This window comes from Microbacterium sp. bgisy189 (assembly GCF_965345345.1).
In the GTDB taxonomy this organism is placed as follows: domain Bacteria; phylum Actinomycetota; class Actinomycetes; order Actinomycetales; family Microbacteriaceae; genus Microbacterium.
Window position 1 is genome coordinate 1 of the sequence record NZ_CBDRMZ010000011.1, and the last position, 56,246, is coordinate 56,246.

54 protein-coding genes and 3 pseudogenes (1 of these 57 running past the window's edge) are annotated in these 56,246 nt (G+C 70.1%); 45 read left to right on the forward strand and 12 right to left on the reverse strand.

The features are described 5' to 3' along the window. Window positions 1-180: 180 nt before the first annotated feature. The 5 genes and pseudogenes from ACSF8R_RS12610 to ACSF8R_RS12630 form a co-directional block, all read left to right on the forward strand. A pseudogene (locus tag ACSF8R_RS12610) lies at window positions 181-345 on the forward strand (integrase core domain-containing protein); the annotation flags it as partial. A 166-nt stretch (window positions 346-511) separates the two neighbouring features. Beyond that, window positions 512-1,807, forward strand: coding sequence for an ABC transporter substrate-binding protein (locus ACSF8R_RS12615; RefSeq protein ID WP_301409183.1), 1,296 nt, complete (start codon window positions 512-514; stop codon window positions 1,805-1,807). 75 nt (window positions 1,808-1,882) lie between these two features. Continuing rightward, window positions 1,883-2,851: a carbohydrate ABC transporter permease gene (locus ACSF8R_RS12620; protein ID WP_434812225.1), complete on the forward strand. Its 969-nt coding sequence runs from the start codon at window positions 1,883-1,885 to the stop codon at window positions 2,849-2,851. After that, entirely contained in the window at window positions 2,844-3,662 is an 819-nt protein-coding gene (locus tag ACSF8R_RS12625; protein WP_288969874.1) for a carbohydrate ABC transporter permease, read from the forward strand. Before ACSF8R_RS12620 ends, ACSF8R_RS12625 begins: the two co-directional genes overlap by 8 nt. Further along, window positions 3,659-6,715, forward strand: a complete 3,057-nt coding sequence (locus ACSF8R_RS12630) for a glycoside hydrolase family 2 TIM barrel-domain containing protein (RefSeq protein ID WP_434812226.1) — start codon at window positions 3,659-3,661, stop codon at window positions 6,713-6,715. The genes ACSF8R_RS12625 and ACSF8R_RS12630 overlap by 4 nt, the downstream gene beginning before the upstream one ends. 7 nt (window positions 6,716-6,722) lie before the next feature. Here ACSF8R_RS12630 and ACSF8R_RS12635 read toward each other — a convergent pair whose 3' ends face one another. After that, window positions 6,723-7,769: a LacI family DNA-binding transcriptional regulator gene (locus ACSF8R_RS12635; protein WP_434812227.1), complete on the reverse strand. Its 1,047-nt coding sequence runs from the start codon at window positions 7,767-7,769 to the stop codon at window positions 6,723-6,725. Between the two features lie 538 nt (window positions 7,770-8,307). Between ACSF8R_RS12635 and ACSF8R_RS12640 the strand changes: the two genes are divergently transcribed. From ACSF8R_RS12640 to ACSF8R_RS12675, 8 genes and pseudogenes are all read left to right on the forward strand, one after another. Beyond that, a complete protein-coding gene (locus ACSF8R_RS12640) occupies window positions 8,308-8,622 on the forward strand; it encodes a hypothetical protein (protein WP_434812228.1) in 315 nt (104 codons plus the stop codon). A 39-nt stretch (window positions 8,623-8,661) separates the two neighbouring features. Continuing rightward, window positions 8,662-9,432, forward strand: coding sequence for an alpha/beta fold hydrolase (locus tag ACSF8R_RS12645; protein WP_434812229.1), 771 nt, complete (start codon window positions 8,662-8,664; stop codon window positions 9,430-9,432). A 147-nt stretch (window positions 9,433-9,579) separates the two neighbouring features. Next, window positions 9,580-10,452 carry a serine hydrolase domain-containing protein gene (locus ACSF8R_RS12650; protein WP_434812230.1) on the forward strand — a complete coding sequence of 291 codons (873 nt, stop codon included), beginning with the start codon at window positions 9,580-9,582 and terminating at the stop codon, window positions 10,450-10,452. Window positions 10,453-10,540: 88 nt separating this feature from the next. Then, window positions 10,541-11,185 carry an FBP domain-containing protein gene (locus ACSF8R_RS12655; protein WP_434812231.1) on the forward strand — a complete coding sequence of 215 codons (645 nt, stop codon included), beginning with the start codon at window positions 10,541-10,543 and terminating at the stop codon, window positions 11,183-11,185. Window positions 11,186-11,274: 89 nt separating this feature from the next. Further along, a complete protein-coding gene (locus ACSF8R_RS12660) occupies window positions 11,275-12,144 on the forward strand; it encodes a metal-dependent hydrolase (protein ID WP_434812232.1) in 870 nt (289 codons plus the stop codon). 143 nt (window positions 12,145-12,287) lie between these two features. Further along, on the forward strand, window positions 12,288-13,541 hold the full coding sequence (locus tag ACSF8R_RS12665; RefSeq protein ID WP_434812233.1) for a D-arabinono-1,4-lactone oxidase: 1,254 nt from the start codon (window positions 12,288-12,290) through the stop codon (window positions 13,539-13,541). 165 nt (window positions 13,542-13,706) lie between these two features. Continuing rightward, the gene (locus ACSF8R_RS12670; RefSeq protein WP_434812234.1) at window positions 13,707-14,171 is read left to right on the forward strand and encodes a hypothetical protein; all 465 of its coding nucleotides are present in this window, start codon (window positions 13,707-13,709) and stop codon (window positions 14,169-14,171) included. Between the two features lie 239 nt (window positions 14,172-14,410). After that, window positions 14,411-14,560 (forward strand): annotated as a pseudogene (locus ACSF8R_RS12675) (IMP dehydrogenase); the annotation flags it as partial. A gap of 20 nt (window positions 14,561-14,580) precedes the next feature. Here the strand turns inward: ACSF8R_RS12675 and ACSF8R_RS12680 are convergent. Continuing rightward, window positions 14,581-15,705, reverse strand: coding sequence for an ROK family protein (locus ACSF8R_RS12680; RefSeq protein ID WP_434812235.1), 1,125 nt, complete (start codon window positions 15,703-15,705; stop codon window positions 14,581-14,583). A 113-nt stretch (window positions 15,706-15,818) separates the two neighbouring features. On the opposite strand from ACSF8R_RS12680, the gene ACSF8R_RS12685 reads away from it, so the two are divergent. From ACSF8R_RS12685 to ACSF8R_RS12705, 5 genes are all read left to right on the forward strand, one after another. After that, window positions 15,819-17,999 (forward strand): alpha-galactosidase, encoded by a 2,181-nt coding sequence (locus ACSF8R_RS12685; protein WP_434812236.1) that lies wholly within the window; start codon window positions 15,819-15,821, stop codon window positions 17,997-17,999. A gap of 31 nt (window positions 18,000-18,030) precedes the next feature. Then, window positions 18,031-19,317 (forward strand): ABC transporter substrate-binding protein, encoded by a 1,287-nt coding sequence (locus tag ACSF8R_RS12690; RefSeq protein WP_434812237.1) that lies wholly within the window; start codon window positions 18,031-18,033, stop codon window positions 19,315-19,317. Further along, window positions 19,314-20,243 (forward strand): carbohydrate ABC transporter permease, encoded by a 930-nt coding sequence (locus ACSF8R_RS12695; RefSeq protein ID WP_434812238.1) that lies wholly within the window; start codon window positions 19,314-19,316, stop codon window positions 20,241-20,243. The genes ACSF8R_RS12690 and ACSF8R_RS12695 overlap by 4 nt, the downstream gene beginning before the upstream one ends. Continuing rightward, window positions 20,243-21,154: a carbohydrate ABC transporter permease gene (locus ACSF8R_RS12700; protein WP_434812239.1), complete on the forward strand. Its 912-nt coding sequence runs from the start codon at window positions 20,243-20,245 to the stop codon at window positions 21,152-21,154. The genes ACSF8R_RS12695 and ACSF8R_RS12700 overlap by 1 nt, the downstream gene beginning before the upstream one ends. A gap of 134 nt (window positions 21,155-21,288) precedes the next feature. Continuing rightward, window positions 21,289-23,991, forward strand: coding sequence for a cation-translocating P-type ATPase (locus ACSF8R_RS12705; protein ID WP_434812240.1), 2,703 nt, complete (start codon window positions 21,289-21,291; stop codon window positions 23,989-23,991). Here the strand turns inward: ACSF8R_RS12705 and ACSF8R_RS12710 are convergent, their stop codons facing one another. Both ACSF8R_RS12710 and ACSF8R_RS12715 read right to left on the reverse strand, forming a co-directional pair. Next, complete coding sequence (locus ACSF8R_RS12710) at window positions 23,992-24,339, reverse strand: DUF202 domain-containing protein (RefSeq protein WP_434812241.1); 348 nt, start codon at window positions 24,337-24,339, stop codon at window positions 23,992-23,994. It lies immediately after the preceding gene. A gap of 7 nt (window positions 24,340-24,346) precedes the next feature. After that, entirely contained in the window at window positions 24,347-24,703 is a 357-nt protein-coding gene (locus ACSF8R_RS12715; RefSeq protein ID WP_434812242.1) for a YidH family protein, read from the reverse strand. A 22-nt stretch (window positions 24,704-24,725) separates the two neighbouring features. On the opposite strand from ACSF8R_RS12715, the gene ACSF8R_RS12720 reads away from it, so the two are divergent. The 3 genes from ACSF8R_RS12720 (at window position 24,726) to ACSF8R_RS12730 (ending at window position 26,980) form a co-directional block, all read left to right on the forward strand. Beyond that, window positions 24,726-25,682 carry an aldo/keto reductase gene (locus tag ACSF8R_RS12720; RefSeq protein WP_434812243.1) on the forward strand — a complete coding sequence of 319 codons (957 nt, stop codon included), beginning with the start codon at window positions 24,726-24,728 and terminating at the stop codon, window positions 25,680-25,682. A gap of 7 nt (window positions 25,683-25,689) precedes the next feature. Beyond that, window positions 25,690-26,472, forward strand: a complete 783-nt coding sequence (locus ACSF8R_RS12725) for a hypothetical protein (RefSeq protein WP_434812244.1) — start codon at window positions 25,690-25,692, stop codon at window positions 26,470-26,472. A gap of 148 nt (window positions 26,473-26,620) precedes the next feature. Then, a complete protein-coding gene (locus ACSF8R_RS12730; protein ID WP_434812245.1) occupies window positions 26,621-26,980 on the forward strand; it encodes a DUF4440 domain-containing protein in 360 nt (119 codons plus the stop codon). An 82-nt stretch (window positions 26,981-27,062) separates the two neighbouring features. Here ACSF8R_RS12730 and ACSF8R_RS12735 read toward each other — a convergent pair whose 3' ends face one another. Then, window positions 27,063-27,809, reverse strand: coding sequence for an IclR family transcriptional regulator (locus ACSF8R_RS12735; protein ID WP_434812246.1), 747 nt, complete (start codon window positions 27,807-27,809; stop codon window positions 27,063-27,065). A 109-nt stretch (window positions 27,810-27,918) separates the two neighbouring features. Between ACSF8R_RS12735 and ACSF8R_RS12740 the strand changes: the two genes are divergently transcribed. The 3 genes from ACSF8R_RS12740 (at window position 27,919) to ACSF8R_RS12750 (ending at window position 31,338) form a co-directional block, all read left to right on the forward strand. Next, window positions 27,919-30,111: a malate synthase G gene (locus tag ACSF8R_RS12740; protein WP_434812247.1), complete on the forward strand. Its 2,193-nt coding sequence runs from the start codon at window positions 27,919-27,921 to the stop codon at window positions 30,109-30,111. A 112-nt stretch (window positions 30,112-30,223) separates the two neighbouring features. After that, window positions 30,224-30,541 (forward strand): SelT/SelW/SelH family protein, encoded by a 318-nt coding sequence (locus tag ACSF8R_RS12745; RefSeq protein ID WP_434812248.1) that lies wholly within the window; start codon window positions 30,224-30,226, stop codon window positions 30,539-30,541. Next, window positions 30,538-31,338, forward strand: coding sequence for an alpha/beta fold hydrolase (locus ACSF8R_RS12750; RefSeq protein ID WP_434812249.1), 801 nt, complete (start codon window positions 30,538-30,540; stop codon window positions 31,336-31,338). Before ACSF8R_RS12745 ends, ACSF8R_RS12750 begins: the two co-directional genes overlap by 4 nt. A gap of 184 nt (window positions 31,339-31,522) precedes the next feature. On the opposite strand, the gene ACSF8R_RS12755 is transcribed toward ACSF8R_RS12750, so the two are convergent. Then, the gene (locus ACSF8R_RS12755; protein ID WP_434812250.1) at window positions 31,523-32,446 is read right to left on the reverse strand and encodes an NADP-dependent oxidoreductase; all 924 of its coding nucleotides are present in this window, start codon (window positions 32,444-32,446) and stop codon (window positions 31,523-31,525) included. Window positions 32,447-32,576: 130 nt separating this feature from the next. Here ACSF8R_RS12755 and ACSF8R_RS12760 point away from each other — a divergent pair, with 130 nt between their 5' ends. From ACSF8R_RS12760 to ACSF8R_RS12805, 10 genes and pseudogenes are all read left to right on the forward strand, one after another. Next, complete coding sequence (locus ACSF8R_RS12760; RefSeq protein ID WP_434812251.1) at window positions 32,577-33,548, forward strand: glycosyltransferase family 2 protein; 972 nt, start codon at window positions 32,577-32,579, stop codon at window positions 33,546-33,548. A 2-nt stretch (window positions 33,549-33,550) separates the two neighbouring features. Further along, window positions 33,551-34,888: a polysialyltransferase family glycosyltransferase gene (locus ACSF8R_RS12765; protein WP_434812252.1), complete on the forward strand. Its 1,338-nt coding sequence runs from the start codon at window positions 33,551-33,553 to the stop codon at window positions 34,886-34,888. After that, entirely contained in the window at window positions 34,885-36,036 is a 1,152-nt protein-coding gene (locus ACSF8R_RS12770; protein ID WP_434812253.1) for a cytidylyltransferase domain-containing protein, read from the forward strand. Before ACSF8R_RS12765 ends, ACSF8R_RS12770 begins: the two co-directional genes overlap by 4 nt. Before the next feature lie 112 nt (window positions 36,037-36,148). Then, a complete protein-coding gene (locus tag ACSF8R_RS12775) occupies window positions 36,149-37,021 on the forward strand; it encodes an N-acetylneuraminate synthase family protein (protein ID WP_434812254.1) in 873 nt (290 codons plus the stop codon). After that, window positions 37,018-38,331: a DUF6716 putative glycosyltransferase gene (locus ACSF8R_RS12780; RefSeq protein ID WP_434812255.1), complete on the forward strand. Its 1,314-nt coding sequence runs from the start codon at window positions 37,018-37,020 to the stop codon at window positions 38,329-38,331. Before ACSF8R_RS12775 ends, ACSF8R_RS12780 begins: the two co-directional genes overlap by 4 nt. 211 nt (window positions 38,332-38,542) lie before the next feature. Further along, window positions 38,543-38,632 (forward strand): annotated as a pseudogene (locus ACSF8R_RS12785) (VOC family protein); the annotation flags it as partial. A 5-nt stretch (window positions 38,633-38,637) separates the two neighbouring features. After that, a complete protein-coding gene (locus ACSF8R_RS12790; protein ID WP_434812256.1) occupies window positions 38,638-39,078 on the forward strand; it encodes a hypothetical protein in 441 nt (146 codons plus the stop codon). Between the two features lies 1 nt (window position 39,079). Continuing rightward, window positions 39,080-39,952, forward strand: a complete 873-nt coding sequence (locus ACSF8R_RS12795) for a carbohydrate kinase family protein (RefSeq protein WP_434812257.1) — start codon at window positions 39,080-39,082, stop codon at window positions 39,950-39,952. 40 nt (window positions 39,953-39,992) lie between these two features. Next, window positions 39,993-40,643, forward strand: coding sequence for an acyl-CoA synthetase (locus ACSF8R_RS12800; protein ID WP_434812258.1), 651 nt, complete (start codon window positions 39,993-39,995; stop codon window positions 40,641-40,643). Then, window positions 40,640-40,966, forward strand: coding sequence for an amino acid transporter (locus ACSF8R_RS12805; protein WP_434812259.1), 327 nt, complete (start codon window positions 40,640-40,642; stop codon window positions 40,964-40,966). Before ACSF8R_RS12800 ends, ACSF8R_RS12805 begins: the two co-directional genes overlap by 4 nt. A 134-nt stretch (window positions 40,967-41,100) precedes the next feature. Here the strand turns inward: ACSF8R_RS12805 and purB are convergent, their stop codons facing one another. Next, the gene (gene purB / locus ACSF8R_RS12810; RefSeq protein ID WP_434812260.1) at window positions 41,101-42,480 is read right to left on the reverse strand and encodes an adenylosuccinate lyase; all 1,380 of its coding nucleotides are present in this window, start codon (window positions 42,478-42,480) and stop codon (window positions 41,101-41,103) included. 28 nt (window positions 42,481-42,508) lie between these two features. Further along, complete coding sequence (locus ACSF8R_RS12815; RefSeq protein WP_434812261.1) at window positions 42,509-43,021, reverse strand: low molecular weight protein-tyrosine-phosphatase; 513 nt, start codon at window positions 43,019-43,021, stop codon at window positions 42,509-42,511. Window positions 43,022-43,127: 106 nt separating this feature from the next. Between ACSF8R_RS12815 and ACSF8R_RS12820 the strand changes: the two genes are divergently transcribed. Further along, on the forward strand, window positions 43,128-43,391 hold the full coding sequence (locus tag ACSF8R_RS12820) for a hypothetical protein (RefSeq protein WP_434812262.1): 264 nt from the start codon (window positions 43,128-43,130) through the stop codon (window positions 43,389-43,391). Window positions 43,392-44,697: 1,306 nt separating this feature from the next. On the opposite strand, the gene ACSF8R_RS12825 is transcribed toward ACSF8R_RS12820, so the two are convergent. Further along, window positions 44,698-45,096, reverse strand: a complete 399-nt coding sequence (locus ACSF8R_RS12825; RefSeq protein ID WP_434812263.1) for a phage holin family protein — start codon at window positions 45,094-45,096, stop codon at window positions 44,698-44,700. A gap of 64 nt (window positions 45,097-45,160) precedes the next feature. Here ACSF8R_RS12825 and ACSF8R_RS12830 point away from each other — a divergent pair, with 64 nt between their 5' ends. After that, a complete protein-coding gene (locus tag ACSF8R_RS12830; RefSeq protein WP_434812264.1) occupies window positions 45,161-46,225 on the forward strand; it encodes a histidinol-phosphate transaminase in 1,065 nt (354 codons plus the stop codon). Window positions 46,226-46,241: 16 nt separating this feature from the next. On the opposite strand, the gene ACSF8R_RS12835 is transcribed toward ACSF8R_RS12830, so the two are convergent. Further along, window positions 46,242-46,685: a GIY-YIG nuclease family protein gene (locus ACSF8R_RS12835; protein ID WP_434812265.1), complete on the reverse strand. Its 444-nt coding sequence runs from the start codon at window positions 46,683-46,685 to the stop codon at window positions 46,242-46,244. A gap of 128 nt (window positions 46,686-46,813) precedes the next feature. On the opposite strand from ACSF8R_RS12835, the gene ACSF8R_RS12840 reads away from it, so the two are divergent. The 3 genes from ACSF8R_RS12840 to ACSF8R_RS12850 are packed head-to-tail and all read left to right on the forward strand — an operon-like array spanning window position 46,814 to window position 50,285. Further along, entirely contained in the window at window positions 46,814-47,944 is a 1,131-nt protein-coding gene (locus tag ACSF8R_RS12840; RefSeq protein WP_434812266.1) for a thiamine pyrophosphate-dependent enzyme, read from the forward strand. Beyond that, window positions 47,941-48,918: an alpha-ketoacid dehydrogenase subunit beta gene (locus ACSF8R_RS12845; RefSeq protein ID WP_434812267.1), complete on the forward strand. Its 978-nt coding sequence runs from the start codon at window positions 47,941-47,943 to the stop codon at window positions 48,916-48,918. The genes ACSF8R_RS12840 and ACSF8R_RS12845 overlap by 4 nt, the downstream gene beginning before the upstream one ends. Window positions 48,919-48,929: 11 nt before the next feature. Then, window positions 48,930-50,285: a dihydrolipoamide acetyltransferase family protein gene (locus ACSF8R_RS12850; RefSeq protein ID WP_434812268.1), complete on the forward strand. Its 1,356-nt coding sequence runs from the start codon at window positions 48,930-48,932 to the stop codon at window positions 50,283-50,285. Between the two features lie 53 nt (window positions 50,286-50,338). Here the strand turns inward: ACSF8R_RS12850 and ACSF8R_RS12855 are convergent, their stop codons facing one another. Beyond that, a complete protein-coding gene (locus tag ACSF8R_RS12855; protein WP_434812269.1) occupies window positions 50,339-51,082 on the reverse strand; it encodes a hypothetical protein in 744 nt (247 codons plus the stop codon). A 57-nt stretch (window positions 51,083-51,139) separates the two neighbouring features. Between ACSF8R_RS12855 and ACSF8R_RS12860 the strand changes: the two genes are divergently transcribed. Next, entirely contained in the window at window positions 51,140-51,391 is a 252-nt protein-coding gene (locus tag ACSF8R_RS12860; RefSeq protein ID WP_434812270.1) for a DUF4287 domain-containing protein, read from the forward strand. 137 nt (window positions 51,392-51,528) lie between these two features. On the opposite strand, the gene ACSF8R_RS12865 is transcribed toward ACSF8R_RS12860, so the two are convergent. Continuing rightward, window positions 51,529-52,038, reverse strand: coding sequence for an AAA family ATPase (locus tag ACSF8R_RS12865; RefSeq protein WP_434812271.1), 510 nt, complete (start codon window positions 52,036-52,038; stop codon window positions 51,529-51,531). 172 nt (window positions 52,039-52,210) lie between these two features. On the opposite strand from ACSF8R_RS12865, the gene ACSF8R_RS12870 reads away from it, so the two are divergent. The 5 genes in view from ACSF8R_RS12870 to ACSF8R_RS12890 are tightly spaced (at most 37 nt apart) and all read left to right on the forward strand, a layout consistent with a single transcriptional unit that may run on beyond the window. Further along, window positions 52,211-53,197 (forward strand): metal ABC transporter solute-binding protein, Zn/Mn family, encoded by a 987-nt coding sequence (locus ACSF8R_RS12870; protein ID WP_434812272.1) that lies wholly within the window; start codon window positions 52,211-52,213, stop codon window positions 53,195-53,197. Continuing rightward, on the forward strand, window positions 53,194-54,030 hold the full coding sequence (locus tag ACSF8R_RS12875) for a metal ABC transporter ATP-binding protein (protein ID WP_434812273.1): 837 nt from the start codon (window positions 53,194-53,196) through the stop codon (window positions 54,028-54,030). Before ACSF8R_RS12870 ends, ACSF8R_RS12875 begins: the two co-directional genes overlap by 4 nt. Next, window positions 54,027-54,890, forward strand: a complete 864-nt coding sequence (locus tag ACSF8R_RS12880; protein ID WP_434812274.1) for a metal ABC transporter permease — start codon at window positions 54,027-54,029, stop codon at window positions 54,888-54,890. The genes ACSF8R_RS12875 and ACSF8R_RS12880 overlap by 4 nt, the downstream gene beginning before the upstream one ends. A gap of 37 nt (window positions 54,891-54,927) precedes the next feature. After that, window positions 54,928-55,335 carry a Fur family transcriptional regulator gene (locus tag ACSF8R_RS12885; protein ID WP_434812275.1) on the forward strand — a complete coding sequence of 136 codons (408 nt, stop codon included), beginning with the start codon at window positions 54,928-54,930 and terminating at the stop codon, window positions 55,333-55,335. Continuing rightward, window positions 55,322-56,246, forward strand: the 5' portion of a protein-coding gene (locus ACSF8R_RS12890) for a permease (protein ID WP_434812276.1). 95 nt of this gene lie beyond the right edge of the window; only the first 925 of its 1,020 coding nucleotides appear in the window; its start codon is at window positions 55,322-55,324; its stop codon lies off the right edge, out of view. The genes ACSF8R_RS12885 and ACSF8R_RS12890 overlap by 14 nt, the downstream gene beginning before the upstream one ends.

Genomic DNA, 56,246 nt, shown 5'->3' on the forward strand with positions numbered 1-56,246 from the left:
ACCGTGAGGATCGTCTCTCGGCAGGGCCCCGTCGGTGATGTGAGGTCTCAGGCCATGACGGGACGCACGCGTCGCCCAGCGAGGGGCTCGTCCATGGTGACCTCGCGAAGCGGAGGATGTCGCCGGTGGCGCAGCGAGGGCGAGAGGCCTGGCCACGGGTGACCTCGCCGAAGTGAAGGCGAGGATGCCGAGAGCAGGCTCCGCGACGAGTGCCTGAACATCAACAGCTTCTACTCGCTGCTCCACGCCCAGGTCGTGATCGGCGACTGGAAGACCGAATACAACCACGACCGCCGGCCTCCCATCGCGGAGCCGCGGCGCAGCCGGCGGCGGGAGCGGTTCTGATCGACCCGCTGACCCGCGCCGGTAAGGTCACGATTGCGTAACAGGACTTGCCTGACGCAGAATGTTTACGTGATCATTTTGGCAATTGCCAGTGACGTGGACGTCGTGGCAGGGCCGAGGAGTCGTTCCGTGGCCACCTGAATCCCCCCCGAGAGGACATGCTTCGATGAAGCGCATGACAAAGGCTGCGGCGATGGCCGCCGCGGCGATCCTTCCCCTGTTCGCGCTGACCGCATGCGGCAGCGGTGGCGACGCCGAGGGCTCCGGCGACGGCAACACCCTGACCGTCTGGGCCTGGGACCCCTCCTTCAACATCTATGCGATGAAGGAGGCCGAGAAGGTCTACCAGAAGGACCACCCCGACTTCGAGCTGAAGATCGTGGAGACGCCCTGGGACGACCTGCAGGCCAAGCTCACCACCATCGCCCAGTCGCAGCAGTTCGACGAGCTGCCCGACATCTTCCTCATGCAGAACAGCGCGTTCCAGAAGAACGTCATCAACTATCCCGACGTGTTCGGCGACTACGCCGACGCCGACATCGACTTCTCGGAGTTCCCCCAGAGCGTCACCGCCTACTCCACGATCGACGACGTCAACTACGGTGTGCCCTTCGACTCGGGCACCGCGGTCTCGGCCCTGCGCACCGACGTGCTGGAGCAGGCCGGATACACCATCGACGACTTCACCAGCACCACCTGGGACGACTTCATCACGAAGGGCAAGGACGTGCTGGCCAAGACCGGCAAGCCGCTGCTCTCCGGCATCGCCGGCTCGTCCGACCTGCTGTCGATCATCCTGCAGTCCGCCGGGGGGAGCCTGTTCGACAAGGACGGTCAGCCCACGATCGCCGGCAACGATGTGCTGATCGACGCCATCGAGGTGTACACCGAGCTGGTCGAGTCCGGCGTGTTCGTCGAGGTCAACTCGTGGGACGAGTACATCAGCAGCTTCGTCAACGGCTCTGTCGCCGGCACCATCAACGGCATCTGGATCGCCGGGTCGATCCAGACCGCTGAGGACCAGGCGGGGAAGTGGGCCGTCACCGACCTGCCGAAGCTCGACGGCGTGCCCGACGCCACGAACTACTCGGCCAACGGCGGTTCGTCCTGGGCGATCAGCTCCACCGGCGACGCGACGCTCGCCGCCGACTTCCTGGCATCCACCTTCGCGGGATCGACCGACTTCTACGACACGATCCTGCCGAAGGCCGGTGCGGTCGCGAACTGGATCCCCGCCGGCGAGAGCAGCGTGTACGCCGAGCCGAGCGCGTTCTTCAGCGGGCAGCCGATCTTCCAGAAGGTCGTCGAGTTCGGCGCCGAGGTGCCCAGCAGCAACACCGGCGTCTACTTCTTCGAAGGTCGTGATGCGGTCAGCGCGGCGATGACCAAGGTCATCGGCGGCACCAGCATCGAGGATGCGCTCGACGAGGCCCAGGCCAACGTCGAGTTCGCGATGAACTGACCCTCTCCGCTCGGGCGGGGCACGACGCCCCGCCCGAGCGTCCTGTTCCGAAGCAATGGAAAGCGAGTACGCATCGTGGCGACCCAGGCGATCGTGACCTCCGACGGCTCCCGCCGGCGGGGGCGGAGCACCCCTCCACCGGACTTCACCCCGCGCGGACCGTGGCTGAACACCGCACGGCGACGCAACCTCACCGGGTGGGGGTTCCTTCTGCCGGCAGCCCTCCTGATCACGCTGCTGAGCTTCGTGCCGATGATCCAGGCATTCGTCCTCTCGTTGCAGACCGGCCGGGGATCACGGCTGAACTGGGCGGAGCCGCTGTGGTCGAACTTCGCCCGGCTGCTCGACGACGAGATCTTCAAGCTCACCATGTTCAACACGGTGTTCTACCTGGTGGTCCAGGTGCCGATCATGCTGATCCTGGCGATGGTGCTGGCCAACCTGCTGAACGACCCGAAGCTGAGGGGCAAGGCCCTCTGGCGCACGATGATCTTCCTGCCGTGCGCCGTCTCGCTGGTCTCGTACTCGCTGGTTTTCCGCACCATGTTCGCCACGGACGGACTGGTCAACGACGTCCTCATGGCGGTCGGCCTCATGCACGACCCGCTCAACTGGCTCGGCGAGCCGGGGACCGCGCGGTTCGTGATCATCATCGGCCTGCTGTGGCGGTGGACCGGCTACAACATGATCTTCTTCCTGGCGGCGCTGCAGAACGTCGACCACTCCACCCTCGAGGCCGCGCGAATCGACGGCGCCGGTGCGTTCAAGACGTTCTGGTTCGTGACCGTGCCGCAGCTGCGGCCGATGATCGTGCTCACCGCGATCATGTCGATCAACGGCACGCTGCAGCTGTTCGACGAGTCCTGGGCGCTCACCAAGGGCGGGCCGTCATACAACTCGATGTCGATGTCGCACTACCTCTACGAGCTCGCATTCCTGAAGAACCCCAACGTCGGCTACGCCTCCGCGATCTCGTACGTGATCCTGATCATGGTCGCGGTGCTGGCTCTCATCCAGATGAAGGTGGGTGACAAGCGTGACTAGTCGACGCTTTCCCTGGCGACGCGTGCCCGGCTACGCGTTCCTGACCGTGTTCGCCCTGTTCTCGGTCTTCCCGCTGTATTTCATGCTGGTCTCATCGACCAACTCGACCCGAGAGGTCCTCGGATCCCGGCTGACCCCGGGCGGCCACTTCATCGACAATCTGGTGGCGCTGACCACGCAGCAGGATCTCGGCGCCGCCATGATCAGCTCGTCCCTCATCGCCATCGGCACGACGGTGCTGTCGCTGATCGTCTGCGCGATCGCGGGCTACGGCTTCGAGATCTACCACTCCCGCGGCAAGGACGTCGTGATGGCGATCCTCATGCTGGCGATGATGATCCCGTTCGCGGCCATCATGATCCCGCTGTTCCGCATCTTCGCGCAGTTCGACATGGTCAACTCGCTGTTCGCGGTGATCATCCCCTCGATCGCCACGCCACTGCTGATCCTGCTGTTCCGGCAGGCGTCGCGCTCGTTCCCGTATGAGGTCATCGAGGCCGCCCGGATCGACGGGCTGAAGGAGCTCTCCATCTTCGCGCGCATCTACGTGCCGACGATGAAGTCCACTTTCGCCGCCGCGGCCGTCATCACCTTCATGGCCTCGTGGAACAACTTCCTCTGGCCGCGTGTGATCCTGCTCGACAACGCGGTGCAGACGATGCCCATGCTCATCGCCAACCTCACGGCCGGATACGTCACCGACTACGGCGTGCTCATGCTCGCCGTGCTGCTGACATCCCTCCCGACCATCCTCATCTTCCTCATCCTGCAGCGCGCCTTCGCACAGGGCATCACCGGAGCCATCAAGTGACATTCGATCCCGTCTTCGCCATCGAGCGCATCGCCGACCCGACCTTCGTCTCGGAGAACCGCCGCCCGGCGCACTCGGACCACCGCTGGTTCGCCGACCTCGACGAGGCGCGATCGGGGGTCAGCGCGTTCGAGCAGTCGCTGAACGGCTTGTGGAAGTTCTTCTGCGCCCGCAACCAGGGGCAGGTGCTGCCCGACTTCGCCGATCCGTCGCGGGATGTGTCGGGGTGGGACGACATCCGCGTGCCTTCGCACCTGCAGCTGGAGGGCTACGACCGACCGCAGTACGTCAACGTCGGCTACGCATGGGACGGCCAGGAGGACATCGAGCCGGGGCAGGTCCCCGAGCGCGACAACCCGATCGGATGCTATGTGCGCACCTTCGCGCTCGATTGTCCGCTCGCCGAGGGCGAGCGGCTCAGCGTCACCTTCCACGGCGCGGAGAGCGCGATCGCGCTGTGGGTGAACGGCCGCTACATCGGCTACAGCACCGACAGCTTCACCCCCGCCGAGTTCGATCTCACCGACGCGCTGGTCGAGGGCGAGAACCGCATCGCCGCGCAGGTGTTCAGCTACAGCGCCGGCTCGTGGCTCGAGGACCAGGACTTCTTCCGGTTCTCGGGCATCTTCCGCGACGTCACCCTGTACCGGCGCCCCGGGGTGCACGCCGAGGACATCCGCGTGACCACCGCGGTCGCCGATGACCTGGCATCCGCCCAGGTGCGGGTCCGCGTGGAGCTCGACGGGGCGGGCGGCGCCGTCTCGGCCCGCATCGAGGGCGTCGGCGAGCTCGCGCGGGATGCCGACGGAGCCTTCGTCGTGCAGGTGGAGGAGCCCCGGCTGTGGAGCCCCGAGCATCCGCACCTGTACGACCTCGTGATCGAGGTGCGCGACGCCGCCGGAGCGCTGACCGAGGTCGTCCCGCAGCGAGTCGGCATCCGCCGGTTCGGCATCGAGAACGGCGTGCTGTCGCTCAACGGCGACCGGGTCGTCTTCAACGGCATCAACCGTCACGAGTTCGGCCTGAACGGGCGGGTGCCGTCGCGAGAGCTCACCGAGTCCGACATCCGGATGCTGAAGGCGCACAACGTCAACGCCGTGCGCACCAGCCACTACCCGAACGACTCGGCGTTCTACGCCCTCGCCGACGAGTACGGCCTGATGGTCATCGACGAGATGAACCTCGAGACGCACGCCCGGTGGAGCCGCATCCGCCTGCACGGCGAATCGCTCGACACCGCCCTGCCCGGCGACCACGACGAATGGCGCCCGGCGGCGCTGGATCGTGCCCGCAGCATGCTCGAGCGCGACAAGAACCACGCCAGCGTGGTGATCTGGTCCTGCGGCAACGAGTCCTTCGGCGGCACGGTGCTGCGCGATGTGGCCGACTGGTTCCGGTCGGTCGACGATCGCCCGGTGCACTACGAGGGCGTGCACTGGGACCCGAGGTACCCCGAGACGACCGACATCGCGAGCCAGATGTACACCCCCGCCGCGGCGGTAGAGGACTATCTGCGCACCAACCGCGACAAGCCGTTCATCGTGTGCGAGTACGCGCACGCGATGGGCAACTCCTTCGGCGGGGTCGGCGAGTACATCGAGCTCGCGTATCGTGACGAGCTGTTCCAGGGCGGCTTCATCTGGGACTTCGCCGATCAGGCGATCCTCATGCGCGATCGCTACGGCCGCGAGTACTTCGGCTACGGCGGCGACAACGGCGAGGCGCCGCACGATCAGGACTTCAGCGGCAACGGCATCTTCTTCGCCGACCACACCCCCTCGCCGATGGCGCAGGAGATGAAGCGGCTGTACCAGGGCTTCGTCGTCGACGTGTCGGAGTCGTCGTTCGCGCTGACGAACCGGCTGATGTCGACCTCGTCGGCCGAATACGAGACGCGCGTCTCGATCTCCCGGGAAGGGCGGGTCGTGGCCACCGGCGTCGTCGACACGGACGTCGCGCCGGGCGGGTCGGCGGTGTACCCGCTGCCGGTCGCGATTCCCGCGGCGGTGGGCGAGTACGCGATCGTCGTCTCGCTGCACCTGCGGACCGAGACGGCGTGGGCACCCGCCGGGCACGAGGTCGCCTTCGGCGAGCACGTGCTCAGGGTCGGCGAGCCGGCCGCAGGCGCGACGGCACCGGCCGCGCAGGTCGCGGCGCCCGCGCCGCGCCTGGTCGAGGGCACGCTGAGCATCGGCGTGCACGGGCCCGGCTTCCACGTGACGTTCTCGCGGATCTTCAACGGGCTGACCTCGTACCGCTTCGGCGAGACGCGCACGGGCGGCCGCGAGCTGCTCTCGGGCGCGGTCACCCCGAACTTCTGGCATGCGCCGACCGCGAACGAGCGGGGCTGGGGCGGCCCGTTCGAAGAGGGCCAGTGGCTGCTCGCCAGCCGTTACGGCCGCGCCAGCGGGTTTCACGAGCCGGCGGACATCTCGGTCGAGCAGGTCGACGGCGGGGTGCGCATCGGCTACCGCTACGAGCTGCCGACGACGCCCGTGACGCACTGCGATCTCAGTTATCTCGTCGACGGCGCGGGCCGGGTGGAGGTCACCCAGCGGATGCACGTGCCCGAGGGTCTGCCGCAGATGCCCGAGTTCGCCACGATGCTGGCGATGCCCGCGGATTACGACCAGGTGCGCTGGTACGGCGAGGGGCCGGAGGAGTGCTACGTCGACCGCCGCGCGGGCGCGCGGCTGGGGGTCTACGACCGGAGCATCCCCGAGATGCTCACGCCGTACATCCGTCCGCAGGAGGCGGGTAATCGCACCGGGGTGCGCTGGGCGGAGGTGACGGATGCCCGTGGCGCGGGCCTCCGCTTCGAAGGCGATCCGACGATGGAGTTCTCGGCGCTGAGCTGGACGCCCGCCGAGATCGAGAGCGCGCTGCATCCCAACGAGCTGCCTCCCATCCACCGCACGATCGTGCGGCCGGCGCTGATGCGCCGCGGTGTCGCCGGCGACGACTCCTGGGGTTCGCGTCCGCTGGAGCGCTACCTCCTGCCGACGGGAGACCTCGAGTTCCGGTTCGCGTTCCGCGGCATCCAGAACCGCTGAGCCCGGCTCAGCCGACCCGCGCCGTCCCCGATCCCGGGGGCGGCGCGGTGCTCGCCCGCACGATCAGCTCGGTGGGCACCGGGTCGGCGGTGGTGCGCTTCTGGTGCTCGATCCGGTCGATGAGCATGCCGACCGCCGCGGTGGCGACACGGTCGAAGTACTGGTGCACCGTGGTCAGCGGCGGCCGGAAGTCGGCGGAGAGCTCCATGTCGTCGAAGCCGACGACGCTGACCGAGCCGGGCACGTCGCGTCCGGCCTCGTGCAGTGCGCGCATGGCTCCCAGCGCCATCGCGTCGTTGGACGCGAAGATCGCCGTCACCGCGGGGTCGGCTGCCAGTCGCTTCCCCGCCGCGTAACCGGATGCCGGGCTCCAGTCACCCGGCATGACCGGGGGCACCACGCGGCCGTGCTCGCGGAGCGTGTCGGCCCAAGCCTGCGCGCGGTCCCTGGCGCCGTGCGAGCGCTCGGGTCCGCGGACGTGCCAGACCGTCTCGTGCCCGAGTGAAAGGAGGTGCTCGGTGGCCAGCCGGGCGCCCTGCGCCTGATCGGTGTCGATCGCGACGTAGGGATGCGAGCGGCCGGCGGTGACGACGACCGTGGGGATCTTGGCGATGCGCTTCAGGTCGGACTTGAGCAGCTCATGCTCTTCGAGCACCACGATGAGCCCGTCGACCGCCTGGTCGGCGATCCGGGTGAGCGCGCCGGTCAGGCCCGCCTGCGCGATGGTCCACAGCGGGGTGAGCGCGAGCGAGTAGCCGGCCTGGGACGCCTCGCTGGCGAACGCCTCCAGCGTTCGGGTGTTGCCGTAGCTGGAGAGCTCGGACATGATCACGCCGAGGGTGCGGAACCTGCCGGTCTTCAGAGCGCGCGCGGCGGAGTTCGGCCGGTAGCCGAGCCGGTCCATGGCCGCGAGCACCTTGTCGCGGGTGACCGGACGCACGATGTCCATGCCGTTGGCGACGCGAGAGACGGTCTGCGCCGAGACCCGGGCCTCACGTGCGACGTCGATGATCGACGGCGCGCGCCACACGCGCGCGTCCTCCGGCTGCTCCACCACTGACCCTCCCGGCGTCCCCCTGAACGATACCAATCCGCGGTCGCGCCCCCGTCCCCGGCCTTCCCTCCGGCCCTCACCCACCCACCGGTGGGGTGGTGGACAGCGGTGGGGTGGGGTGAGGGCGGGCGGCGAGGTGCACATCTGAGCACAGCCACCCCGCAAAGCGAGCGCTTCACTAGCGTGAGAAGGACGGCGACTCGGCCGTGCCTGGACCCGGCAATTGTCAGACATGCCCTAGGTGAGCAGCGCGACCACGACGAAGGCCGCGGCGACCGCGAGCTGCGCGGCGGCTGCGCTGACATCGGTCGGGGGAGTACCGTTCGACATGACCAAAGCCCCCGACCGCGACACTGGCGGAGTTCGAGACGCTGCGATCCGCCGCCTCAGCGGCGGGCCGCCTCGTACAGATCGGCTTTCAGAGCCTCGGCTCGACGGCGATCGGCGAGATCCGTGAACGGATCGCGCGCGGTGCGATCGGCGACGTGCAGCGCTACGGCGCCTCGGCGGCATCCGGTTCTACTACACGCTCGACGTCGTGCAGCAGTGGCACGGCGACGACGCCCCGTTCACGACGCACCACGAGCGCACCCATCTGCTCACCGACCTGCTGCGGGTGCGTCGGGACGGCGGCGAACTGCTCGCGCCGCTCGAGCACACCGGCGCGTTCACCCGCATGCTCGTCGCGGTCGTCGATGCCGACGAGCCGCGCGTGATCGGGGATGCGTGGATCACCCGCCTCGCGGACGGCGCCGAGACGCACCGCGTCGTCAGCGGCGTCGAGTCGGCGCTGCGGGCCGCGGTGCGCTCGGAACGCACCTTCCGTGAACTCGGTGTCGACTGGGCGCAGTGACCCGCACGAGCACGCGTCGACCTCTGAGAAAATAGGCGCATGACCGATCTGCGCAGGCACACGTTCGAACCCGATGGCCGGGCCATCCCCTACGCCACCGAGGGCGAAGGCCCCGCGATCGTGCTGCTGCCCGGCGAGGGCCTCAACACCGTCTACCTCGCGACGCTCGCGCACGTGCTGACGGAGGAGGACTTCCAGGTCGTGCGCATCGGCTCGCGCCGCGCGGCCGAGGGCGTCACGATGCACGACCTCGCGAAGGACGTGCTCGATGTGCTCGATGAACTCGGCGTCGACCACGCCTGGATCGGTGGTCACGCGTTCGGCGGCGCCGTCGCCCGCACATTCGCGCACGACCACCACGACCGCGTCAACGGTGTGCTGATGCTTGGGGCCACGGCATCCGTGCCCGCGTCGGCCGAGGCGCAGGCCGCGCTCGACGTCGTCTTCGGCGACCCGACCGATGCCGAAGCCCTCGCCGTCATCGAGCAGCTCATCGGCACGACGGCAGACGCCGCCCACGCCTGGACGATCATCAAGGCCTCGCGCGACGCCGAGGTCGCCCCCATGCAGCGCGCAGCGCTCGCCGCGACCCCCACCGCCGAGTGGGCGACGATCGCCGAGGGCGTGCCAGTGCTCGTCATCCAGGGTTCCGACGACCGCGTCACCCCGCCCGCCGGCGGCGAAGAGGTGCGCGCCTCGGCACCCGCGCTCGTGAGCGTCACCTCCGTCGACGGCGGCGGCCACTTCTTCGCCGCCACCCACCCCGGCGAAACCTCCGCCATCATCGAGGACTACCTCGACTGGGACTGACCCCGTGCTGATCGCGCCCGCCCTCCCCGCCGTGCCTGCCGTGCACAACTGCGGGGATCGTGGCCGACGCGCCGGTTCGGGGTGGGCGGATGCGGCGGGTCGCGCAGCATCCCCGCAGTTGTGCACGCCCAGAGGGGCGGTGCGAGCATGACGGCGGCGGTGCGGGTGCGGGATCGCATCGTCGCGGGAGTGGATGCCGAGGGCCTCGGCGCGTACGGGGTGCACGTGCTCGTCGGCGACGACGAGGCCGCACACCGATGGCGCAGCGATGACCGGGTCAACCTGTACTCGGTGTCGAAGGGCGTCTGCGCGCTCGCCGCCGGGATGGCGATCGACGAAGGCGTACTCGCGCTCGACACCGCCGCGCTCGAGGTGCTCGACGTACCGCAGCCGGGCGCCGGCACGGAGGGCGTGACGCTCGAGCATCTGCTGACGATGCGCAGCGGCATCGACTTCCAGTGGTTCGCTGACCAACGCGTGCCGTGGAACGATCTCGCGCACGAGATGCTGCGGCATCCCGCCGCCCCCGGCGCCGCGTTCCAGTACACCGACGCGAGCCCCTACGTCGCGATGCGCATGCTGGCCGCCCGCGTCGGCGATGTGCGCGATTGGCTCATGCCGCGGCTGTTCGATCCACTCGGCATCCACAACCCGCAGTGGCACCGGTGCCCGCTCGGGCACATCGCCGCCGGCAGCGGTCTCGAGTTGCGCACAGACGAGCTCGCCCGCATCGGCAGGCTGCTGCGCGATCGCGGCCAGTGGCAAGGTGAACAGCTCGTGAGCACCGAGTGGGTCGAGCGGATGGCGCGCGACAGTTTCGCGACCGGCGCCGACGGTCGCTGGTCCCGCTACGGGTTCGGCGTCTGGCAGGGACCCGGCCGCGCCTGGCGGCTCGACGGCCGCTACGGCCAGTACGTCATCGTCGATGACCCTGCGGATGCCGTCGTCACCATCACGGCGCACGAAGAGCACCGGGACCACCGCCTCGCTGAGCTCGCGGCATCCGCTCTCGCCTCTTGAGCGCGCCTCATTCTCGGTGAGTCCGGGATTCGAGCCCGAGTCGGCCGTTGTGAGCGGTTGACTCACGGGTAAACCTTGGACTCACGGTATGGCACGGCACGGTGGGGCATGGTGGGAGCGCCTCGGCGTCGAGGACGCCGTCGACGAGTTCGATCTCGAGCATGCAGCCATCACACGGCGCGGCCCGGCGCCGGGTGGCCGGAGCGTACGCTGGAGGCATGTTCGGATGGATCGGGGAGGCATCGTGCGCCCCCTGACCGAACAGACCATCCGCGCCTCGTTCCGCAACGCGTCCCGCAAAGAGGCGGCCAGTCTCACCCTGCCGCCCGACTTCGAGACGCTCGACTGGGACCGGCTCGACTACCTCGGCTGGCGCGACCCGAAGCTCGCCCGCCGCTCCTATCTGATGGTGCCTGGGCTCGACGACGACGGCGGCATCACCGGCATTCTGCTGCAGCGCGCCGACGCGAAGCCGAACGCTCGTGCGCAGTGCTCGTGGTGCCGCGACGTGACGCTGCCCAACGACGTCGTCCTCTACGTCGCCAAGCGATCCGGACCGGCCGGACGCAAAGGCGACGCGGTCGGAACCCTGATCTGCGAAGACTTCGAGTGTTCGACGAACGTGCGCCGACTGCCGCCGCTGGCGTACGAGGGGTTCGACCGCGAGGCGGCACGCGACCGCCGCATCGATGACCTGCGCATGCTGACGGCCGCGTTCGCCGCCGAGCTCTGATCGAGCACCCGCACACCCGCACACCCGCACACCCGCACACCCGCACCACGCGCCCACCGCACCCACCGCCGCGAACCAACGGAGGAACCATGGCGATCCCAGACGACGACACCCGTGTCACCTACCCCGACGGCGACACGGCCTCGACCGGCACGGTGCTGCACGTCGAGCCGCTCGACGGCGGACGCGTCGGCGTCATCCTCGACCGCACCGCGTTCCACCCGGTCGACACGGCGTGGCCCGACCAGCCTGCCGACCGGGGGCGGCTGCGGTTCGCTGACACGGTCGCCGAGGTCGTCGATGCGGTCACCGGCGGCATCCACGAGGGCGTGCTGCGTGTCGGCGCCGACCTGCCCGTCCGCATGGCGACCGAGGGGTGGACGTTCGTCGTCGTGCACATCCTCGAAGGTGACGCGCCTGCGGTCGGCGACCGTGTCGATGTCGAAGTGGATGCCGCGCACCGCACCGCGCTGTCGATCGGCCACACGGCGTGCCACCTGGCATCCCTCGCGCTCGACGCGGCCCTCGCCGACGCCTGGACGAAGCCGGTCGGCACCGACGCGTTCGGCAACCCGGGCTTCGATGCCGCCGCCATCCAGACCTCCCGCATCCACCCGCACGGGTCGGTCGACGTCTACCGCATCGGCAAGTCGCTGCGCCGCAAGGGCTTCACGGCGACCGCGCTCGATGACATGGCGGCGGTCGAGGCGCGCGCGAATGCGCTGCTGACGGCGTGGGCGGAGGCCGGCGGGCCGGTGCACATCCGTCGTGACGACGACCGCATCTCGGCCCGACGCACGTGGGTGTGCGAGAGCGCCGCCGGCACCGCCGAAATCCCGTGCGGCGGTACGCACACGACCGACCTGCACCAGCTGCGCGGCATCGCCGTGACGCTCGAAACCGTCGATGTGGTCGGCGGCCGCGAGGTCACGATGACGACGACGGTGCCTGCGGTCTGAATCAGAGGCCGACCGCCGCCATTCCTTCTGCAGGAAGTCCTGCGACGGATGCGGCGGCATCCCGGTCACTGACCTCATGCGTCACAGGTCTTCCTGCACACGGCACGTGGACAGGGGCGCGCGTGGCGGGTGAGGATGGCGGCATGGTGAGCGAGGCCGCGGGGCGCAACTGGGCGGGCAATGTCGGCTACGGCGCGGCGGGGCTCGTGCGGCCGAGGTCGCTCGACGAACTGCGCGAGGTGGTCGCCTCGGCGCGGCGGGTGCGGGCGCTCGGCAGCCGGCACACCTTCACCGACCTCGCCGACACCGACGGGTTGCTCGTGACGCTCGACGCGCTCGCCGATCCTGCCCAGGTGACGGTGCAGGACGGCGTCGCGACCGTGCCCGCCGGCATCCGCCACGGCGAACTCGCCACCGAGCTGCAGCGCCACGGCGTCGCCCTCGCGAACCTCGCGTCGCTGCCGCACATCTCGGTGGCCGGCGCCGTCGCGACCGGCACGCATGGGTCGGGCGACCGCATCGGCACGCTCGCGACCCAGGTGCGGGCCGTCGAGCTGATCACGGCGGGCGGGGGCACGCTGCGCCTGACCCGATCGGATGCCGATTTCGCCGGCGCCGTCGTCGCGCTCGGCGCGCTCGGCATCGTCACGCATCTCGAACTCGACGTCGAACCCGACTACCGGGTCGCGCAGCGCGTCTTCGACCGCGTCCGATGGAGCCGTGCGCTCGCCGACTTCGACACGCTCACGTCAGCCGGCGACAGCGTGAGCCTGTTCACGACCTGGCAGGATGCCGAGACCATCGACCAGGTCTGGGTCAAGACGCGCGAGGGCGGCGAGACGCCCGACCTCGCGGCGTTCGGGGGTGTCGCAGCCGACGGGCCCCGGCATCCGATCCGCGGCGTCGACCCGACACCCGCCACCGACCAGGGCGGCGTGCTCGGGCCGTGGTTCGAGCGGCTGCCGCACTTTCGGCTCGCGTTCACGCCGTCAGCCGGCGCGGAACTGCAGTCCGAGTACCTGCTGCCGCGCGGCGAGGTGCCCGCCGCAGTCGAAGCCCTGCGGGCGCTCGCGCCGCGCATCGCGCCGCTGCTGCTGGTCACCGAGGTGCGCACGATGGCCGGTGACGACCTGTGGCTGTCGGGTGCCCATGGGGCGGCGACGGTCGGCATCCACTTCACCTGGAAGCCCGACGAACCGGCAGTCCGCGCCCTGCTGCCGGCGATCGAGGCAGCGCTGCCCGAGGCCGCCCGGCCGCACTGGGGCAAGGTCTTCGAACTGCCCGGCGACGCGCTCGCCGAACGGTACCCGCGCTGGCACGACTTCGCCGCGCTGCGTCGCCGCCTCGACCCCGACGACGTGTTCGGCAACGCCTTCCTTGACCGCATCGGGCTGTAGCGCCCCGGCCGTAGCGCCCCGGTCCGGCCGACGCTTCGTCACTCGACTGCGCCAGTATTCGGCGACTGCGCCACCGATCGATGGCGCGGATGCCGCGAACTGGCGCAGTCGTGGTGCGCGGCGGCCGGTAGAGCGCCCCGGCCGCGCACCCCGCACAATGGCGGGATGGGATTCTGGAACGCACCCGACGGCAGGCCACTGAGCGGCGAGAACGGGTTTCGGCTCATGCCGACCGACGACCTCGCGACCCTGCCGGCCAGCGGGCGGGTGGATGCCGTCGCCGGCGGACACGGCATCGTGCTGACCTACGCCTGGCAGCACCCCGTCGACGGGTCGCAGACCGGCGCGCTGCTGGTCGGATCACCGGACGAGGACGGCGTGATCACCGCATCGTGGCTGGATTCCTGGCATCAGCAGCCCAGCCCGATGACGCTCGTCGGCACGCCGCTGGCCGATGGCGGGTGTGCGCTCGCGGCGACCTACGCGGGCGACTGGGGCTGGCAGATCGACGTCACGGTCGACGGCGGTGTTCGCCTCGTCATGCGCAACGTGGTGCCGGCATCCGCAATCGGTCCCGACACCCCCGGCGAGGCTGGCGCGTACGACGTCATGGTCATGCGCCTGGTCTGACTTCGACGCGGCACCGGGATGGCGTGCCAGTCGTCGGAACGGTGGGGCAGCAGTGGAGCCGTGTGGCCGCCGAGTCGACACGAGCACCGCGGCTCCGACGACCCGCACCGGATGCGTCACCGGCGCCGTGCACCCGCACGTCATGTTGCGCCCACAGCGTGCGAAACACGTCGCTGCGCGTCGACAGTTCGCGAGGCGGGGTCGAGGAACTGGAAGCGCGCGAAGCTCGGCGTGCGCCCGCCGTCGCGGGCGACGGTGCGGTGGGACTGCTCGGCATCCTCGTCGCCAGACAGCTCGGCGCCGAGCGCGTCATCGCGATGAGCCGCCACGCCGACCGCCAGGCGCTCGGGCGCCGGTTCGGGGCGACCGACGCAATCTCAGCAGCCGGGGGCAGCGTCGGCAGTGGGGCTCAGCCGGCGAGGCGGTCGACGGCGGCTTGGATCGCGACGGCGGCGGCGCCCCGGGCCCAGGCGCGGAAGCCGGTGCGGTCGACGTGCACGTTGACGGGCGCGGCTTCGGCCGCGCGGTCGGCGCGGATCGCGTCGGCGACGACGTCGGCCGCGCGGTCGTACAGGCCCACGCCTTCGCCGGCGAGCACCACGGTGTGCTGCAGCGTGAGGTTCGTCGCGAGCGCGATGAGCCGGCCGAGCGCCGCGGCAGACGCGTCGACGACGGCGCGCGCGGCCGGTTCGCCGAGAGATGCCGCGTCGAGCACCTCGTCGAAGGTCACCGGTCGTTGCAGTGCGGCCGAGACCTGCGCCGCGACCGAGCCGGAGGTGAGCATCGCCTGCGTGCAGCCGCGGTGCCCCTCCGAACACAGCGGGCCGTTCGGCGCGACGGGGATGTGCCCGCCGGTGCCGACGCCCGAGTCGGGGGTGTGCACGACCTGCCCGTCGACGACGAGCGCGTACCCGACGCCGATGCCGACGGTGATGACGGCGAAGCCGGGGATGCCGCGACCCACGCCGAACCACCGCTCCGCCTCGGCGAGGGCGACGAGGTCGTTCTCGAGGGTGACCGGCACGCCGAGCCGCTGCGCGAGCGGTTCGGCGAGGGCGACGTCGTGCCAGTCGAGGAACGGCGCGTCGACGACGACGCCGTCGCGGCTCAGCCCGCCGAGGCTCACGCCGATGCCCCGAAGCTTGCGCACCTCGAACCCGGCCACGAGCTCGACGATCGCCTCGATCACCTCGCCCGGGTCGGTGCTCGACAGCGCTCGCTCCGTCTCGGCGATCGGCTCGGCGCGCACGTCGGTCGCGACGGCGTAGATGCGGTCGCCGGTGAGCTTGACGCCGACGAACCCGCCGACGTCGGGGGCGATGTCGAGCGGGCGTGAGGGGCGGCCGACGGTGCCGTCGGCCGTGTCGCCGAGCTCGATGAGGATGCCGGAATCCAGCAGCGGCTTGGCCAGCCGCGTGAGGCTCGCGGGCGACAGGCTCAGTCGCTTCGTGAGGGCGCTGCGCGACAGCGGACCGTGGATGAGCACGGCGCGCGCCAGTGCGGCTTCGCTCTCGCTGACCATCGGGTGGGTCACCTCGCCTCGCGTTGTTCGTTCCATTGTGGCACGAACCCGCCCGCCGAATCGGGTCGAATCCCGCCAGATCTCCCTCTTGCCATCTCGATTACTTCAGTGCTAAAACTAATGCCATGCTCGAGACCGACAACGAGGTCGACGTCATGTCGACACCTGCCGCCGCATCCCGCATCCTCCATCTCGCCTCGGGAGGCACGAGCGTCGTGCTCGACCTCGACGCGCACCCGACGCCCGCGATCATCCACTGGGGTGCGGCGCTCGGCGACGCCGATGACGCCACGCTGCGGTCCCTCGCCGTCGCCGCGCGCCCGCAGCGCGTCTCGGGGGGACTCGACGAGACCGCACGGCTGACCGCCCTCAGCACTGCCGCATCCGGCTGGCTCGGCACGCCCGCGCTGGAGGGCATGCGCGGCGGGCACGCTGTCAGCATCCTGCCGACCCTCACCGCGGTGCTCGAATCGCCCGAGGGTACGCTGCTCGTGCTCACCGACGCCGAGGCCGGCATCACCGTGCACCTCGAACTCGGCGTCGGCGCATCGGGACTCTTCCGTCAGCGGATGACGGTGCGCAACGACGCCGCCGACACCTTCACCGTGACGACGGCACACCTCGTCGCCCCGCTGCCGTGGGATGCCACCGAAGTGCTCGACACCACCGGCCGGCACCTGCGGGAGCGTTCCGCCCAGCGCCGCGACCTCACCTTCGGCACGCACCTGCGCGAGTCCCGCCGCGGGCGGCCCGGGGCGGATGCCACCGTGCTGCTGGCCGCAGGCCGACCCGGTTTCGGGTTCGAACGGGGCCGGGTGCACGGCATCCACCTCGCCTGGAGCGGCGACCAGCGGGTGCTCGCCGAGCGCGTCACGACCGGTGAGGCCTTCCTCGCCGGCGGCGAACTGCTCGCGGCGGGCGAAGTCGCCCTCGCCCCGGGCGAGGAGTACGTCACGCCCTGGCTGCTCGCCTCGTGGGGCGACGGGCTCGACGAACTCGCCACCCGGTTCCACGACGAGTGGCGGGCGCGCCCGCAGCACCCGACCCGGCCGCGCCCGATCACCGTCAACACGTGGGAGGCCGTCTACTTCGACCACGACCTCGACCGGCTGCTCGCGCTCGCCGACGCGGCGGCCGACGTCGGGGCGGAGCGCTACGTGCTCGACGACGGCTGGTTCCTTCGCCGTCGCGACGACACCGCGGGCCTGGGCGACTGGATCGTCGACCCCGACGTGTGGCCGAACGGTCTGCATCCGCTCGTCGACCGGGTCACCGCGCTCGGCATGGAGTTCGGCCTGTGGGTCGAGCCCGAGATGGTCAACCCCGACAGCGACCTCGCCCGCGCGCACCCCGACTGGATCCTGCGGGGTCGACGCGACCTGCCGCCCGCTGCCCGCCAGCAGCAGGTGCTCGACCTGTCGCGCCCCGATGCCTACGCGCACATCGCCGGGCAGCTGCACGCGCTGCTGGAGGAGTACCCGATCGCCTACCTGAAGTGGGACCACAACCGCGACCTCGTCGACGCCGGCGGGGGAGCGGGCGACGGCTCCCGCATCCACGCGCACACCCTGGCCGTCTACCGGCTGCTCGACGAACTCAAGGCCACCCACCCTGGGCTCGAGATCGAGAGCTGCGCGTCAGGCGGCGCCCGCGTCGACCTCGGCATCCTTGACCGCACCGACCGCATCTGGACCAGCGACTGCCTCGACCCGGTGGAGCGGCTCGAGAACCAGCGCTACACCGCGCTGGTCGTGCCGCCCGAGCTGATGGGCATGCACCTGACCACGCCCGAGGTGCACTCGACCGGGCGCACCGTCTCGCTCGGCATGAGCGGCGCCGTCGCCCTGTTCGGTCACTTCGGCATCGAGTGGGACCTCACGACCCTGACGGATGCCGAGCGCCACGCCGTCGGCGGCTGGGTCGAGCTCGCCCGCCGGGTGCGCCCGCTCGTGGCCACCGGGCGCCTCGTGAACGCCGACGTCGCCGACCCGGGGCTCGACGTCCGCGGGGTGGTCGCGAACACCCGCGATCACGCATTCTTCACGATCGCGCAGACCGCGTCGCTTATCGCCTCGCCCGCTGGCCGCATCACGCTGCCGGGTCTCGACCCCGCCACCCGCTACCGCGTCACGGTGGCCACGCCCGGCTGCGTCGTGCAGGCACCGGCGCAGTCGCCGCTCGCCTGGGCACACCACGACACCGTGCTCACCGGCCGGCAGCTCGCCCTCGCAGGCATCCGCCCGCCCGTGCAGCACCCGCAGCAGGCCACCGTCCTCGAACTGCGCGCCGTGCCGCGCGCCGACTGACCCTGAACCACCCGCGCGAGGAGGCGCACCCATGAAACCACGCACCATACGGACCGCCGCGGCGGTCGCCGGGATCGCCGGTGTGGCGATCGCCCTCGGCGGCTGCGCATCGGCCGGATCCGACGGCGTCACGACCCTGAACTTCTTCCAGTTCAAGGGCGAGGCGATCGCCGACTTCGACGAGCTCATCGCCGAGTTCGAGGCCGAGAACCCCGATATCAACGTCGTGCAGAATGCGGCAGCCGACGCCGACACCCTCATCCGCACCCTGCTCGTGAAGGACCGGATCCCCGACGTCATCACCCTCAACGCGAGCGGCAACTTCGGCCGACTCGCGCAGGCGGGCGTGTTCTACGACTTCTCCAATGAGCCGGTGCTGCAGACGATCAACCCGGCGGTGCAAGAGATCCTCGCCGACCTCGGCACCTATGGGGATGAGGTCAACGGGCTCGGCTACGTCAACAACGCGAACGGCATCATCTACAACCGCGACATCTTCGAAGCGCAGGGGCTCGAGGTGCCGCAGACGTGGGACGAGCTGATCGCCGTGTGCGATGCGCTGCAGGATGCCGGGATCTCCCCGTTCTACGGCACCCTCGCCGACGCGTGGACCGCCATCCCGTCATGGAACGCGCTCGGCGCCTACCCCGCGCAGGACGGGTTCTTCGACAAGCTCCGCGCACAGGGCGAGGACGTCGGCCCCGACTCCGAGGTGTCGTTCCAGAAGGACTTCGTCGAGGTGATGGAACGGCAGTACCAGCTCTACGAGTACATGCAGGACGGCTACCGCGGCCGCACCTACGACGACGGCAACGCCGCGTTCGCGAACGGCGAGTCGGCCATGCTGCTGCAGGGCATCTGGGCCACCAACCCCATCAAGCAGGTGAACCCCGACATCAATCTCGGCATCTTCCCGTACCCGACCGACGACCCCGACGAGTCGATGCTCGTCTCCGGTGTCGACGTGGTCTTCACGCTCGGCAAGAACGGCGCGAAGCACGACGCCGCAATGCGGTTCATCGAGTTCGCGTTCCAGCCCGAGGTGCAGGAGCGCTTCGCCGCCTCGCAGAACATGGTGCCGTCAGTCGAGGGTGCAGAGCTCGGCGATGACCCGGCGCTGCAGTCGGTCGCCCCGTATTTCGACGCCGGCCGCATCACCGGGTTCATCGACCACCAGGTGCCTGGCAGCATCCCGCTGCAGCCGATCGACCAGCAGTTCCTCTTCACCGGCGACGTGGATGCCGCGTTGAAGTCCCTCGACAGCGAGTGGAGCAAGGTCGCCGCTCGCACCATCCCCGTGACGGGAGACGACCAATGACGCTCACCCAGGCCGTGCGCTCCACCACCGGCACCGCCGCGAAGCGGGCGCCGCGCACGAAGACACGCACCGCAAAGGCGCTTCCCGCCTACTACTGGATGGTGTGGCCGGCGGTCATCGCGTTCGCCGCGTTCCACACCCTGCCGGTGATCGTGGGCATCTTCTTCAGCTTCACGAACTACGCCGGGTACGGCGCGTGGAACTTCGTCGGTGTCTCGAACTACATCAACCTGTTCCGAGACGACCGGGTGCTGCAGGCGTACGGGTTCTCGTTCCTGTTCGCGATCGTGGCGACGATCCTCACCAATGCGATCTCGCTGTCGATCGCGATGGGGCTGAACGCCAAGATCAAGGCCCGCAACTTCTGGCGCGGCGTCTACTTCGTGCCGTACGTGCTCGCGATCCTCGTCATCGGCTACGTGTTCCAGTTCATCTTCTCGAACTCGCTGCCGAAGATCCTCGCCGGCATCCCGCTGTTCCGCGACAACATCCTCACCAACGACACGTGGGCGTGGACGGCGATCGTCGCGCTCGCGGTCTGGCAGGGCTGCGCGTTCGCGATCATCATCTACCTGTCGGGGCTGCAGACCATCCCGGCAGAGCTCTACGAGGCCGCGTCGCTCGACGGCGCGTCGGCGTGGCGGCAGTTCCGGTCGATCACCTTCCCGCTCATCGGCGCGTTCTTCACGATCAACGTCGTGCTGAGCCTGAAAGGCTACCTGCAGGTGTTCGACCCGATCGTCGCCCTCACCAACGGCGGACCCGGCACGGCGACGGAGTCCGTCACGCTGCTCATCTTCCGCGGCGGGTTCTCGGGCGGCGAGTTCGCCTACCAGACGGCCAACGCGGTGGTGTTCTTCATCGTCATCACGGTCGTCTCCCTCTTCCAATTCCGGGTCCTTCAGCGCAGAGAGGCCGACTTCTGATGTCCACCGCAACCACCACCTCGCTCGAAGCCGTTGACACGGCTGCAGTCGCTCGGCCGCGCCGCCGCAAGGAGGCCTCGCGCGACGACGACACCCGCCGCACCAACTGGTGGGCGACCGCCCTGATCGCGGTGTGCTCGCTCACGGTGCTCATCCCGCTGTACCTGGCCGTCGTCGTCGCCCTGAAGACGCCCGATCAGCTCGCTGAGGGCACCGGGTTCGAACTGCCGACATCCATTCGCTGGGAGAACTTCGCGGATGCCTGGGAGCGCACCGCCTTCCCGCAGGCCCTCGCCAACACGGCGCTGATCACGGTCGGCTCGGTCGTGTTCACGCTGCTGACCAGTTCGCTCGTCGCCTACGCGCTGGCGCGCAACCTGCACCGCCCGTTCTTCAAGGGCGTGTTCTTCTACCTGCTGGCGGCGATGTTCATCCCGTTCCCGATCATCATGCTGCCGCTGGTGAAGCAGACCGCGATCCTGGGGCTCGACAACCAGGCCGGCATGATCCTGCTGTACACGATCTACGGGCTGAGCCTGAACATCTTCATCTACACCGCCTACATCCGTTCGATCCCGATCGAGCTCGAAGAGGCGGCGCGGGTGGACGGCGCATCCACGTGGCGCGTGTTCTGGCAGGTCATCTTTCCGCTGCTCATGCCCATGAACGCGACCGTCGGCATCCTCACCTGCGTGTGGGCGTGGAACGACTTCATCATGCCGCTGGTCGTGCTCACCGACCCCGGTGCGCGAACCATCCCGCTTGCGCAGTACGTGTTCCAGGGGCAGTTCAACACCGACTACACCGTCGCGTTCGCGTCGTACCTGATGGCGATGGCACCCCTGCTGCTGGTCTACATCTTCTCGCAGCGCTGGGTCATCTCCGGCGTCACCCGCGGCTCGATCAAGTAGGCCGCCGCTGTTCACCTGACTGCGCCGGTTTGCGACGTCTGCGCCACCGATCGATGGCGCGGATGCCGCGAATTGGCGCAGTCGTGGTGTGCGGACACGGGGCATACTGGCCGAAGGACCCCGGGGGAGGACGCATGAGCAGCACCGCCGCGACGACGACAGATCGGCCCTGGGCGTGGGAGGCGGATGCGGCGCTGGCCGCCGTCGGGTCGGATGCCGGTGGCCTCACCGCCGCCGAAGCCGCATCGCGGCTGCAGCGACACGGCCGCAACGTGTTGCCGGCGCCGAAGCCCACCCCGTGGTGGCGCCGGCTGCTCGCCCAGTACGACGACGTGCTCACCTACATCCTCGTCGCGGCCGCCGTGCTCAAGGCGATCTCCGGCGACTGGATCGAGTTCACCGTCATCGCCGTCGTGATCGTCGCGACGGGGCTCCTTGGTTTCATCCAGGAGGGGCGGGCGACGTCTGCCCTCGCGAGTCTGACGCGGATGCAGTCGCTCGACGCCCAGGTGCTGCGCGGCGGCGCGTGGGGTGTCATCGACGCCGCCGACCTCGTTACGGGCGACATCGTGCGGGTGCGCAGCGGGTCGAAGGTGCCCGCCGACCTGCGGCTGCTGACCGCGACCAACCTGCGAGTCGACGAGGCGGCGCTGACCGGTGAGAGCGAACCGGTATCCAAAACCCCCGCCGCCAATCTGCCGGATGCCGCGATCGGCGACCGGTCGGCCATCCTGCACTCCGGCACGATCGTCGCGACCGGCGAGGGTCAGGGGGTCGTCGTCGCGACCGGCGCCGACACCGCGATCGGCGCGATCTCGACGCTCGTCGCCGAGCAGGAACAGCTCGAGACGCCGCTGGCACGCCAGTTGGCACGCCTGGGCAAGCAGATCTCGATCCTCATCGGCATCCTCGCCGTCGCGATGCTGCTGATCGGTCGTCTCGTGCACGACGCCGAACGCGACGAGCTGATCTCGGCGGCAATCGGGTTCGCGGTCGCCGCCGTGCCCGAGGGGCTGCCGGCGCTGGTGACCATCACGCTCGCGCTCGGCGTGCAGCAGATGGCCAAGCGCCGTGCCATCACCCGCAAGATGGATGCCGTCGAGACCCTCGGCGCGATGAACGTCATCTGCTCCGACAAGACCGGCACCCTCACCCAGAATGAGATGACCGCCCGCACCGTGGTCACCGCGACCGGCACGTACGCCGTCGAGGGGCAAGGGTACGACCCGCACGGCCGCATCGTCGCCGGCGACGGTGAGACCGCCGATCCCGCCCGGCATCCCGACCTCGCCGCCCTGGTCACCTCGGCCGCCGTGTGCAACGACGCGAAGGTCGAGCAGACCGACGAGGGGTGGCGGGTCGTCGGGCAGCCCACCGAGGGTGCGCTCGACGTGCTGGCGAGCAAGTCAGGGGTCGACGTCACCGGCATCCGTCGTCTCGGGCACCTGCCGTTCGAGTCGTCGGTGAAGTTCTCGGCGACCGTCGATGTCGGCACGACGGGGCCGCGGATGCTGCACGTGAGCGGTGCGCCCGACCGCCTGCTCGACCGGTCGACGAGCCAGCTCACCGGCGGTGCGCGCGTCGACCTCGACCGTGCCGCGTGGGAGCGGCACATCGACGAGCTGTCGGCCAAGGGCCTCCGGCTCCTCGCCGAAGCCCAGCGGCCCGCCGGCGACCTGACCGACGAGATCGACGTCGACGATGTGACCGAGCTCACGTTCCTGGGGCTCGTCGGCATCGTCGACCCGCCGCGTCCAGAAGTGCGCGACGCGATCACCGAGGCCCACGGCGCCGGCGTGCGCGTGAAGATGATCACCGGTGACCACCGCGGCACTGCGACCGCGATCGCCCGCGAACTGGGGATCGTCGCGCCAGACGGCAACGTGCCCGCACTCACCGGTGCCGACATCGAGCGGATGAGCCAGGACCAGCTCGCCGACGTGGTCCGCGACGTCGACGTCTACGCGCGCACCTCGCCCGAGCACAAGCTGCGGATCGTGCGGGCCCTGCAGTCTCACCGGCAGGTCGTCGGTATGACCGGCGACGGGGTGAACGACGCACCGTCGATCACCCGCGCCGACGTCGGCATCGCGATGGGCATCAAGGGCACCGAGGCCACCAAGGAGGCCGCAGACGTCGTGCTCGCCGACGACAACTTCGCGACCATCGTGCGCGCCGTCGAAGAGGGCCGGCGCATCTACGACAACATCCGCAAGTCGGTCGTGTTCCTGCTGCCGACCAACGGTGCGCAGTCGCTCGTCATCCTGGTCGCGGTGCTGCTCGGGATCGCGCTGCCACTGTCGCCGGTGCAGATCCTGTGGATCAACCTCGTCTGCGCCGTCACGCTGACCGTCGCGCTCGCCGGCGAACCCGCCGAACCCGGCATCATGACGAGGCCACCGCGATCGGCGAAGGAACAGGTGCTCAACGGGCGGATGCTGGTGCTCGTGCTGGTCGTCTCGGTGCTGATCGGCGGCGCCGCGGTGTGGATCTTCGAGGCCGAACAGCGGCTCACCGGTTCGTACGCGCAGGCGCAGACGAGCGCCGTGTTGATGCTCGCGCTCGGGCAGCTCGCGTTCCTGTTCAACTGCCGCAGGCTCAACTCGTCGTCGCTCACCTGGCGCGTGCTCACCGGCAACAACACGGTGTGGATCTCGTGCGCGGCGATGCTCGCGCTGCAGGTCGTGTTCACCTACGCGCCGTTCATGAACCAGTGGTTCGATTCGGCCCCGATCAGCCTGCGCCAGTGGGGTACGACCGCCGCGCTCGCCGTCGCGGTGTTCCTCGTCGTCGAGGCCGTCAAGGCCGCGCTGCGCGCGACCGAGCGTCGACGCTGATCAGGCGGCGACGACGACGAGGCCGAACAGGCCGAACGCGAGCACGGCGATCGCCATGGCCGTCACAGCTCCCGCACCGCCGCGCGGCAGCCTGCCCTCGTCAACGAGCGTGCGACGGATGCCGGTGAATCGACGTCGTGCGAGCACCCACATCACGAACGCGGCGATGATGCCGACGCAGCCGGGGATCACCCAGAGTGCGTTCTCGAGCACGGCGGGCAGCAGCCGCAGCGCGACGAGCGAGCCGACGGCGATCGTGAGCGCGGTGCGCCGCCACGCCAGTTCGGTGCGTTCGGGTTGCAGGCCGGAGTCGAACCGTTCGGTGTTCGCGTCGGTGTCGGTGCTCACGGCAGGCTCACGCGAAGACGATGCTGAGCACCACGAGCACGCCTGCCACTGCCACCGCGACACCGACGGCTGGCCCGAGCAGCGAGCTGGGCAGCGGTCGGCCCACGCGCATCGCACGTTCGGTCTGCGCCCAGTTCACCCACCCGAGCACCGGGGTGAGGACGCCCGCGGCGATCAGCAGCAGCGAGGCCGCCAACCGCAGCCCCGGGTGGAGGTCGAGGCCGAGCAGCTCGAGCGCAATGCCGCTCGCGATGAGGGCGAGCGCTGTGCGCAGCCACGCCAAAAAGGTGCGCTCGTTCGCGAGCGAGAAGCGCGGGTCGGGTTCATCGCCGTGCCGATACACGAATCCCGGAAACCGCTGCATGGCGCGAGTCTACGCTGGAGCCATGACTCGTCCCGCTGACGCGACCTGGCTGCGGCCCCTCGGATCGACCGGCATCACCGTGTCGGCACTCACCCTCGGGGGCGGGCCGCTCGGCAGCATGCCGGCACTGTTCGGCGACACGGTGCCGACCGAGCGTGCGATCGATCTCGTGCACCGCGCGTTCGAGAGCCCGGTGCGAACGATCGACACGTCGAACGGCTACTCCGACGGTGAGAGCGAACGGCGCATCGGCGCGGCGATAGCCGCGGCCGGGGGGCTGCCCGACGGGGTGAACATCATCACGAAGGTCGATCCGCGGGACGGGGACTTCTCCGGTGACCGGGTGCGCGAATCCGTCCGCGAGAGCAAGGAACGGCTCGGACTCGACCACCTGCCGCTCGTGCACCTGCACGACCCCGAGAACTTCGCGTTCGAGCAGATCTCGGCCCCCGGCGGCGCCGTCGACACGCTCGTCGAGTTGCGCGAGGCGGGCGAGATCGGGGCGATCGGGCTCGCCGGCGGACCGATCCCCGAGATGCGCCGGTACCTCGCGCTCGAGGTCTTCGACGCGGTGCTCGTGCACAACCGGTGGACCCTCGTCGACCGCAGCGCCGGGCCGTTGCGCGCCGACGCCGAAGCCCTCGGCATCCCGTTGATCAACGCGGCAGTGCACGGCAGTGGCATCCTCGCCGATCCGACGATCGACCGGTACGCGTACCGCCCCGCGAATGAGGGCGTGCGCCGCGCGGTCGACGCGATGGTCGAGGTCTGCGCGGCGTTCGACACGACGCTCGCCGTCGCGGCGCTGCAGTTCTCGCTGCGCGACCCCGGCATCGCGACGTCGATCGTCGGCATGAGCAGTCCGGAGCGACTGGATCAGACGCTCCGCGCGGCCGAACAGTCCCTGCCCGACGAGCTGTTCACCGAGCTTGAACGGCACGTGCCCGAGCCGCAGTGGTGGCTCGAACCGACCTCGTGAAGGCGCGATGACCATGGAGGACGGCGTCGACGAGCTGCGCGCACTCCGCGCCCGCGCCTACGGACCCGACGGTGACATCGAAACGGATGCCGAGGCCCTGGCACGGCTGCATCCCCTTGAATCGGAGCGTCGACGTGCCGCGGCGCCGGTCGAGCCGGAGACCCCGGACGCACCGGTCGAGCCGATCATCGAGGCGGTGCCCGCGTCGATCGCCGACCAGCCGTCCGACGCTGTGCCGGAGGCCGCGGCATCCGATGCTGCGAACGTCGACCCCGCCCTGGCGCCGCGGCAACGTCTGCGGCGGCGGACCATCTGGCTGTGGGTCGCGTCGCTCGTCGTCGTCGCGATCATCACGGCGATGGTGACGACCGCGATCACCGCGATCCGCCCGATCTCGGCCGCGACCGGAGCCGTGCAGGTGGCGTCGCTCGACCCCGACCCGACGGTCGAGTTGCCCGATGAGTCATGGTTCCCGAGGCAATCGACGTTCTACTCGTACGAGGGGTACACGATCGCGCACCCGCTGCCGAACACCTGGGGTGAAGGCGATTGCATCATGGTGTTCCGGCTCGACAGTTTCGACGGGGCGGGCGGCTATACGGGGCCGATGCACTATGGGTGCGGCGCCGGCGTCTTCTTCCCGGCGGCGAGATTCGCGATCGACGAGAACGCGCCGGATCAGATACGCGAGACGTACGCCGACGGCACCGCGATCAGCTTCGAACTCGACGGCGAACTGCTCGGCGTCTTCATCGACGAGTCGATGGTGGAGCCGGCCGAGGTCGAGTGATCTCGGCGGTCCCGTTCATCCGCGCCGAACTGCTCGCTGGTCGGGGTTGCGCGCGCACTTCGGCGCGAACGAGTCGGCCACCGGCATCCGCCGAGACCGCTCAAGGGGCGCATCGGGCGCTCTCAGGGCGGTGTGCAACCCTAGAAGGATGGACGACAATACGCGCCTCCGCGATGCGGAGCTTGAACTGCTCGACTCCACCACCCGCCAGGACGGCGACCGCGTCCGGGCACTCCTGCACCCCGAGTTCGTCGAGATCGGCCGCTCGGGGCGGCGTTGGAACCGCGACGAGATCGTAGAGGTGATGGCGTTCGAGCCCGAGCGCGTCACCCCCGAGACCGGTGATTGGGAGTTCGTCGCGCTCAGCGCAGACGTGACCCTCGTCACCTACGTCGTGCACACCTTCGAAGGCGACAGCCGCCACAGCAGCGTGTGGGACACCAGCACCGGCGAGCCCGTGCTGCGCTTCCACCAGGGCACGGTCGTGCCCGCCGCCGTTCCGGTCTGATCCCGCGACACCCGCCGAGAAACCACCTCTCCTCGAGACACCACCCGTGCAGGGACGTCTCGCGGCAGAGGTGGTTTCTCGTTCAGGCCACCGCTCTCGAGATCTCGGATGCCGCAGCTTGCAGTGCGGGAACGGCCCGCGCGACGAGGTCGTCGGTCATGCGCTGCAGCGGACCTGAGACCGAGACGGCGAAGACGCCGCCGTCGGGGAGTGGGATCGGAACGGCGACACAGCGGACGCCGAGTTCCTGCTCCTGCTCGTCCATCGCGTAGCCGCGGGCACGGATGCCGGCGAGTTCGGCGCCCATCGTGGCCCGATCGACGATCGTGTGGGCCGTGCGGGCGGGCAGCCCCGACCCGTCGATGATCGCGGTGACGGCCGCGGCATCCAATGCCGACAGCATCGCCTTGCCGACGCCGGTGCAGTGCAGGTCGACCCGGCGCCCGACCTCGGTGAACAGCCGCATCGCGTGACGTGAGGGCACCTGCGCGACGTATTCGGCCTGCGCGCCGACGAGCATCGCGAGGTTCGCGCTTTCGCCGAGGTCATCGACGAGCTTGGCGAGCGTGGGCCGGACGACGGCGCCGACGACCGGCGCTGCGGCGCTGCCGAGGCGCACCAGGCGTGACCCGAGCCCGTAGCGGCGGTCCTCGAGTCGTCGCACGACGCCGAGGGTCGTGAGCGTTGCCATGAGTCGATGCGTCGTGGATTCGGGCAGGCCGGCGCGGGACGCGATCTGGGTGAGCCCCGCCGAGCCACCGGCGTCGGCGATCGCATCGAGCACCGCGAATGTGCGGGCGACGGATTGGACGGCGCCTTCGGCTGCCATGAATGCCTCGATTCGTGTGCGGCTGCGATCGGGGCTATGATCGCGGTACTTCCACAATGTAGCGGAAAACTTCCGTAATGCGGAATATGCGAGCGAAGGAGTTCACGACATGACCGAACGCATCCAGACGGCGGGCCTCGCCGTCGACGCCGACCTGCACCGCTTCGTCGCCGACGAGATCCTCGCCCCCGCCGGGCTCGACGCCGACACCTTCTGGGGTTCGCTCGCAGCGCTCGTCGCCGACCTGGGACCGCGCGGTCGTGCGCTGCTCGCCGTCCGCGACCGCATGCAGGTGCAGCTCGACGAGTGGTACCGCGAGCAGCCCGGGCAGCCCGCCGACCTCGAGGCGCACAAGGCGTTCCTGCGCGACATCGGGTACCTCGCGCCCGTGCCCGAGGCCTTCCAGATCACGACGACCGGCGTCGATACCGAGATCGCCGAGCAGTCCGGTCCACAGCTCGTCGTCCCGGTCACCAACGCCCGCTTCGCGCTCAACGCCGCGAACGCGCGATGGGGCTCGCTGTACGACGCCGTCTACGGCTCCGACATCGTGCCCGACGAAGGCGAGACCGCCAAGGCCGGCGCCTACAACCCCGCGCGCGGCGCGGCCGTCGTCGCCCTCGGCCGCGAACTGCTCGACCTCGCCGCCCCGCTGAGCGCCGGGTCCCACGCCGACGCGACCGGCTACTCGATCGCCGACGGCGCACTGTCGGTCACCTTCGCCGACGGCTCGACCGCGACCCTCGCAGACCCCGACACGTTCGTCGGGTACACCGGAGCGCCCGATGCCCCGGCATCCGTTCTGCTGCGGCACCACGGGTTGCACATCGACATCCAGTTCGACGGCACGAGCCCGGTCGCCGCGCTGGATGCCGCGGGCATCAGCGACCTCGTGCTGGAGTCCGCCGTGACGACGATCATGGACTTCGAAGACTCCGTCGCCGCCGTCGACGCCGAAGACAAGATCCAGGCCTACCGCGTGTGGCGCGGTCTGCTCGACGGCGGCCTCAGCGAGACGTTCGAGAAGAACGGCCGCGCCTTCACCCGTGCGATGAACCCCGACCGGGTCTACACGGCACCCGACGGTTCGGAGCTCACCCTGCACGGCCGGTCGCTCATGTTCGTGCGGCACGTCGGCATCCACATGTACACCGACGCCGTGCTCGACGCCGACGGGGCCGAGATCCCCGAAGGCTTCCTCGACGCGATGGTCGCGACAGCCGCGGCGATCCCGAGCCTGCAGGGTCGCGGCACCCGCGCCAACTCGCGCACCGGGTCGATCTACGTCGTCAAGCCCAAGCAGCACGGGCCCGACGAGGTCGCGTTCACGGTTGAACTGTTCGGCCGCGTCGAGACGGCCCTCGGGCTGCCGGCGGGCACGATGAAGATCGGCATCATGGACGAGGAGCGACGCACCTCACTCAACCTCGACGCGGCGATCGCCGCGGCATCCGACCGGGTCGTGTTCATCAACACCGGGTTCCTCGACCGCACCGGTGACGAGATCCACACGTCGCTGCGCGCCGGCGCCATCCGCCGCAAGGGCGAGCTGAAGGGGCAGCCCAACATGCTCGCCTACGAAGACCAGAATGTGGATGCCGGCCTGGCCCACGGTTTCGTCGGCACGGCGCAGATCGGCAAGGGCATGTGGGCCATGCCCGACCTCATGAAGGCGATGTACGAGACGAAGGCGGGGCACCCGCGCGCAGGCGCGACGACCGCGTGGGTGCCGTCGCCGACGGCCGCGACGATCCACGCCCTGCACTACCACCAGGTCGACGTCGCAGCCGTGCAGGACGAACTGCGCTCCCGTCCCCGCGCCGACATCGACCGGATCCTGCAGGTGCCGCTCGACCCGACCGCGTCGTGGAGTGCCGAAGAGCGCGCCGCCGAGCTCGACGACAACGTGCAGTCGATCCTCGGCTACGTCGTGCGGTGGGTCGACCAGGGTGTCGGCTGCTCGAAGGTTCCCGATCTGTCGGGTGTCGGCCTCATGGAAGACCGCGCGACGCTGCGGATCTCGAGCCAGCTGCTCGCGAACTGGCTGGCGCACGAGATCATCACCGAGGAGCAGGTCGAAGACGCGCTGCACCGCATCGCCCCGATCGTCGACGGGCAGAACGCGAGCGATGCCGCGTACCGCCCGCTGATCGACGGCGGGGTCGAGTCGCTCGCGTTCCAGGCCGCCCGTGAACTCATCCTCGACGGCGCCGCCCAGCCCAACGGCTACACCGAGTTCATCCTGCACCGCCACCGTCGCGCGCAGAAGGCCGCCGACCGCGCCCTCATCGCCGCCGGCTGACCGGGACGCGTTTCGTCTCGCTGCGCTCGCTCAACGTCCGGTGCACCGTTCCGGTCGTTGAGCGAGGCGCACAGTGCCGAGACGAAACGTGCACGGGCGTACGCTGGACGCGATGACACACAACGTCCGCATCGAGTACTGCACGCAGTGCAACTGGCTGATGCGCGCTGGTTGGGTCGCGCAAGAGCTGCTGAACACGTTTCCGACCGAACTTGCGGGCGGCGGCGTGACCCTCGTGCCGGGTACGGGCGGTGTCTTCCGCATCCACGCCGACGACGAGCAGGTCTGGTCGCGCGCCGACGACGACGGATTCCCCGACATCGTCGACCTGAAGCGTCGGGTGCGAGACCGCATCGCCCCCGACCGGCGACTCGGCCATGCAGATCGCGCCGCCGAACAGGCCGCGCCAGATGCGGGGGAGCAGGCATGACCACGGCTTTTCCGGCACTCACCGAGATGCCCGATCCGCAGTTCATCATGTCTGCAGAAGGGCATCGGCTCGCGACGTACACGTGGGGTGATGAAGACGCACCCGTCGTCGTCACGGTGCACGGGTTCGCGTCGAGCTGCCGCGATAACTGGGTCAGCACCGGCTGGGTGCGTGATCTGACCCGGGCGGGATTCCGGGTACTCGCGCTCGACCAGCGCGGCCACGGCGCCAGCGACAAGCCCCACGACCCCCGTGACTACGCGCTGCGCACGCTCGCGGGTGACGTCGAAGCGGTCATGGACACGTACCTCGTCGACACGGCGTTCTACGTCGGGTACTCGCTCGGCGCCCGCGTCGGCTGGGAGGTCGCGCTCGATCTGCCGGGCCGTGTCGAACGGGTCGTGCTCGGCGGGGTTCCCGACGGCGTGCCACTCGGCCGCCTCGACCTCGCGCAGGCGCGCGCCTACGTCGAAGACGGCATCCCGGTCACCGACCGCGTGACCCAGAACTACATCGCGCTGACCGAACGCGTCGGCGGCAACGACCTGCGCGCGCTCCTCGCGATTGCCGAGGGGATGCGGGCCTCGGGCAACGCCGATCCCGATCCCGCGGTGCGGGCGCCGCAGCAGCCGATCCTGTTCGCCACAGGTTCGCAGGACGCCATCATCGAGGGTTCACGCGCGCTGGCCGCCGCCTGCCCGCAGGGCGAGTTCGTCGAGATTCCCGACCGCCATCACTTCAACGCGCCCGGCTCGCGCGTCTTCCGCGAAGCCGCCCTCGCCTTCCTCACCGCCTGAGCCCGCCCCGCTGCGCGCGCCGCGTCGCCGCGCGCCATGTCACAGATTCGGATCGTGCACGCAGATTCGGATGCCAGGGCCTGCGGCATCCGAATCTGGTGACGATCTCCGAATCTGCGACCGCCCCACCGCCCCTGCGACCGCCCCACCGGCCTGCAGCATCAGGCCGGAACGGCCCGCAGCGTCAAGCTGTGACGACGATCTTGCCGCGCGTGTGGCCCTGCTCGAGCGAGCGGTATGCGGCGACGGCGTCGTCGAGCGGGTAGGTCGCGGCGACTTCGACGCGCAGGTCGCCGGCGGCGACGAGGCGACCGAGCTCGGCGAGCTGTGCGGCATCGGGGCGAACCCACATGGACTGCCCACCGAACTCGGTGGCCGCGCGTCCGTCGGCGATCGAGATCACCGACCCGCCGTCGCGCAGCACGGTGGGTGTGCTGTCGAGCGATGCGCCGCCGGCGAAGTCGAGCACGACGTCGACGCCCTCGGGAGCGAGCTCGCGGACGCGTTCGGCGAGGCCGTCACCGTACGTGACGGGTTCGGCACCCAGCGAGCGCAGGTAGTCGTGGTTGCGTTCGGATGCCGTGCCGATCACACGCGCGCCGCGCAGCTTCGCGAGCTGCACGCCGAACGAGCCGACACCGCCGGCGGCACCGTGCACCAGCACGACGTCGCCGTCGCCGAGGCCCGACCGGTCGACGGCCTGCAGCGCGGTGAGCCCGGCGAGGGGGACGGCGGCCGCGGTCGTCGCGTCGACGCCGTCGGGGATGTGCGCGGCGGTGCGCACCGGCACCGCCATCTTCTCGGCGACCGATCCGCCGCGGACGACATCGGCGCGTGCGTAGGCGAAGACGCGGTCGCCGACGGCGAATTCCGGGGTGTCGAGGCCGACCTTCTCGACGACGCCGGCGACGTCCCACCCGGGAGTCGCGGGCAGGTGCGTGTCGATCAGCCCCTGCAGGTATCCCTCGCGGATCTTGTAGTCGACGGGGTTGAGGCCGGCCGCCTCGACGCGCACGACGATCGTGTCGGGGCCGACGTGCGGGTCGTCGACGTCGGTGAGGGTGAAGCGGTCCGAACCGCCGAACGCTGCATAGGTGAGTGCCTTCATGCCCGGTGCCAACCGCAGACCCACCGGGTCCATTCCCGCACATCGGCGGGTCGCGGACCGTCCCGAGACCGCCACCTCGTGTTCACCCGCGAGTCACCGGGCGGACAAGCCCTCGGGGGAGCATCGGGGCGTGCCGAGCCCTCGAGTGACCGTCGTCCTTCCCGCGAAGGATGCTGCGCCGTTCCTCGACACGACCCTCACGACCCTCGCCCGCCAGTTCGACGACCTGCGCGATGTGAAGCTCGTCGCGATCGACGATGGCTCGCGTGACGGCACGGGCGAGGCGATGCGCCGGCACGCCGCGCACTTGCCGCACGCCGAGGTGATCGTGAACCCGCAGCCGGTGGGACTCGCCAGCGCCCGCAACCAGGGTCTGGCTCGCGTCGACACCGACCTGTACTGCTTTCTCGACGGTGACGACTGGATGGCGCCGCTGCGCCTCCAGACCCTCGCCGACGCGATGGAGCACCTCGGCTGCGACTTCGTGCGTACCGATCACATCACCGTGACCGAGACCCGGCGGCAGCTCGTGCGGGCGCCGTATCCGTGGCGCAACATCGCCTGTCCGCCGCGCGACGGCATCCTTCCGTCGACCGAGGTGACGATGGTCGACTACCCGTATGCCTGGGCGGGCATGATGCACCGCAGGCTCATCGACGATGGCGTGGCCGAGTTTCCTGAGGGGCTGTTCACGGCCGAGGACCGGCCGTGGATCTGGAACCTGCACCTGTCGACGTCGTCGTTCGCTGTCGTCGACGCGCCGGCTCTGCTGTACCGCCGCGGAGTCAGCACGTCGCTCACGCAGGTGCACGACCGGCGGCAGCTCGACTTCGTGCCCGCATTCGCGCAGGCGCTCGAGATCGTGACCGCCGACCGGGATGCCGATCGCTTCCTGCCCAAGCTCGTCACCACGATTCTCGCGGTGTCGGCCCACCACCTGAACCGTTCGATGTCGATGCCCTGGGACGTGCGCCGCGACCTGCGCCGCGGCGTGCGCGATCTGCTGCGCCCGGTGCCGCGGGCGACGCTCGAACTGTGCCTCGACGGCACGTCGCAGCGCCGCCGGCGGCTGCTCGCGCCGTATGTACGCCGGGCGGCATAGACATGGTGCAGCTGTTCGCCGTCGCGACCGCCTACGGGGCGATGACCGCCGCCGCCGCGATCGACTCAGGCATCGTCCCGGACGGGGAGCGGGTGCTGCTGGCCGCAAATGCGACGAGGGTGCCCGAGACCGCAGACGACTACATCGACCTGCCGCAGTTGCGCGCCGTGCACGACCGGTTCGACCGGGTCGAGCGGCTCAACGACCTCGTCGCGCCGATCCTGCCGACGCAGTGGCAGCCGCGGGTCGAAGACATGCCGATGCTCGAGCGGCTGCTGCGCCGGGCGTGGGGCCTGGGTGACGGGCCGGTCGAGCTGTACCTGCAGAACCTGCAGGTGCCACCGGCGCGCACGCTCGCCGCGATCTTCGTCGGGTCGTCGATCACGGTCATCGGTGACGGGCTGATGACCTACTCGCCGATCCGTGCACGCCTCCCGCGCGACATCGCGGGGCGCGTGACCGAGGTCGCCTACGCCGACGTCGTGCCGGGTGTGACGCCCGCGCTGTTCACCGAGGTCGAGGCGACGCGCGTTCCCGTGGCGGCAGACGCCTTCCGCGGTGTGCTCGACGAGGTGTCGGCCGATGTCGACGATCCACAGCTCGAGACGCTCGACGACGGCACCCCCACGGCGCTCGTGCTCGGACAGTACCTGGCAGACCTCGGCATCCTCACCGCCGAGGAGGAGGCCGATCAGCAACGCGAGATGATCGACATCGCGGCACGCTCGGGCGCCGAGCGCATCGTGTTCAAACCGCACCCGGCGGCGCTGCCGTCGTCGCTGGATGCGGTGCGCCGTCACGCGGCGGAGACGGGTCGAACGTTCGTCGTCCACTCGGGTCCGGCGCCGGCCGAGGCGGTGGCGGCACGCCTTCGCGCCCGAGCGGTCGTGGCGGGATTCTCGTCGGCGCTGCCGACGGTGCATGCCCTCTACGGCACGCCCGTCGCGTCGGTCGGCAACGCGATGCTGCTGCACCGGCTGAACCCGTTCGAGAACAGCAACCGGGTACCGGTGACCCTGGTCGACGCGCTCACCCGACCCGATTCGCCGTACACGCAGCCCGATGCGCTGCAGCAACTCGTCGACACCGTCGCGTACTGCATGCAGCCGAAGATCATGCGGCACCTCCGCCCCGCCGCCGAGCGGTTCTTGGCGGCGGCGCCCGCGAGCGAGCGTGAGCGCTACTTCACCGTCGTGCGGCTTACGCAGCTCGGCCTGCCCGGCGGCGCTGGGCGCTCGGGCCTCGTCGGCAGCTACTCGCACTGGGAGCAGAGTCAACTGGCGGCCGCCGGCATCCGCCGCCGGATCGACCGCGCGTGGAAGGTGTTGAAGGGCGCATGAGCGTCGTTGCGATCATCCCGGCGCGCGGGGGCTCGAAGGGGGTGCCGCGGAAGAACGTGCGGCGCGTCGGCGGGGTGCCGCTCATCGCGCGAGCGGTGCATGCGGCGCGCGCCGCGGCGCTCATCGATCTCGTCGCGGTCAGCACGGACGATGCCGAGATCGCCGCGGTCGCACGCGCCGCCGGGGCCGTGATCGTCGACCGGCCCGCCGACCTGTCGGGCGACACGGCCGGGTCCGAGAGCGCCGTGCTGCACGCGCTCGACGCACTCGAGGCCGCCGGCGAGCACATCGAGACGATCGTCTTCGTGCAGGCCACATCGCCGTTCATCGACCCGACCGACCTCGACGAGGCCGTACGGATGCTGCGTGTCGACGGCTACGACAGCGTGTTCGCCGCGTTCGAGACCTACGGCTTCCTGTGGCGGCGCACCGTCGACGGGCACGCCGCCGCGATCAACCACGACGCGACCCATCGGCCGCGGCGCCAGGACCGCGATCCGCATTACCTCGAGACGGGCGCGTTCTACGCGTTCGACGCCGCCGGGTTCCGCCGAGCACGGCACCGCTTCTTCGGGCGCACTGGCATCGTCGTGGTGCCCGAGCGCACCGCGATCGAGATCGACGACGCCGATCAGCTCGCGGTGGCCTCGGCGATCGCGCCGCTCGTCTCACCGGCAGAGGCGATCGGCGTGGATGCCGTGGTCACCGACTTCGACGGGGTGCACACCGACGACTCAGCCATCATCGACGCCGACGGCGGCGAGTCGGTGCGGGTGAGTCGGTCGGACGGCATGGGAGTCGCGCTGCTGCGAAGCGCCGGCATCCCCCTGCTGATCCTCTCGACCGAGGTGCACTCCATCGTCCGCGCGCGGGCCGAGAAGCTGCGGGTGCCCGTGCTGCACGGCATCGACGACAAGGCCGCCGCGCTGCGCGCGTGGGCCGCCGAACACGGCGTCGACCTCGCTCGGACCGCCTACCTCGGCAACGACGTCAACGACCTGCCGGCGATGGAACTGGTCGGCTGGCCGGTCGCCGTCGCCGACGCACGCCCCGAGGTGCGCGCCGCCGCCCGCGTCGTGCTCGACCGCCCCGGCGGCGCCGGCGCCGTGCGCGAACTCGCCGACCGCGTCCTCGCCGCACGCCGCTGACCCTGCACGACGCCGAGTGGCCTCACGGCCGCCCCCTCGGGTTCACCTTCGTGTGCGGCCGCGTTCACACACGCGGCGTACCAATGAAACACGACCTTCGAGAGGAGTCGACATGACCGTCAACATCGGATCGCGCACCATCGGTGCAGGACACCCCACCTATGTGATCGCCGAGATCGGCCTCAACCACAACGGTGACGTCGAGATCGCCAAGCATCTGATCGATGTCGCGGCCCGCGCCGGTGCGGATGCCGTGAAGTTCCAGAAGCGCACCCCCGAGATCGCCACGCCGCCGCACATGCGCGACACGATCCGCGAGACGCCGTGGGGCACCATGACCTACCTCGAGTACCGTCACCGCGTCGAGTTCGGGCGCGACGAGTACGTCGAGATCGGCGACTACGCGACCATGGCGGGGCTCGACTGGTTCGCGTCGCCGTGGGATGTGCCGAGCGTGCAGTTCCTCGAAGACCTCAACGTCGTCGCCCACAAGGTGGCATCGGCTTCGCTGACCGACACCGAGATGCTCACCGCGCTGCGCGAGACGGGCAAGCCGATCATCCTGTCGACCGGCATGTCGACGCTCGAGCAGATCGACCGCGCGGTCGATCTGCTCGGCACCGACAACCTCGTCATCCTGCACGCGACCTCGACGTACCCGATGGAGCCGAACGAGGCGAACCTGCGCGTCATCCCCACGCTGCAGGCCCGATTCCCCTCGGTGCCCGTCGGGTACTCCGGACACGAGCGAGGCCTGCAGATCTCGCTGGCCGCGGTCACCCTCGGCGCGGTCGCGGTGGAGCGTCACATCACGCTCGACCGCACCATGTGGGGTTCGGACCACTCCGCGTCGCTCGAGCCGTCGGGCCTGGAACACCTCGTGCGCGACATCCGCGTCATCGAGGAGGCCCTGGGCGACGGCGTCAAGAAGGTCTTCCCCGGCGAGCTCGCCCCCATGGCGAAGCTCCGCCGCGTGCCGGCATGAGCATCACCGGCGGTCAGCTGCGGGTCGTGGCGATCGCCGATGCCGACTCGTATGTGAAGTGGGCGGGGGCGCTGCTCGATGCCGTCCCCGACATCCGCCGTCAGATGGTGCTCGTGCGCACGCCGTTGACGGTCAGCACCGATCAGGAGCAGTCGGCGCTCGCCGGCACCCGGTTCACGAGCGATGACGTCGCCCGCGTCGACTACACGGCCCTCGCCGGCTGGCTCAGCCACGCGCGCCCCGATGTCGTCGTGATCGCCGGGCGCGGACCGTTCGTGCGGGTCGTGCTGCGCCAGATCGATCGCATCCATCCGCGGCCGGTCGTCGTCACCGGGATGCCGGGCATCTCGATCCCCGCTCAGCGCGGCGCACTGACCTACCGCCGCGAATCCGACCTGTTCGTCATCCACTCGCGCCGTGAGGCGCGCGCGTTCGACGACCTCGCTGGGCGTCTCGGCGTCGATGTGCCGGTCGGGTTGGCGACGCTGCCGTTCGCGCAGCCGGTGACCCCGCACCGCACCGGCACCGACCTCGTGTTCGCCGCACAGGCACTCATCCCCACGACGACCGGTGAGCGGCGCGAGCTCGCCGACATCCTGCGCGCGGCCGCCGAGGCGTCGCCATCGCGGCGGGTCGTTGTGAAGCTGCGGGCGCGTCCCGGCGAGCAGGAGACGCACTTCGAGCGCGACTCGTTCCCCGACCTGCTGCGCGACCGCCCCCGCAACCTCGTCTTCTCGCACCAGCCGATGAGTGCCGCCCTCGGCCGCGCCGAGGGGCTCGTGACGGTGAGTTCGACCGCGGCGATCGAAGCGATCGCGTGCGGGGTGCCGGTGATCGCGCTCGACACCTTCGGGGTCAGCAAAGCGAACCTCAACACGGTCTTCCACGGCAGCGGGCTGTTCGGCGACGCCGACGATGTCATCGCGCGCCGGTTCCGGCATCCGTCGCTCGCATGGATGGACGAGAACTACTTTCACGATCCTGCCGAGTCGACGTGGTGGTCGCAGGTCGAGGATCTCGTCAGCCGTCGCCGCCGCGGCGAACTGCCCGAGCGCCTGCAGCCTCGCCGGCGGGGTGGGGCGTTGCGCGAGGCGTGGGACCGCAAGAGCGTGCTCGGCTACGAAGACCGCACCCTCGCCGGCAGCGTCGCGTACGCGATCGGCGTGCCGGTGCGCGAGGCACTGCTCACGGCCCGCAAGGTCCGCGGCAACCGCGGCCGGGAGTCGTGGTCAGACCCGACGACCGACATCACCATCACCCCCGCACTGCGCCAGGACCCCATGCTGCGCCGCCGCCCCGTGCGCACCTGACGCCGGGCGTTGTCCCACTTTCGGCAGAGCATGTCGCACTTTCGGACGCTCTGAAGCCCCAGAAGCAACCGAAAGTGGGACACGTCTCGCCCGCGGCTGGCATCATCGGGAACGTGACGGTCGACCGCGAGACGCTGGCGATGCTGCGGCGCGCCCGCGACCGCGTGGACCGCGAGTACGCGCAAACGCTGGATGTCGAGGCGATCGCCCCCAAGAGCCCATGGACCAGGACTGGGGCACGCGCGACTGCGCGTTCCGCGATCCGGCGGGCAACACCATCCGACTGCAGCAGAAGGGCTGAGGCACATGGCTGAGAAGAAGAACGGCACGTTCAGCGACACCGAGAAGGCGGCGATGCAGCAGCGCGCCGACGAGATCCGCTCCACGAAGGGCCTGAAGGGCGCCGCGAAGACGGCGAAGGAATACGAGGCGTGCGTCGCCGCGATCGAAGCCCTGAGCGACGTCGAGAGCGCGATCGCCGCGACCCTGCACCGCATCGTCGCCGAAGAGGCGCCCGAGCTCGCCGCGAAGACGTTCTACGGCTTTCCGGCGTACGCGAAGGACGGCAAGGTCGTCGTGTTCTACCAGCCGGCGTCGAAGTTCGACACCCGGTACGGCACGATCAGCTTCGACGACCCGGCGAACCTCGACGACGGCGTGATGTGGCCGGTGTCGTACGCCGTGCTCGAGATGAACCCCGAAGTCGAGAAGCGGGTGCGCGCCCTCGTGAAGAAGGCCGTGAGCTGACGTGCCGCGCGTCGTCGTCGCAGGTCCCGCCGCCTGGAACCATCTGATCGTCCTCGACCGCCTGCCCGAGCCGACCCCGCACATGCAGTTCGCCGAGGCGAGCGTGCACACCGTCGGCGGCACCTCGGCCGGCAAGGCGCTGCATCTGCACGCGCTCGGGGTCGACAGTCGGTTGCACGCGCTGCTCGGTGATGACGCGGACGGGCGGCGCGTCGCGGCGGCCCTGCGCGGTGCCGGGGTCGACTTGGTCGCGCACACGGCGGGCACCGAACGCCACGTCAATCTCATGACCCGTGCGGGCGGGCGGGTGTCGCTGTACGTGTCGACGCCGGATGCCGCGGGTCCCGACGTGCTCGCCGCGATCGAAGCCGACCTCGCCGGTGCAGACGTAGCGGTGCTCGATCTCAGCGCGGTGGGTGCCGACCTGCTGCCGCGACTGCCGGCATCCGTGCCGCTGTGGACCGACCTGCACGACTACGACGGCGCGGCCGCATTCCACGAACCGTTCCTGCGGCGGGCGGAGGTCGTCTTCATGAACGCCGATCGCACTGACGACCCGTGGGGACTCCTCGCCTCGTGCATCGCGCGCGGTCCGCGTCTCGCGGTGTGCACGCTCGGGGCTGACGGCGCGATCGCGCTGGACCGCGACGGGCGCCGCACAGCGGTCCCCGCGGCCCAGGCCGAAGTGGTCGACACGAACGGTGCCGGCGACGCGTTCTTCGCCGGTGTGCTCGCCGCAGTGCTGGATGCCGGTGGCCTCGCGAACGCCGACCTCACCGCCGCGCTGCGGGCCGGTGCCGCGCAGGCGGTGACCGCGCTGGCAACGGTGCACCTGCATCCCGCCCTGGCCGCGGCGGAGGGGACGACGACCTAGACTGGAGGGGTTCCGCTTCCGCTTGCAGACGAGTTTCGACGTGTCCCACACCGCCCCGCGCGCCTTCGAGGTGCGCCACGTGCAGATCGCGCGTGCGCTGTTCGCGGCGCTCGCCGCCGTGATGATCACGTTCACGGCCGATCATTCGGCGAACGTCGGGCTCGCGGTCTTCAGCGGGTTCGCGATCGCGACCGGTCTCGTGCTGCTGCTGTCGGCGTGGCTCGTCTATCCGGCAGGTCGGCGTGCGCCGAGCGTCGTGCTGGGCGTGCTCATGATGATCGCCGGCATGATCGGCGGACTGCCGCCCCTGCGTACGACGACGATGTTCTTCGTGCTCGTCATCGCGTGGGCGATCGTGACGGGTGTGGCCGAACTGGTGGCCGGCATCGTGCAGCGCCGTCGCGGTGACGCCGACGCTCGCGACGCGATCCTCGTCGGCGCGGTCACGCTGGCGCTCGCGGTGGGCCTGCTGATCGTCAATCCGGCCTACAGCCTGGACTATTTCATCGACGAGGCCGGCGCGTGGTTCACGCTCACCGGCATCACGATCGCCGTCGGACTGTTCGGCGGCTACGCGGCGATCGTCGCGGTGTTCCTCGGCATCGCCGGGTTCTCGCCGCACCGAGAGGCCGGCGATTCTGCGGCATCCGTCACCGAGGCCGCCACCGACCCGGCAGGAGAGCGCGCATGACTGACGAGCACCCCACGCGTCGCGAGCTGATGAAGCCCGTGCAGCTGTTGGGCTTCGCCTTCGGCGCTGCTGCGTTCGCGGGCCTGATCGCGCTCGTCGCGATGGGCTTCTTCCAGAACCTCGACGGCGCGCAGCGTCAGCACGTCGTCATCGTCTCGCTCGTGGTGGCGGGCATCGCGTTCATCGCGACGCTCGTGATCATGGCGCTGCTCATGCTGGCCGTCGATCCCGCGCAGATGAACCGCGGCGTCGACAAGCCCGTGCTGCTGCCCGAAGACCAGCCCGGCGACAGCACCCCCGACGCGGACCCCTCGCGCAGCTGACTGCACGCGGCTGCTGCGCCGCGATCTCACCGAGTCCGTGATTTCAGGTTGAGTCCGGCGTTGTGCCGCCTGGACTCGCGCTCGAATCGCGGACTCACCGCGCCCGCCCCGCGCCCGCCCCGCGCTGCGACGGCTTACAGCTCGTCGACGAGGCGGTCTGCGAGGCCCGCGTAGGTCGCGGGGGTCAACGCCAGCAGACGCTCCTTCGCGGCATCCCCGATGTCGAGGCCGCGCACGAACTCCGCCAGCTCGGGTCCGCCGACGCGGCGGCCGCGGGTGAGGTCCTTCAGCAGCGCGTACGGGTCGGTGATCTGCGACCGGCCGGCGACGATCTCGGCGCGCACGACGGTCTGTATCGCCTCGGCCAGAACCTCCCAGTTCGCGTCGAGGTCGGCCAGCAGCACGTCGCGCGACAGCGAGATCTCGGTGAGACCGCGCGAGAGGTTGTCGAGCGCGAGTAGCGAGTGCCCGAACGCGACGCCGATGTTGCGCTGCGTCGTCGAGTCGGTGAGGTCGCGCTGCATGCGCGAGGTGACGAGGGTGGATGCCAGGGTCGCGAACAGTCCGCCGGCGATCTCGAGGTTCGCCTCGGCGTTCTCGAAGCGGATGGGGTTGATCTTGTGCGGCATCGTCGACGAGCCGGTGGCGCCCGCGACGGGGATCTGCGCGAAGAAGCCCATCGAGATGTAGGTCCACACGTCGGTCGCGAGGTTGTGCAGGATGCCGCCGGCGTGACGGGCACGGTCGTACAGCTCCACCTGCCAGTCGTGAGATTCGATCTGGGTCGTGTAGACGTTGAAGTCGATGCCGAGGCCCTCGATGAACTCGCGGGCGACGGTGGGCCAGTCCACATCAGGGGCGGCGGCGAGGTGCGCCGACCAGGTGCCGGTCGCGCCCGAGAACTTCGCGAGGTATTCGCCGCCGGAGATCTGGTCGGCGACGCGCTGCAGGCGCCAGGCGAAGACGCCCAGCTCCTTGCCCATCGTCGACGGCGTGGCGGGCTGGCCGTGCGTGCGTGAGAGCATCGCGGCATCCCGGTGTTCGACCGCGAGGGCCTTCAGCGCGTCGATGACCGCCTGCAGCTTCGGCAGCCACACCTGCTCGACGGCCCGCTTGACGGTGAGGGCGTACGAGGCGGAGTTGATGTCTTCGCTCGTGCAGGCGAAGTGGGTGAGCTCGGCGACGGCATCCAGTCCCAGCGACGACAGGCGGTCGCGCACCAGGTACTCGATGGCCTTCACGTCGTGGCGGGTGACGGCTTCCTTCTCGGCGAGCCAGTCGATCTCTGCCTGACCGAAGTCGCGGTACAACGCCCGCAGCGATTCCTTGTCGGCATCCGACAGTGGCGCCGCGTCGAACAGCGAGCGGTCGGTGAGGGCGATGATCCACTCGACCTCGACCTCGACGCGGGCCCGGTTGAGCCCCGCCTCCGACAGGTAATCGGCGAGCCCGGTGACCGCTGCGCGGTACCGTCCGTCGAGGGGGCTGAGGGGTTGGGGCGGCAGAGAGGTCACGAGACTCCGATCGGTGATGAACGGGCGCTCAGGACGTCGGACGAATTGCGGGTTCGAGTTGCCGGAAGAGCGCCCGGCTCGCTCGTTCGATCATACCGAGCACGTCGTCGAACATTTTCTCGCCCGCGTAGTACGGGTCGGGCACGTCGAGCCCGTCGTCGCCACCGCTGAACGGCAGCAGCAGCGAGACCTTGTCGGCGTCGGCGGGCGTGCGCGCCCAGGTGTGCAGACTGCGCTCGTGTGAACGGTCGAGTGCGACGATCAGGTCGTTGCGGTCGAAGTCCTCCATCGTGAACTGGCGTGCGCGGTGCTTCGACCCGTCGTACCCGCGACGCTCGAGGGCCGCGACGGTGCGGCTGTCTGCCCGTTCGCCGACGTGCCAGTCACCGGTGCCGGCGCTGGATGAGACCACCCGATCGCCGAGTCCCGCCTGCTCCACGAACCACCGGAACACGACGTCGGCCATGGGCGAGCGGCAGATGTTCCCGGTGCAGACGAAGACCACGCGGAACGGGTCGTAGGCGGGTGGCACGGGTTCCATTGTGGACGAGTCGTCGCCTCCTGCACAGGGTGGGATGCCGTGCACCTTTCCACCGTTCGGGGTGCCGGCGCGATCCCCGCCGTCGACGGCACGCGACGATCGGCACATGACCACGATCGAACAAGCCCGAGCTGTGACCGATGCGAAAGACCTCGTGAGCGCCCAACTCGACGTCGTCGATGCGATGCTGATGGACGGCTGGCAGCTCACAACGTCGACCGAATGGGAATCGACGTCGGCTGCCGCCTATCGCGATTCGGCGGCGACGTGGTGCCGGGAGTGGGCCACGATGCGCGGCGTCATGGCCGTCGAGATCGACAACCTCCGCGCGGCGGCGTGCCGCATGTGGGCGGAGGTGACCTCCCCGTGACGATCGAGATTCGCGGCGGTGGCGTGGTCGCCGTCGACACCGAGAGCCTGCGTGCCGCGTCCGCGCGGTGGCGAACGCTCGCCGACTCAGCCCGCGGCGTGCAGCGCGCCCTCGAGCAGGCGTCGGGCAGCATGCACGCGGCCGGGGCGTACGGCAACGTCGAGTACCTGCGCCGCGTGGTGACCGAGGGCTGCGATCGCGCCGACCGCCACGCCGACGACCTCTCGCACGTCGCACTGCTGTACGAGATCGTCGAGGAGCGGGCGGCCCTCGCCTCGGCGCGCCAGGCCGGCGGCGAAGGACTCATCGCCCAGCACGAGACGCGCCTTGCGAACCTCGAATCCCAAGCGTTTGCGGCGGGACTGGGAGCCTCGATGCTCGAGGCGCAGTGGGGTGCGGGGCGTTATGCCGGTGTCGCGGGGCAGTTCGTGTACACGACCGCGCAACTCGGGGTGCTGGCACCGTGGTTCGGGACGCTATCGTTCGGCGCGCTCGCCGCCGTCCACCTGATGGGGTTGGGGCGCGTCGACGCCGGCGACAGGCTCGAGCCGACCGCGGAACAGGTGCGGGTCGACCGCCTGGAGGAGAAAGGGGGAACCGCGCCCGGCGGTGTCGCATCCCTCGTCGATCGCATGCCCGGCGGCGAGGGCAGCCGCATCCGTGTGGAGATCTACACGATGCCGAACGGCGAACGAGAGGTGCTCGTCTACACCACCGGCACGCAGCAGTGGGGACTGCCGGGGTCGGACCCGTTCGACGTGCAGTCGAACCTCGAGACCTATGGCGGGCAAGAGTCTGGGTCGTACCTCGCCCTCGAGCAGGCACTCGAAGATGCCGGCGTGACGAAGGACGACGGCATCCACCTCATCGGGCACTCGCAGGGTGCGATGGTCAACGCGCGATTCGCAGCGCAGACCGACTATCGCGTCGAGACGGCGGTGTCGATGGGCAACGGGCTCGCCGTCGAACTGCCCGGCCACGTGCTCTCGGTGACCCTGCGGCACACCGACGACATCGTGCCGGCCCTGACAGACGGGGGCTTCGGCCACACCACGGGCGCGACCGGCAGCATCGTCGTCGAGCGCAACGCCGGGCTGGACGACAATGTGATCGGCTCGCACATGCTCGACGAGTACCGCGAGACCGCCGTCGAGCTGGATGCCTCGCGCGACCCGCGGATGGGGGCGGTGCGCGACGTGTTCTCGGGGCTGGCGGGTGCGACCGCGGTGCAGACCATCACGTACTCGGCCCAGCGGGTCGAGCCGAAGGGGGCGGTCGGAGCGCGGGCGGCGGCGGGGTGTGAGCGTCAGCGCTGCTTCTTGGTCTGCGGGCGCAGGATGATGCCGAAGATCCAGTTGATGAGCGAGATCACGAGGGCCGCCACGACGCCGAGCCAGAAGTTGTCGACGCGCAGACCCCAGTCCCAGAAGCCGGTGATCCAGGCCGTCAGCCACAGCAGGAACCCGTTGATGACGAGCGAGATGAGCCCGAGGGTGAGGATGTAGAGCGGGAACGCGACGATCTTGACGACCGTGCCGATGATCGTGTTCACGAGCGCGAACACGACCGCGACGGCGAGCAGGGTCAGGACGAGCTGCAGGGTCTCGCCCGGCGCGAACGCGATGACCCTCACCTGCAGTGCGGAGATGAGGGAGACGACCCAGATCGAGAACGCGTTGACGACGACGCGAATGAGGAATCCCATGGCGGAAGTCTGTCATGCGCTCGCTGGCCACTGCCATGTGCGCCCGCTCCGTAGACTTCGTGTCGTGACCGACTTCCCTGTTCGCATCCGTCCCGAGATCGCCGCGCTGCCGCCCTACCGTCAGGGCAAGCAGGCGGGCACCGACTCGTTCAAGCTCTCGAGCAACGAGAACCCGTTCGCGCCGTTGCCGCGCGTCGTCGAGGCGATGCAGGCGGCCACGGCGGTCAACCGCTATCCGGACGCGTCGGCAGGTCGACTGCGCGCGCGTCTGGCGGAGCGGTTCGGTGTCGATGCGGATGCCGTGCACGTCGGCGCGGGCTCGGTCTCGCTGCTGTATCAGCTGGCGCAGGCGACCTCCGGGCCGGGCGACGAGATCCTCTTCGCGTGGCGCTCGTTCGAGGCGTACCCAGGCCTCGCCGTCGTCGCCGGCGCGACCGCGGTCACGGTGCCCCTCACCGAATCCGGAGAGCACGACCTCGACGCGATGGCCGAGGCGGTCACCGATCGCACCCGCATGATCATCGTCTGCAGCCCGAACAACCCGACCGGCCCGATCGTCACGCAGGCCGCGTTCGACGCGTTCGTTCAGGCCGTGCCGGGCGACGTGCTCGTCGTGCTCGACGAGGCGTACGCCGAGTTCGTCACCGACCTCGAAGCCGTCGACGGTGAGCGTGTGCTCGCGTCGGGGCGCGAGAACGTCGTCGTGCTGCGCACCTTCTCGAAGGCGTACGGCCTGGCGGGACTGCGCATCGGCTACGCCGTCGGCCACCCCCGCATCCTCGACGCCGCGCGCACCACCGGCATCCCCCTGTCGGTGACGGCGCCCGCCGAAGCGGCGGCGCTCGCGAGCCTCGACTCCGAGGCCGAACTGCGGGCGCGTGTGGCCGAACTCGCCGACCGCCGTGACGACCTCGTGCTCGCACTGCGCGACGCGGGCTGGAACGTGCCCGACGCACAGGGCAACTTCGTGTGGCTGCCCGCCGGCGACCGCGCGGTCGAGGTCGCCGAGGCGTTCGACGCCGCGGGGCTCATCGTGCGTCCGTTCGCGGGCGACGGCGTGCGCATTTCGGTCGGCGAACTCGGCGCGATCGAGAAGATCGTCCAGGTCGCGGCATCCGTCGCCCCCTGACCGCGCAGACCGGCGTTCAGGAAGATCGCGCGCGAAGCGCGTCGCCCAACCACCGGTCGTAGGTCGCCCACGGGTCGCGTCCGGTGCGCAGAGACTCGATGTGGTCGACGAGCGGCGCCGCGAGGGTGAACCACTCACCGCCCTCGCGGAGCGCGGCGAACTGCCGGTGCCGCTGCTGCTCGAGATCGCGTCCGCCCTGCTCGAACGCGAGCAGCTCCTCGTGGCGGATCGCAGCGAGTCGGGCTCTCGGCGTCGCCGAGGTGCCGATCTTCACCCGCTGTGCGTACCGCAGGTAATAGACGACCGAGACGCGCGGGGTCGGCAGGTCGGCGTCGGGGGCATCACCCACCCGCCAGCCGCACCGGTCGCAGTGCCACGCGTGATCGCCGTCGCCGACCGGATGCCGCGCACCCTCGACGCCGCCGCACACGCGGCACGCCGACGGCATCGACTCGGGCACACCGGCATCCTGCCCAAGGCCGCCGACATCGCGGCCGACCGGCGCTTGTCGGCCACCGCAGTCGAATCGGGCGATCCGTTGTGGCGCGCATGCAGAAGGTCGCATACGGACCGCGCTAGCGTGAAGGAATGACGTCGGCCGAAGATCCTGCCCTCATCCGCGTCCTCGCCGCAGACGGCACGTTCGCCCCCACGCCCGAAGCCGAGCGGTTCCTGCCGCTCGTCGAGTCGTTGACCGATGCCGACCTCGAGACGTTCTATCGCGACATGGTCATCGTGCGGGCGTTCGACCGGCAGGCGACCAATCTGCAGCGTCAGGGGCAGCTGGCCCTGTGGCCGCCGTCGTTCGGGCAGGAGGCCGCGCAGGTCGGCTCGGTGCGTGCCGCCCGCGCGCAGGACCACATCTTCCCCTCGTACCGCGAGCACGTCGTGTGCACGACCCGCGGGGTCGACCCGATCGACATCATCCGGCTCATGCGCGGCATGACGCACGGCGGATGGGATCCGACCGACCCCAAGAACGGCAACACCCGCATCTATACGCTCGTCCTCGGTGCGCAGACGCTGCACGCGGCCGGCTTCGGCATGGGACTCGTCTTCGACGGCAAGTGCGGCACGGGCGACGCCGAGACCGACCAGGCCGTCATGGTCTACTACGGTGACGGCGCATCCAGTCAGGGCGACGTGCACGAGGCCATGGTCTTCGCGAACAGCTACCAGACTCCGCAGGTGTTCTTCCTACAGAACAACCACTGGGCCATCTCGGTGCCGGTCGCGACGCAGTCGCGTGCGCCGCTGTACCGCCGCGGTGAGGGCTACGGCATGCCGTCGTTCCGCCTCGACGGCAACGACGTGCTCGCCAGCTACGCGGTCTCGAAGGCGTCGCTCGACGAGGCGCGCGGCGGTGCCGGGCCGCGTGCGATCGAGGCCCTCACCTACCGCATGGGTGCGCACACGACGAGCGACGACCCCACCAAGTACCGCACCTCCGACGAGGAGCAGCTGTGGGCCACGCGTGATCCGATCGCCCGCATGCGCGCCTACCTCGAAGGCAAGGGCGCTGCCGCGTCGTTCTTCGACGGGGTGGATGCCGAGGCCGCCGCGTATGCCGACGACGTGCGCGTGCGCACGAACGCGCTCGGCGACGTGTCGGTCGACCTCGCGTTCGACCACGTGTACACCGAGCCGCATCCGCTCGTCGCCGAGCAGAAGCAGTGGCTCGCCGGCTACGAGGCGGCGTTCGAGGAGGAGCAGGCATGAGCCAGGCGATGCCGTTCAGCCGGGCCCTCAACGCGGGTCTGCGCGCCGCGATGGCGGCCGACGACCACGTGCTGCTGATGGGTGAGGACATCGGGCGCCTCGGCGGCGTGTTCCGTGTCACCGAGGGGCTGCAGGCCGAGTTCGGCGACCGCCGCGTGCTCGACACCCCGCTGGCGGAGTCCGGCATCGTCGGCACCGCGATCGGGCTCGCGATGGCCGGGTTCCGGCCGGTGTGCGAGATCCAGTTCGACGGGTTCGTCTTCCCCGCCTTCGACCAGATCACCTCTCAGCTCGCGAAGATCACCAACCGCCACGAGGGCGCCGTGCAGATGCCCATCGTCATCCGTATCCCCTACGGCGGACACATCGGCGCGGTCGAGCACCACCAGGAGAGCCCCGAGGCCTACTTCACCCATACGCCCGGCCTGCGCGTGGTCGCCCCGTCGACCCCGAACGATGCGTACTGGATGATCCAGGATGCGATCCGCTCCGCCGACCCGGTGATCTTCATGGAGCCGAAGGCGAAGTACTGGATGAAGGGCGAGGTCGACGTCGACGAGCGCGCCTTGCCGCTGCACGCGTCGCGCATCGTGCGCCGCGGCACCGACATCACCCTCGTCGGCCACGGCGCGATGGTGACGACCCTGCTGCAGGCCGCGGCGCTCGCCGAGAGCGAGGGCACCTCGTGCGAGGTCGTCGATGTGCGTTCGCTGTCGCCGGTGGACTACGGCCCGATCCTCGACTCGGTGCGCCGCACCGGCCGCATGGTCTATGCGCAGGAGGCGCCGCAGTTCAACTCCCTCGGCTCCGAGATCGCCGCGACCGTCATGGAGAAGGCGTTCTTCGCGCTCGAGTCGCCCGTGCTGCGGGTGTCGGGCTTCGACACCCCCTTCCCTCCCGCGAAGCTGGAGGGCACCTACCTGCCTGACGCAGACCGCATCCTCGAGGCCGTCGACCGCGCCCTCGCCTACTGACAGGAGTCAGGATGAGCACCCAGACCTTCCACCTGCCGGACGTCGGCGAGGGACTGACCGAGGCCGAGATCGTGCAGTGGCGCGTCGCGCCGGGCGATGCCGTCAAGGTCAACGACGTCATCGTCGAGATCGAGACCGCGAAGTCGCTCGTCGAGTTGCCGTCGCCGTTCGACGGCACCGTCGGTGAGCTGCTCGTCGCAGAGGGCACCACCGTAGAGGTCGGCGCTCCGATCATCACGATCGCCGGGGATGCCGCGGCTCCCGACGCGTCGTCGGGTCACTCCGCGCACGGCGAGCAGCACGCCGAGGCCGAGGGGGAGGGTGCCGTGCTCGTCGGCTACGGCACCGGCGGTGCGGTCAAGTCACGCCGCCGCAAGCCCGCAGAACGCCCGGTGAAGGCATCCGTCGGTGTCGTCGCCAAGCCCCCGATCCGCAAGCTCGCCCGTGATCTCGGGGTCGACCTGTCGCAGGTGACGCCGTCCGGTCCCGACGGCGAGGTCACCCGCGACGACGTGGTCGGCCACGCGTCGCAGGCCTCCGTCTTCCGCAACATCGCGACGCCGGAGGTGCCGGTCGAGCGCGAGCAGACGATTCCGGTGCAGCCGGATGCTGCGGTCACCACAGCGCCCCGCCCCACCGGGCCCGCTCCCGCGCTGGACGAGGGCCGCGAGGAGGCCATCCCGGTCAAGGGCGTGCGCAAGGCGACGTCGTCGGCGATGGTGCGCTCGGCGTACACCGCCCCGCACGTGTCGGTGTGGACCGACGTCGACGCGACCCGCACGATGGAGCTCGTCAAGCGCCTGAAGGCCTCGCCCGACTTCGCCGACATCCGCGTCTCGCCGCTGCTGATCATGGCCCGCGCCGTGGTGTGGGCGGTGCGCCGCACCCCGATGGTCGGCGCCGCGTGGATCGACAACGAGGACGGCTCGGCCGAGATCCGGGTGCGCAACTACGTGAACCTCGGCATCGCTGCCGCCACCCCGCGCGGCCTCCTGGTGCCGAACATCAAGGACGCGCAGGATCTCAACATGCGTGGCCTCGCGAAGGCGCTCGAGAAGCTGACGCTGACTGCCCGCGAGGGTAAGACGTCGCCCGCGGATCAGCAGGGCGGCACGATCACGATCACGAACATCGGCGTGTTCGGGATGGATGCCGGCACCCCGATCATCAACCCGGGCGAATCGGGCATCGTCGCGATGGGCACGATCCGGCAGAAGCCGTGGGTCGTCGACGGCGAGGTACGCCCTCGGTTCGTCACGACCGTCTCCGGCTCGTTCGACCACCGCGTCATCGACGGCGACGGCATGAGCCGCTTCATCGCCGACGTCGCCAGCGTGCTGGAAGAGCCCGCCCTGCTGCTGGACTGATCCGGCATCCCCCTCGCCCGTCCGCGACGTCGTGCACGCGACAGCGGGGTGACTCAGTAGAGGCCGAGCTCCCAGCCGGACAGGTGCTGACGCGGCGGGTCGGTGATGATCGGCGGCGCCGGGCGGCTGCGGCGAGTGAAGCGGCTCATCAGCCAGCCGGCGAATCCCTCGCGGCCGGCGCGCAGGCGGATGAACTCGGCTCGCGACGGGCCGCCGGGGACCCTGCGGGGGAGTGATTCCGCTGCGATCACCCACTCCGGCAGCCCGAGCAGCCGCAGCACCGACCGCAGCCGCTCCGACTCGTAGACGCTGTCGGTGTCGAGCTCTTCGCCCAGCAGCTCCGCCAGGGCTTCGGCGGCATCGGGTCGCTCGAGTGCGGATGCCAGCGCCTCCGCACCCTCCTCGCCGACAGGCTCGGTCATGACCTCCTTGTCGGCGTCGGGCTCCTGCGACGGGTCGCTGCTGTAGCGGATCATCTCGTCGCCGGCCTGCCAGGCGACCACGCCGAGTTGGCGGTCGATGCGCACCCGCACGGCCAGGATCGGAGTAAACGACGACGCCAGGTGCGCGCCGACTTCGACGATGCCCCGTCCTGCTGATGCCGTGATGCCCGCGCCCGGGTCGCCGACCGCGACGATCCAGCCGTCCTGGGGTGGCGCGATCCATCCGGAGAATCCGATCGTGCGCAGTGCGTCGCTGACGGACGGGCGGTCATCCGAAGACACGTAGACGGCGCCGTACGAGTATCCATCGGGACCCCCGACTTCCTGCGGCGGCGAGAGAGGTGGCAGCGTCATGCCGCGATCCTGCCATGATCGCTTCAGGCGAGGGCGTCCAGGTGTTAACCTCACGCCGTGAGCACCTCGCGCGTGACCGCCCCCGTCATCGATCCCGCCGACAAGCCGAAGGGCCCGGTGTCGTACTTTCCGAACATCGAGGCGAAGTACGGCGAGCCGATGCAGCACTGGATCGACCTCACCGTCGAGCGGTTCGATGCGGGCGAGACGCATATGGCGATCGTCGGATGGCTGAAGTCCGACCACGGACTCGGCCACGGCCACGCCAACGCGATCGTCGCGTGGGTGAAGGCCCAACTCGGCGCCTGAACCCGAGGCGGTCGGTGGGGTGTTCAGTATTCAGTCCCCGCGAAGCCGCTGGCCGGTCGATGCCGCGGGATTCCGCGTCGACAACGCTGGATCCGTCGCGGCGGAGACTGAATGCTGCGCAGCTGAGGGGTCGTCCGTCAGCCTCGGTCGGAGACGAGGGCGGCGATGAGAGCGGCGTTCTCGGCGATGCGCCGGGTCGCATCCAAACGCAGCCGGTCGTCGATCCAGCCGTCGAACCCCGAACGACGGGCGTCGACCGACGCCCACGTCGGCTCGGGGAAACCGAGGTCGCGGTTGCGGGTCTCGAGCCTGCACCGGTGCGCGTCGGCATCCGCGAGCACGACCTCGACGAACTCGAGTCGCGCGCCCTCGGATGCCGCGAGATCCCGCCATTGTGCTCGCGCGGGTTCGGCATCGTTGACGGCATCGACGATCACGACGTGCCCCAACCTGAGCTGGGCGCGCGCGACGGCCTCGGCGGCGACATACGCCGCGAGTCCAGTGGGCTGATCGTGCGCAATGCCCGCTGTGCGCATCGCCGCTTCGATCGGGTCGACGGCGACGACGGCGCACGACAGCATCCGCGCTGCCGCCTCGGCGATGGTGCTCTTGCCCGACCCGGGGAGTCCCGCCATCACGATGAGCATGCCGTCAGCCTGCCGCCTTCTGCATCACGAGGACAGGAGAACGCGCGAGAACAGGACGATGCGCCCCTGATCGTCCTGTTCCGGTGAGATCTCCTGTCGCCGGAACGCACCGAGACACAGCCCGGCACGCGCAAGATTGAGAACGATTATCAATAGCGACTAGAGTGTGAGCATGCCGCTTCGCCCTCGCATCCTCGCCGTCTCGACCGCCGCCCTCGGGGCGACCCTCCTGCTCGGCGGTTGCGCCATGGCGACGGAGACGGCGGCGGGCGAGGGCGAGCGCGTGCAGGTCGTCGCCTCCACGAACGTCTACGGCGACATCGTCGCGCAGCTCGGTGGGGACCGCGTCGAGGTCACGTCGATCATCACGTCGACCTCGCAGGATCCCCACTCGTACGAGGCATCCGCCCGCGACCAGCTCACGATCTCGCGGGCCGATCTGATCGTCGAGAACGGCGGCGGGTACGACGCGTTCATCGACGCGCTCGTCGAGGCGTCCGGAACGGATGCCGACGTGCTCACCGCCGTCGAGTTCTCGCACGACTACCCCGAGAATGAGGGCCACGACGCCGAGGCGGACGCGGACCACGACCACGCAGATGAAGACGGCCACGATCGGCACAACCACATCGAGGGCTTCAACGAGCACGTCTGGTACGACCCGCACACGATCGCCCATCTCGCCGAAGACATCACGGCGCACCTGACCGAGCTCGACCCCGACGGCGCGGATGCGTACGCTGCGGCGCTCGCCGAGTTCACCGGCGGCATCGAGCAGCTCGAGACCACGATCGCCGATCTTGCCGAGACCTCCGGCGGCGCGCAGGTGTTCGCGACCGAGCCGGTGCCCGCCTACCTCGCCGCTGCCGCCGAGTTCGTCGATGTGACCCCGTCCGCCTTCAGTGAGGCGGTCGAGGAAGGGCAGGACGTGCCGCCCGCGACGATGCTCGAAGCCCTCGACCTGCTGGCGTCGGGCGACGTCGACGTCGTCATCACGAACGCGCAGACGGGCGGCGCCGAGACCGAGGCGGTCACCGATGCGGCAGCGGATGCCGGCATTCCCGTGCTCGCCTTCACCGAACTGCTGCCCGACGGCGAGACGTACACGAGTTGGATGCAGCGCAACGTCGACGAGCTCGCCGGTACGCTGACCCGATGACCGAGCGCGCCCCGCAGCCCGCCGCCCCGCCCCTGCAGATCAGGGGTGCGGCGCTGCGCCGCGACGGCCGCGAGCTGTGGAGCGGGCTGGACCTCGACGTCGAGCCAGGCGAGCTGATCGCGGTGCTCGGCCCGAGCGGTGCCGGTAAGACCACGCTGCTGCGGGCGATCCTCGGGCTCGAATCGCTCAGCGAAGGCGCCATCACGGCGCTCGGCGAACCCGTGCGCGGCCGCGGCAACCGGCGCATCGGCTACCTGCCGCAGGCCCGTCCGCTCCCGCGGGAGACCTCGATGCGCGGCCGCGACCTCGTCTCGCTCGGCGTGAACGGGCACCGCTTCGGGCTGCCGGTGCCGCGCCGCGGCGAACGGCAGCGGGTCGACGACCTCATCGAGGCCGTCGGCGCGACCGACTTCGCAGACCGACCTGTCGGCGTGCTCTCCGGCGGTGAACAGCAGCGGCTGCGCGTCGGGCAGGCGCTCGCCGACGATCCGCGGCTGCTGCTGTGCGACGAACCGCTCACGAGCCTCGACCTCGCCAACCAGCAGGCGGTCGTGCGCCTGATCGACCAGCACCGCAAGAGCGGGGCCGCCGTGCTGCTGGTCACGCACGACATCAACCCGGTGCTCGGCAAGGTCGACCGCATCCTCTACCTCGCCGGCGGACGGTTCACCCTCGGCAAGCCCAAAGACGTGCTCACCTCGCCCGTGCTCACCGACCTGTACGGGGCTCCCGTCTTCGTGCTGCGCGCCGGCGACCGGCTCGTCGTCGTGGGCGCGCCGGATGCCGAGGAATCGCACCACCATCACGACCACGACCACGGGGGTCACGCGTGAACTGGGCCGACGTGCAGGATGCGATGTTCGGCGGCATCCCCTTCTACAGCGAGATCCTCGCGCTCGTGTCGAACTCGCTGTGGGCCGGCGCGATCCTCGGCCTCGTCGGCGGCCTCATCGGCGTGTTCGTGATGCAGCGCGATATGGCGTTCGCGGTGCACGGCATCAGCGAACTCTCCTTCGCCGGCGCCGCCGCGGCGCTGCTGATCGGCGTCGACGTCGTGACGGGGTCGATCTTCGGCTCGCTCGTCGCGGCTGCACTCATCGGCTGGCTCGGCGCGAGGGCCCGCGACCGCAACTCGATCATCGGCGTGCTCATGCCGTTCGGCCTCGGCCTCGGCATCCTGTTCCTCTCGCTCTACGACGGGCGCAGCGCCAACCGGTTCAGCCTGCTGACCGGGCAGATCGTGTCGGTGCAGACGGGCGAGCTCGGCTGGCTCATCGGCATCTCGGCGTTCGTGCTCATCGCGCTCGTGCTCATCTGGCGTCCGCTGCGCTTCGACTCGCTCGACCCGCAGTCCGCCGCCGCGCGCGGTGTGCCGACCGTCGGCGTCTCGCTCGCCTTCATGCTGCTGCTCGGACTCACCGTCGCCGTCGCGGTGCACATCATCGGCGCGCTGCTGGTGATGGCGCTGCTCGTCACACCCGCGGCCGCGGCGATGCGGGTCGCATCGGGACCGGTCGCCGTGCCCGCGCTCGCGGCGGTGTTCGGGCTCGTGTCGGCGGTCGGCGGCATCTTGCTCGCGGTCATGGGCACGCTGCCGGTGAGTCCCTACATCACCACCATTTCGTTCGCGATCTACCTCGTGTGCCGCATCGTCGGTGCCCGCCGCGGCCGCGTCACCCGCGCCCATGCGTGACGAGCCCGCGCACAGGCGCCGCGGTTAGACTCGCGGCATGGCCCAGCGCAACACCTGGCAGCGTGAACGCGTCCGCGAAGCGCTGACCGACGCCCAGGGATTCGTCTCTGCGCAGGACCTGCACGCCGCCCTGCGGGAGGCGAACACCGGCATCGGCCTGGCGACGGTCTACCGCGCGCTGGCGAATCTGGCATCCAGTGGCGAGGCCGATCAGTTGCAGAGTCCCGAGGGCGAGGCGATCTACCGCGCCTGCGAGAGCAGCGGCCACCACCACCACCTCATCTGCCGGTCGTGCGGCACGACGGTCGAGATCCAGGCGACCGATGTCGAGCAGTGGGCGCGCGAGACCGCCGCCGACCACGGCTTCACCCGCGCCGAGCACGTCGTCGACATCTTCGGGCTGTGCGCGGCATGCACCGCCCGCGCCGATCGTGACCCGAGCTGACACCCGCACCGCGGCGGCTGCCCCGCGGAGCGAGCTGACCCGCACCCTCGTCAACCTCGGGGCGGGGGCCGCTGTCGTCGCGGCGCTCATCGTCCTCGCGCTGCTCACCCCCGGCCCGTCGCTGCCGACGCGTGCGCAGGACGGCCTGACCCTCGCAATCAGCGTGCTCATCGAGTCGCTGCCGTTCGTCGTGCTCGGCGTGATCTTGTCGATCGTCGTGCAGGTGTGGCTGCCGCCGGGCGTCATCGAACGATGGATGCCGCGGCGCGCGTGGGCGCGCCGGGCCGTGCTGTCGCTGCTGGGCATGCTCATCCCGGTGTGCGAATGCGGCAATGTGCCGTTCGCCCGCGGCCTCATGATGCGCGGGTTCAGCGTGCCCGAGACGATGACGTTCCTGATCGCGGCGCCCATCGTGAACCCGATCGTCATCATCACGACGCACCAGGCGTTCGGCTTCGACGACGGCATCCTCATCGCCCGCCTCCTCGGCGGGTACGCGATCGCGAATCTCATCGGGTGGCTGTACAGCCGGCATCCCGACCCCGACGCCCTCATCACCGAGCGCTTCCGCGATGCGTGCGCCGTCGCCGAACAGACGGATGCCGGAAAGGCCGCCCGCACGATCACCCAACTGATCGTCGAACTGCGGGCGGTCATGCCGGCACTCGTCATCGGGTCTGCGCTCGCCGGTGGCGTGCAGGTGCTCGTGCCGCGCGAGACGCTGCTGGCGATCGGTTCGAACCCGGCCCTGTCGATCATCGCGATGATCGCCCTCGCGATGGTCGTGTCGATCTGCTCGAACGTCGACGCGTTCTTCGCGCTGTCGTTCGCATCGACCTTCACGCCCGGGTCGATCGTCGCGTTCCTGCTGGTCGGTCCGCTCGTCGACGTGAAGATGCTCGCCCTGCTGC

What these genes read in the sequence shown, in the direction of transcription:
- ACSF8R_RS12615 (WP_301409183.1), top strand. Translation starts at nt 512, where the DNA reads ATGAAGCGCATGACAAAGGCTGCGGCGATGGCCGCCGCGGCGATCCTT.
- ACSF8R_RS12645 (WP_434812229.1), top strand. Translation starts at nt 8,662, where the DNA reads ATGACCGATCTGCGCAGGCACACGTTCGAACCCGATGGCCGGGCCATC.
- ACSF8R_RS12735 (WP_434812246.1), bottom strand. Translation starts at nt 27,809, where the DNA reads ATGGCAGCCGAAGGCGCCGTCCAATCCGTCGCCCGCACATTCGCGGTG.
- ACSF8R_RS12755 (WP_434812250.1), bottom strand. Translation starts at nt 32,446, where the DNA reads ATGAAGGCACTCACCTATGCAGCGTTCGGCGGTTCGGACCGCTTCACC.
- ACSF8R_RS12745 (WP_434812248.1), top strand. Translation starts at nt 30,224, where the DNA reads ATGACACACAACGTCCGCATCGAGTACTGCACGCAGTGCAACTGGCTG.
- ACSF8R_RS12700 (WP_434812239.1), top strand. Translation starts at nt 20,243, where the DNA reads ATGTCCACCGCAACCACCACCTCGCTCGAAGCCGTTGACACGGCTGCA.
- ACSF8R_RS12740 (WP_434812247.1), top strand. Translation starts at nt 27,919, where the DNA reads ATGACCGAACGCATCCAGACGGCGGGCCTCGCCGTCGACGCCGACCTG.
- ACSF8R_RS12850 (WP_434812268.1), top strand. Translation starts at nt 48,930, where the DNA reads ATGAGCACCCAGACCTTCCACCTGCCGGACGTCGGCGAGGGACTGACC.
- ACSF8R_RS12650 (WP_434812230.1), top strand. Translation starts at nt 9,580, where the DNA reads ATGACGGCGGCGGTGCGGGTGCGGGATCGCATCGTCGCGGGAGTGGAT.
- ACSF8R_RS12780 (WP_434812255.1), top strand. Translation starts at nt 37,018, where the DNA reads ATGAGCATCACCGGCGGTCAGCTGCGGGTCGTGGCGATCGCCGATGCC.
- ACSF8R_RS12665 (WP_434812233.1), top strand. Translation starts at nt 12,288, where the DNA reads ATGGTGAGCGAGGCCGCGGGGCGCAACTGGGCGGGCAATGTCGGCTAC.
- ACSF8R_RS12695 (WP_434812238.1), top strand. Translation starts at nt 19,314, where the DNA reads ATGACGCTCACCCAGGCCGTGCGCTCCACCACCGGCACCGCCGCGAAG.
- ACSF8R_RS12805 (WP_434812259.1), top strand. Translation starts at nt 40,640, where the DNA reads ATGACTGACGAGCACCCCACGCGTCGCGAGCTGATGAAGCCCGTGCAG.
- ACSF8R_RS12770 (WP_434812253.1), top strand. Translation starts at nt 34,885, where the DNA reads ATGAGCGTCGTTGCGATCATCCCGGCGCGCGGGGGCTCGAAGGGGGTG.
- ACSF8R_RS12705 (WP_434812240.1), top strand. Translation starts at nt 21,289, where the DNA reads ATGAGCAGCACCGCCGCGACGACGACAGATCGGCCCTGGGCGTGGGAG.
- ACSF8R_RS12730 (WP_434812245.1), top strand. Translation starts at nt 26,621, where the DNA reads ATGGACGACAATACGCGCCTCCGCGATGCGGAGCTTGAACTGCTCGAC.
- ACSF8R_RS12660 (WP_434812232.1), top strand. Translation starts at nt 11,275, where the DNA reads ATGGCGATCCCAGACGACGACACCCGTGTCACCTACCCCGACGGCGAC.
- ACSF8R_RS12840 (WP_434812266.1), top strand. Translation starts at nt 46,814, where the DNA reads ATGACGTCGGCCGAAGATCCTGCCCTCATCCGCGTCCTCGCCGCAGAC.
- ACSF8R_RS12655 (WP_434812231.1), top strand. Translation starts at nt 10,541, where the DNA reads ATGGCACGGCACGGTGGGGCATGGTGGGAGCGCCTCGGCGTCGAGGAC.
- ACSF8R_RS12725 (WP_434812244.1), top strand. Translation starts at nt 25,690, where the DNA reads ATGACCATGGAGGACGGCGTCGACGAGCTGCGCGCACTCCGCGCCCGC.
- ACSF8R_RS12720 (WP_434812243.1), top strand. Translation starts at nt 24,726, where the DNA reads ATGACTCGTCCCGCTGACGCGACCTGGCTGCGGCCCCTCGGATCGACC.
- ACSF8R_RS12765 (WP_434812252.1), top strand. Translation starts at nt 33,551, where the DNA reads ATGGTGCAGCTGTTCGCCGTCGCGACCGCCTACGGGGCGATGACCGCC.
- ACSF8R_RS12775 (WP_434812254.1), top strand. Translation starts at nt 36,149, where the DNA reads ATGACCGTCAACATCGGATCGCGCACCATCGGTGCAGGACACCCCACC.
- ACSF8R_RS12875 (WP_434812273.1), top strand. Translation starts at nt 53,194, where the DNA reads ATGACCGAGCGCGCCCCGCAGCCCGCCGCCCCGCCCCTGCAGATCAGG.
- ACSF8R_RS12845 (WP_434812267.1), top strand. Translation starts at nt 47,941, where the DNA reads ATGAGCCAGGCGATGCCGTTCAGCCGGGCCCTCAACGCGGGTCTGCGC.
- ACSF8R_RS12865 (WP_434812271.1), bottom strand. Translation starts at nt 52,038, where the DNA reads ATGCTCATCGTGATGGCGGGACTCCCCGGGTCGGGCAAGAGCACCATC.
- ACSF8R_RS12855 (WP_434812269.1), bottom strand. Translation starts at nt 51,082, where the DNA reads ATGACGCTGCCACCTCTCTCGCCGCCGCAGGAAGTCGGGGGTCCCGAT.
- ACSF8R_RS12815 (WP_434812261.1), bottom strand. Translation starts at nt 43,021, where the DNA reads ATGGAACCCGTGCCACCCGCCTACGACCCGTTCCGCGTGGTCTTCGTC.
- ACSF8R_RS12885 (WP_434812275.1), top strand. Translation starts at nt 54,928, where the DNA reads ATGGCCCAGCGCAACACCTGGCAGCGTGAACGCGTCCGCGAAGCGCTG.
- ACSF8R_RS12825 (WP_434812263.1), bottom strand. Translation starts at nt 45,096, where the DNA reads ATGGGATTCCTCATTCGCGTCGTCGTCAACGCGTTCTCGATCTGGGTC.
- ACSF8R_RS12685 (WP_434812236.1), top strand. Translation starts at nt 15,819, where the DNA reads ATGCTCGAGACCGACAACGAGGTCGACGTCATGTCGACACCTGCCGCC.
- ACSF8R_RS12750 (WP_434812249.1), top strand. Translation starts at nt 30,538, where the DNA reads ATGACCACGGCTTTTCCGGCACTCACCGAGATGCCCGATCCGCAGTTC.
- ACSF8R_RS12790 (WP_434812256.1), top strand. Translation starts at nt 38,638, where the DNA reads ATGGCTGAGAAGAAGAACGGCACGTTCAGCGACACCGAGAAGGCGGCG.
- ACSF8R_RS12820 (WP_434812262.1), top strand. Translation starts at nt 43,128, where the DNA reads ATGACCACGATCGAACAAGCCCGAGCTGTGACCGATGCGAAAGACCTC.
- ACSF8R_RS12870 (WP_434812272.1), top strand. Translation starts at nt 52,211, where the DNA reads ATGCCGCTTCGCCCTCGCATCCTCGCCGTCTCGACCGCCGCCCTCGGG.
- ACSF8R_RS12715 (WP_434812242.1), bottom strand. Translation starts at nt 24,703, where the DNA reads ATGCAGCGGTTTCCGGGATTCGTGTATCGGCACGGCGATGAACCCGAC.
- ACSF8R_RS12690 (WP_434812237.1), top strand. Translation starts at nt 18,031, where the DNA reads ATGAAACCACGCACCATACGGACCGCCGCGGCGGTCGCCGGGATCGCC.
- ACSF8R_RS12670 (WP_434812234.1), top strand. Translation starts at nt 13,707, where the DNA reads ATGGGATTCTGGAACGCACCCGACGGCAGGCCACTGAGCGGCGAGAAC.